The 57,671-nt window shown below is 33.9% G+C and carries 49 protein-coding genes and 2 tRNA genes (1 of these 51 running past the window's edge); 24 read left to right on the top strand and 27 right to left on the bottom strand.

From position 1 onward, the window contains the following. The 3 genes from HYN56_RS06700 to HYN56_RS06710 all read right to left on the bottom strand — a co-directional run. A protein-coding gene (locus HYN56_RS06700; protein ID WP_109191468.1) for a prolyl oligopeptidase family serine peptidase crosses the window boundary here: on the bottom strand, nt 1-242 show its 5' portion. It extends 1,867 nt beyond the left edge of the window; 242 of the gene's 2,109 nt are visible here — the first part of the coding sequence; the start codon lies at nt 240-242; its stop codon lies beyond the left edge, outside the window. A gap of 246 nt (nt 243-488) precedes the next feature. Further along, nucleotides 489-2,696 carry a TonB-dependent receptor gene (locus HYN56_RS06705; RefSeq protein ID WP_109191469.1) on the bottom strand — a complete coding sequence of 736 codons (2,208 nt, stop codon included), beginning with the start codon at nt 2,694-2,696 and terminating at the stop codon, nt 489-491. Nucleotides 2,697-2,856: 160 nt separating this feature from the next. Continuing rightward, on the bottom strand, nt 2,857-3,210 hold the full coding sequence (locus HYN56_RS06710) for a hypothetical protein (protein WP_167398282.1): 354 nt from the start codon (nt 3,208-3,210) through the stop codon (nt 2,857-2,859). A 226-nt stretch (nt 3,211-3,436) separates the two neighbouring features. Here HYN56_RS06710 and HYN56_RS06715 point away from each other — a divergent pair, with 226 nt between their 5' ends. Next, the gene (locus HYN56_RS06715) at nt 3,437-4,141 is read left to right on the top strand and encodes a porin family protein (protein ID WP_109191471.1); all 705 of its coding nucleotides are present in this window, start codon (nt 3,437-3,439) and stop codon (nt 4,139-4,141) included. Here the strand turns inward: HYN56_RS06715 and HYN56_RS06720 are convergent. Further along, nucleotides 4,136-4,741 (bottom strand): hypothetical protein, encoded by a 606-nt coding sequence (locus HYN56_RS06720; RefSeq protein ID WP_240622663.1) that lies wholly within the window; start codon nt 4,739-4,741, stop codon nt 4,136-4,138. The two genes, HYN56_RS06715 and HYN56_RS06720, sit on opposite strands and share 6 nt — an antisense overlap. Nucleotides 4,742-4,906: 165 nt before the next feature. On the opposite strand from HYN56_RS06720, the gene HYN56_RS06725 reads away from it, so the two are divergent. The 4 genes from HYN56_RS06725 to HYN56_RS06740 all read left to right on the top strand — a co-directional run bounded on the left by HYN56_RS06725 (nt 4,907) and on the right by HYN56_RS06740 (nt 9,557). Further along, the gene (locus HYN56_RS06725; RefSeq protein ID WP_109194740.1) at nt 4,907-7,378 is read left to right on the top strand and encodes a bifunctional UDP-N-acetylmuramoyl-tripeptide:D-alanyl-D-alanine ligase/alanine racemase; all 2,472 of its coding nucleotides are present in this window, start codon (nt 4,907-4,909) and stop codon (nt 7,376-7,378) included. A gap of 68 nt (nt 7,379-7,446) precedes the next feature. Next, complete coding sequence (gene mscL / locus HYN56_RS06730; protein WP_109191472.1) at nt 7,447-7,824, top strand: large conductance mechanosensitive channel protein MscL; 378 nt, start codon at nt 7,447-7,449, stop codon at nt 7,822-7,824. A 174-nt stretch (nt 7,825-7,998) separates the two neighbouring features. Next, entirely contained in the window at nt 7,999-8,988 is a 990-nt protein-coding gene (locus HYN56_RS06735) for an aspartate-semialdehyde dehydrogenase (RefSeq protein WP_109191473.1), read from the top strand. A gap of 167 nt (nt 8,989-9,155) precedes the next feature. Continuing rightward, entirely contained in the window at nt 9,156-9,557 is a 402-nt protein-coding gene (locus tag HYN56_RS06740) for an SMI1/KNR4 family protein (protein WP_109191474.1), read from the top strand. A 131-nt stretch (nt 9,558-9,688) separates the two neighbouring features. On the opposite strand, the gene HYN56_RS06745 is transcribed toward HYN56_RS06740, so the two are convergent. The 4 genes from HYN56_RS06745 to HYN56_RS06760 all read right to left on the bottom strand — a co-directional run bounded on the left by HYN56_RS06745 (nt 9,689) and on the right by HYN56_RS06760 (nt 12,211). Next, nucleotides 9,689-10,006 carry a 2Fe-2S iron-sulfur cluster-binding family protein gene (locus HYN56_RS06745; protein ID WP_095929730.1) on the bottom strand — a complete coding sequence of 106 codons (318 nt, stop codon included), beginning with the start codon at nt 10,004-10,006 and terminating at the stop codon, nt 9,689-9,691. Between the two features lie 59 nt (nt 10,007-10,065). Next, nucleotides 10,066-10,545, bottom strand: a complete 480-nt coding sequence (locus tag HYN56_RS06750) for a hypothetical protein (RefSeq protein ID WP_109191475.1) — start codon at nt 10,543-10,545, stop codon at nt 10,066-10,068. Nucleotides 10,546-10,758: 213 nt separating this feature from the next. After that, entirely contained in the window at nt 10,759-10,998 is a 240-nt protein-coding gene (locus tag HYN56_RS06755) for a NifU family protein (RefSeq protein ID WP_057116000.1), read from the bottom strand. An 82-nt stretch (nt 10,999-11,080) separates the two neighbouring features. Continuing rightward, nucleotides 11,081-12,211 carry an Mrp/NBP35 family ATP-binding protein gene (locus HYN56_RS06760; protein WP_109191476.1) on the bottom strand — a complete coding sequence of 377 codons (1,131 nt, stop codon included), beginning with the start codon at nt 12,209-12,211 and terminating at the stop codon, nt 11,081-11,083. Nucleotides 12,212-12,608: 397 nt separating this feature from the next. Here HYN56_RS06760 and HYN56_RS06765 point away from each other — a divergent pair, with 397 nt between their 5' ends. After that, nucleotides 12,609-14,207: a L,D-transpeptidase family protein gene (locus HYN56_RS06765; RefSeq protein ID WP_109191477.1), complete on the top strand. Its 1,599-nt coding sequence runs from the start codon at nt 12,609-12,611 to the stop codon at nt 14,205-14,207. A 64-nt stretch (nt 14,208-14,271) separates the two neighbouring features. Here the strand turns inward: HYN56_RS06765 and HYN56_RS06770 are convergent, their stop codons facing one another. From HYN56_RS06770 to HYN56_RS06780, 3 genes are all read right to left on the bottom strand, one after another. Then, complete coding sequence (locus HYN56_RS06770) at nt 14,272-16,698, bottom strand: ABC transporter permease (protein ID WP_109191478.1); 2,427 nt, start codon at nt 16,696-16,698, stop codon at nt 14,272-14,274. Between the two features lie 135 nt (nt 16,699-16,833). After that, a complete protein-coding gene (locus HYN56_RS06775) occupies nt 16,834-17,541 on the bottom strand; it encodes an ABC transporter ATP-binding protein (protein WP_109191479.1) in 708 nt (235 codons plus the stop codon). A gap of 104 nt (nt 17,542-17,645) precedes the next feature. After that, the gene (locus HYN56_RS06780; RefSeq protein WP_109191480.1) at nt 17,646-18,890 is read right to left on the bottom strand and encodes an efflux RND transporter periplasmic adaptor subunit; all 1,245 of its coding nucleotides are present in this window, start codon (nt 18,888-18,890) and stop codon (nt 17,646-17,648) included. 160 nt (nt 18,891-19,050) lie between these two features. Between HYN56_RS06780 and HYN56_RS06785 the strand changes: the two genes are divergently transcribed. Then, nucleotides 19,051-20,403 carry a sigma-54-dependent transcriptional regulator gene (locus HYN56_RS06785; protein WP_109191481.1) on the top strand — a complete coding sequence of 451 codons (1,353 nt, stop codon included), beginning with the start codon at nt 19,051-19,053 and terminating at the stop codon, nt 20,401-20,403. A 40-nt stretch (nt 20,404-20,443) separates the two neighbouring features. After that, on the top strand, nt 20,444-21,769 hold the full coding sequence (locus HYN56_RS06790; RefSeq protein WP_109191482.1) for a sensor histidine kinase: 1,326 nt from the start codon (nt 20,444-20,446) through the stop codon (nt 21,767-21,769). Between the two features lie 125 nt (nt 21,770-21,894). On the opposite strand, the gene HYN56_RS06795 is transcribed toward HYN56_RS06790, so the two are convergent. The 5 genes from HYN56_RS06795 to HYN56_RS06815 form a co-directional block, all read right to left on the bottom strand. Further along, nucleotides 21,895-22,221 (bottom strand): MGMT family protein, encoded by a 327-nt coding sequence (locus HYN56_RS06795; protein WP_109191483.1) that lies wholly within the window; start codon nt 22,219-22,221, stop codon nt 21,895-21,897. Between the two features lie 194 nt (nt 22,222-22,415). Continuing rightward, on the bottom strand, nt 22,416-23,054 hold the full coding sequence (locus HYN56_RS06800; protein WP_109191484.1) for a LysE family transporter: 639 nt from the start codon (nt 23,052-23,054) through the stop codon (nt 22,416-22,418). Between the two features lie 43 nt (nt 23,055-23,097). Further along, a complete protein-coding gene (gene trmB, locus HYN56_RS06805; protein ID WP_109191485.1) occupies nt 23,098-23,775 on the bottom strand; it encodes a tRNA (guanosine(46)-N7)-methyltransferase TrmB in 678 nt (225 codons plus the stop codon). Nucleotides 23,776-23,917: 142 nt separating this feature from the next. Further along, a complete protein-coding gene (locus HYN56_RS06810) occupies nt 23,918-25,300 on the bottom strand; it encodes an ammonium transporter (RefSeq protein ID WP_109191486.1) in 1,383 nt (460 codons plus the stop codon). 262 nt (nt 25,301-25,562) lie between these two features. Continuing rightward, nucleotides 25,563-26,051, bottom strand: coding sequence for a nuclear transport factor 2 family protein (locus HYN56_RS06815; protein WP_109191487.1), 489 nt, complete (start codon nt 26,049-26,051; stop codon nt 25,563-25,565). A 200-nt stretch (nt 26,052-26,251) separates the two neighbouring features. On the opposite strand from HYN56_RS06815, the gene HYN56_RS06820 reads away from it, so the two are divergent. Beyond that, nucleotides 26,252-26,914, top strand: a complete 663-nt coding sequence (locus HYN56_RS06820; protein ID WP_109191488.1) for a hypothetical protein — start codon at nt 26,252-26,254, stop codon at nt 26,912-26,914. A gap of 99 nt (nt 26,915-27,013) precedes the next feature. On the opposite strand, the gene HYN56_RS06825 is transcribed toward HYN56_RS06820, so the two are convergent. Further along, complete coding sequence (locus HYN56_RS06825) at nt 27,014-27,328, bottom strand: HPF/RaiA family ribosome-associated protein (protein WP_109191489.1); 315 nt, start codon at nt 27,326-27,328, stop codon at nt 27,014-27,016. A 227-nt stretch (nt 27,329-27,555) separates the two neighbouring features. Between HYN56_RS06825 and HYN56_RS06830 the strand changes: the two genes are divergently transcribed. Genes HYN56_RS06830 through HYN56_RS06840 form a run of 3 tightly spaced genes read left to right on the top strand, consistent with a single transcriptional unit; the run spans nt 27,556 to nt 30,592 of the window. Beyond that, nucleotides 27,556-27,762, top strand: a complete 207-nt coding sequence (locus HYN56_RS06830) for a helix-turn-helix domain-containing protein (RefSeq protein ID WP_109191490.1) — start codon at nt 27,556-27,558, stop codon at nt 27,760-27,762. Nucleotides 27,763-27,788: 26 nt separating this feature from the next. After that, the gene (locus tag HYN56_RS06835) at nt 27,789-29,237 is read left to right on the top strand and encodes an McrB family protein (protein WP_109191491.1); all 1,449 of its coding nucleotides are present in this window, start codon (nt 27,789-27,791) and stop codon (nt 29,235-29,237) included. Then, a complete protein-coding gene (locus HYN56_RS06840; RefSeq protein WP_109191492.1) occupies nt 29,234-30,592 on the top strand; it encodes a hypothetical protein in 1,359 nt (452 codons plus the stop codon). Before HYN56_RS06835 ends, HYN56_RS06840 begins: the two co-directional genes overlap by 4 nt. Nucleotides 30,593-30,642: 50 nt before the next feature. Here HYN56_RS06840 and HYN56_RS06845 read toward each other — a convergent pair whose 3' ends face one another. Together HYN56_RS06845 and HYN56_RS06850 are read right to left on the bottom strand one after the other, a co-directional pair. Then, the gene (locus HYN56_RS06845) at nt 30,643-31,110 is read right to left on the bottom strand and encodes a hypothetical protein (RefSeq protein ID WP_109191493.1); all 468 of its coding nucleotides are present in this window, start codon (nt 31,108-31,110) and stop codon (nt 30,643-30,645) included. 107 nt (nt 31,111-31,217) lie between these two features. Next, nucleotides 31,218-33,692, bottom strand: coding sequence for an AsmA family protein (locus tag HYN56_RS06850; protein WP_109191494.1), 2,475 nt, complete (start codon nt 33,690-33,692; stop codon nt 31,218-31,220). Between the two features lie 243 nt (nt 33,693-33,935). On the opposite strand from HYN56_RS06850, the gene trxA reads away from it, so the two are divergent. Further along, nucleotides 33,936-34,253, top strand: a complete 318-nt coding sequence (trxA, locus tag HYN56_RS06855) for a thioredoxin (RefSeq protein WP_008466289.1) — start codon at nt 33,936-33,938, stop codon at nt 34,251-34,253. 247 nt (nt 34,254-34,500) lie between these two features. Here the strand turns inward: trxA and HYN56_RS06860 are convergent, their stop codons facing one another. After that, a complete protein-coding gene (locus HYN56_RS06860) occupies nt 34,501-36,582 on the bottom strand; it encodes a tetratricopeptide repeat-containing sensor histidine kinase (RefSeq protein ID WP_109191495.1) in 2,082 nt (693 codons plus the stop codon). Further along, complete coding sequence (locus tag HYN56_RS06865) at nt 36,579-37,286, bottom strand: LytR/AlgR family response regulator transcription factor (RefSeq protein ID WP_109191496.1); 708 nt, start codon at nt 37,284-37,286, stop codon at nt 36,579-36,581. Before HYN56_RS06865 ends, HYN56_RS06860 begins: the two co-directional genes overlap by 4 nt. Before the next feature lie 193 nt (nt 37,287-37,479). On the opposite strand from HYN56_RS06865, the gene HYN56_RS06870 reads away from it, so the two are divergent. Together HYN56_RS06870 and HYN56_RS06875 are read left to right on the top strand one after the other, a co-directional pair. Next, nucleotides 37,480-38,019 (top strand): hypothetical protein, encoded by a 540-nt coding sequence (locus tag HYN56_RS06870; RefSeq protein ID WP_109191497.1) that lies wholly within the window; start codon nt 37,480-37,482, stop codon nt 38,017-38,019. 40 nt (nt 38,020-38,059) lie between these two features. Continuing rightward, complete coding sequence (locus HYN56_RS06875; RefSeq protein WP_109191498.1) at nt 38,060-38,641, top strand: DUF4082 domain-containing protein; 582 nt, start codon at nt 38,060-38,062, stop codon at nt 38,639-38,641. Between the two features lie 841 nt (nt 38,642-39,482). Here HYN56_RS06875 and HYN56_RS06880 read toward each other — a convergent pair. The 4 genes from HYN56_RS06880 to HYN56_RS06895 are packed head-to-tail and all read right to left on the bottom strand — an operon-like array spanning nt 39,483 to nt 43,871. Continuing rightward, entirely contained in the window at nt 39,483-40,703 is a 1,221-nt protein-coding gene (locus tag HYN56_RS06880) for a hypothetical protein (protein WP_109191499.1), read from the bottom strand. A gap of 51 nt (nt 40,704-40,754) precedes the next feature. Next, nucleotides 40,755-42,962, bottom strand: coding sequence for a TonB-dependent receptor (locus HYN56_RS06885; RefSeq protein ID WP_240622664.1), 2,208 nt, complete (start codon nt 42,960-42,962; stop codon nt 40,755-40,757). Between the two features lie 10 nt (nt 42,963-42,972). After that, a complete protein-coding gene (locus tag HYN56_RS06890; protein ID WP_109191501.1) occupies nt 42,973-43,443 on the bottom strand; it encodes a DUF4625 domain-containing protein in 471 nt (156 codons plus the stop codon). Then, nucleotides 43,440-43,871 carry a DUF4625 domain-containing protein gene (locus tag HYN56_RS06895; RefSeq protein WP_167398283.1) on the bottom strand — a complete coding sequence of 144 codons (432 nt, stop codon included), beginning with the start codon at nt 43,869-43,871 and terminating at the stop codon, nt 43,440-43,442. The genes HYN56_RS06890 and HYN56_RS06895 overlap by 4 nt, the downstream gene beginning before the upstream one ends. A 940-nt stretch (nt 43,872-44,811) precedes the next feature. Between HYN56_RS06895 and HYN56_RS06905 the strand changes: the two genes are divergently transcribed. The 8 genes from HYN56_RS06905 (at nt 44,812) to HYN56_RS06940 (ending at nt 54,789) form a co-directional block, all read left to right on the top strand. Continuing rightward, nucleotides 44,812-47,379 carry a M1 family aminopeptidase gene (locus tag HYN56_RS06905; RefSeq protein ID WP_109191504.1) on the top strand — a complete coding sequence of 856 codons (2,568 nt, stop codon included), beginning with the start codon at nt 44,812-44,814 and terminating at the stop codon, nt 47,377-47,379. Then, nucleotides 47,376-48,302, top strand: a complete 927-nt coding sequence (locus tag HYN56_RS06910; protein ID WP_109191505.1) for a DUF58 domain-containing protein — start codon at nt 47,376-47,378, stop codon at nt 48,300-48,302. The genes HYN56_RS06905 and HYN56_RS06910 overlap by 4 nt, the downstream gene beginning before the upstream one ends. Before the next feature lie 86 nt (nt 48,303-48,388). Next, nucleotides 48,389-48,462: transfer RNA gene (locus HYN56_RS06915), tRNA-Asp, on the top strand. A gap of 751 nt (nt 48,463-49,213) precedes the next feature. Next, nucleotides 49,214-49,287: transfer RNA gene (locus tag HYN56_RS06920), tRNA-Asp, on the top strand. 264 nt (nt 49,288-49,551) lie between these two features. Next, nucleotides 49,552-50,373 (top strand): helix-turn-helix transcriptional regulator, encoded by an 822-nt coding sequence (locus tag HYN56_RS06925; protein WP_109191506.1) that lies wholly within the window; start codon nt 49,552-49,554, stop codon nt 50,371-50,373. 431 nt (nt 50,374-50,804) lie between these two features. Further along, complete coding sequence (locus tag HYN56_RS06930) at nt 50,805-52,097, top strand: TolC family protein (RefSeq protein ID WP_240622665.1); 1,293 nt, start codon at nt 50,805-50,807, stop codon at nt 52,095-52,097. 57 nt (nt 52,098-52,154) lie between these two features. Continuing rightward, nucleotides 52,155-53,204, top strand: a complete 1,050-nt coding sequence (locus HYN56_RS06935; protein WP_109191508.1) for an HlyD family secretion protein — start codon at nt 52,155-52,157, stop codon at nt 53,202-53,204. Between the two features lies 1 nt (nt 53,205). Continuing rightward, nucleotides 53,206-54,789, top strand: a complete 1,584-nt coding sequence (locus HYN56_RS06940) for an efflux MFS transporter permease (protein WP_109191509.1) — start codon at nt 53,206-53,208, stop codon at nt 54,787-54,789. A gap of 279 nt (nt 54,790-55,068) precedes the next feature. Here HYN56_RS06940 and HYN56_RS06945 read toward each other — a convergent pair whose 3' ends face one another. Continuing rightward, nucleotides 55,069-55,683, bottom strand: a complete 615-nt coding sequence (locus HYN56_RS06945) for a hypothetical protein (protein ID WP_109191510.1) — start codon at nt 55,681-55,683, stop codon at nt 55,069-55,071. A gap of 132 nt (nt 55,684-55,815) precedes the next feature. Here HYN56_RS06945 and HYN56_RS06950 point away from each other — a divergent pair, with 132 nt between their 5' ends. Further along, on the top strand, nt 55,816-56,475 hold the full coding sequence (locus HYN56_RS06950) for an HAD family hydrolase (protein ID WP_109191511.1): 660 nt from the start codon (nt 55,816-55,818) through the stop codon (nt 56,473-56,475). A 222-nt stretch (nt 56,476-56,697) separates the two neighbouring features. Here the strand turns inward: HYN56_RS06950 and HYN56_RS06955 are convergent, their stop codons facing one another. Next, nucleotides 56,698-57,489, bottom strand: a complete 792-nt coding sequence (locus HYN56_RS06955; RefSeq protein ID WP_109191512.1) for a hypothetical protein — start codon at nt 57,487-57,489, stop codon at nt 56,698-56,700. Nucleotides 57,490-57,671 lie beyond the last annotated feature (182 nt).

The following is a 57,671-nucleotide window of genomic DNA, read 5'->3' on the forward strand; positions in this document are numbered from 1 at the left end:
TTAAGTTCCTCACGAAACGGAATTTTATCTAAATAAGCATAAGTTACTTCGTTTTCAGCTTTTACCCAGGCTCCGGTTTCGGCAGATTTATCATCTTCAAGCCAACGATAAGGGTCGCTTACTTTGGTGTCAAAATATACATCAACAGTTTCGCCTTTTTTGGTTTCGGGATATTTGATTTTGTTTTGTGCAAATGAAATTCCTGCAGTTGTAATTGCCATTAATAAAAATGTTTTTTTCATAGTTAGTTTTTATCTGTTGTAACAAAAATAGTACTTTTTGTGAGATTGTTATATCATTAACCGCAAAGTGCGCAAAGAGTTTACGCAAAGCACGCAAAATTAATCTCGCAAAGCCGCAGAAGCGAAAAGTTTTAAAATTTCTTTGCGACTTGGCGTCTTTGCGAGATCCTTTTAATCGTTATTTTATAAAATAAAACTTAGCGAACCTTGCGCAATACTTTACGCTCTTTGCGGTTAAATAAAATTTTATAAGTTGAAGTTAACTCCCAAAACGATATTTCTACCAATGTTTGGAATGCCGTCTGTTTTCAGTCTTGAAAGGTGTGCAATATATTTTTTGTCAAATAAATTGTTTCCGTTTAGGTTAATGTCAAAAGCCGTTTTTCCTAATTTAACAGTTCCTCCAAAACCTAAATTTACCAAAGTATAGCCTTTTGAAGCAGTTTCAAAACCACTTACATTATCCTGGCTAAAAGTTGAAGAAACATTTAGCGAAGCAAAACCTTCACTTAACCAATTTTTGATATTAAATTCAGTTCTAAGCGTATTATTCCAATTATTTGCAGGAATTAAAGGCAGATAATCGTCATTGTCCTTTTTTCCGGTAACCGTTTCAAAACTTGTTTCAAAATGCAACCAGTCTAAAGGATGCGGGTGAAAGTGCAGACCAACTTCACCACCGTACAATTGTGCATTATCCTGAACATAAGCAAAAACATCATTGTCTTCTAAAACTTCTCCAGTTGGCGAAGTGTAGATATAATTGTTTACATGATTGTAAAATCCGTTTACGAAGAATTCAAAGTGCGAATTTTTGTATTCTAAGTTTAAATCGGTCTGAACGTTTTGTTCTGTTTTCAGATTCGCATTTCCAATTTCGTATCTGTTAGTTCCTTCGTGAACACCGTTTGAAGTTAATTCAGCTAAGTTTGGCGCTCTAAATCCTGTAGCAACATTTAAACGAAGTGTCAACGGTTCAGCCAATTTTGTTTTATAGCCTAAAGAAGCATTAAAACTGTCAAAAGAACGATCCAAAGCCTGGAAATAACCTTCTTCACCTTCAGTTCCGTGAGCTATTGAATTGACGTTTCTATTGTCAAAACGCAATCCGGCTTGTAAAACACTGTTGTTCCATTCGTAGTTAGCTGTTCCAAATACACCAAAATCATTAGTTGTAGCATCCGGAATTAAATACTCTTCACCGGAATTTTTGTTGGTTTGATGCATTCCCTGAACACCAACAATTGTTTCAATTTTTCCGAGTTTAGGAAAATGATATTTTGCATTGTAATTGAAAGTATTCAGTTTCATGTGAAGAGAAGCTTCGTTGCTGTCTTCAAATTCGCTTCTGTCATTGGCAATATAACCCAAATCAACATCCAGTTTAGAGTTTTCAAAAAAGATAACATTGTTTAAACTCAATAAATGATTGAAAATTCCTTGTCTTGGAAATTGAGTGTCTTTGCTTGAAGATTGTTCTGCAATTCCGTCTTCCGGAATTCCAATATCCAGTTTGTTGTAATTGTATCTTAAAACACTAGAAAAAGTAGAGTTGCTGTATCCAATTCCGGTTTTAAAATCGGTTTCGTTATAACGTGAATTCGTTACGCGATCTCCGTCAGCAATTTTGTAATCAGAATGCGTATTGTAACTTCCGCGAGCTAAGAATTTCCAGTTGTCTGTCGATGTTTTTAATCCGATTGAAGAATTGCTTCCTTGTGTATTGGTAAAATATTTTTGACTGAAATTTGCTTTAAAATCGCCTGCATCAGCAAATTTTTCAGGATTAAAGTATAAAACTCCACCTAAAGCATCGGAACCGTATAATAAAGAAGCTGGCCCTTTAATCACTTCAACACTTTCGATTCCGGCATCGTTTAAACCTAAACCATGTTCGTCTCCAAATTGCTGATTTTCGATACGAACACCTTGAGAATATACTAAAACACGGTTACCGCTCAATCCACGAATTACAGGTTTTCCAATAGAAGTTCCAGTCGAAATCTGTGAAACTCCGGGAATTGTAGCCAGACCTTCAATTAAAGTTGAGGTTCCTTTTTGCTGTAATGTTTTGATACTTTCGTGCTCGATTTTCATTACATTTTGTGATTGCAATTTATTGAATGGAGTAGAAACCACTACTTCATCCATTTCTAAGATAGATTCTTCAAGTGTAATGTCTAAAGTATTCTGTTTTAGTAATTTTACGATAGTTTTATTCTGATTAGCGTAGCCAACATAAGTAAAAGCAAGTCTAAGACTTCCGTTTGGAAGATTGTTTAATTCATATTTCCCGTTTGCATCTGTAGTTGTTCCTTTGTGAATTTCAGGTGCATATACAGAAACGCCAGGTAATGGATTATTTTGATTATCGGTTACAGTACCAGAAACCGAATTTTGAGCAGATAGAATGCCCGAGAACCCTAAAATAAGGGCAATTATAAATTTTTTCATTTGAAAATGATGCTATAGTTAAATTGATTTTTTTCTTTCGAATGAAAAACCAAAGCAAACAGTAAAGCATTCTGATCCCGATTATAGAAACAGGATTAGAAAACTCATTGCTGCATGAATTTAAATTAAAAGAAATTTGATTTTTTCTAAAATAGAAAACTTAAGAAACTATAGTAGCAGGGGGTCCGCGCAATAAATAAGCGCTTTTTGGAATAGAAAAAATCTTTTCTGACAGCGGAAAGAAATAAGGAATATCGCTGTTGAAATAGTAAAACTGAAAAGAGAAATTTTGCGGAACAATAAACGATTCAAAAGCAAAATGGCAAACAAAACAAACGTCATAATCATGATGCTGATGCGTTATTTCGCCATTAGGATCATTGTAATTATGATGACACTGCTTTTCTGAAAGCTGTTTTACAATATGCTCATAACTGTGTATGGACTGAAACAATATCGAGAACAATATTGTGACAGCAAACGAAAGACTTAATATGAGCTGTTTTTTCTTCATTTCCTGCAAAGGTATAAAACATAAAAAGAAAATTCATTTATTTTTTACCGTTTTCAGCTGATTTATTGAAAAATATGCAACGATTATTTTTATTAGCAATTAAAATAAGAATATTTGTATTTCTTATCGTTGCTAAAAAAAGCATTATAGTATATTTGTATATAAAATAAATAAGCTCCCAAAAGCGTTTGTTTAAATAACTTCCTTATAAAACCAAATTTACGATATGCGAATTATTTTTAGCTGCCTGTTTTTACTCACTTTTTTCAGCTCTTTTGCACAAGAAGAGGTTAAACCTGAAGTAAAACCGGTAATAAAAATAGATTCTTTGTATCGGGAAGATCAGTTTTATTTTTCGGTTACTTATAATATGTTTACCGATATTCCAATTGACTTTAAACAGAATAAATTTTCTTTGGGTCTTTCCGGAGGTTTTCTTCGTGATATGCCGGTTAATAAATCCAGAACAGTTGCAATTGCAGCCGGATTGGGATTAAGTTATCAAAATTATAATCAGAATTTAACGATTTCAAGAGATGGGCAAGGAGCAATTATATACGGAGTAAATAACTCCAGTGAATTTGTTTCAAACCGTTACAGACAATATTCCATAGATCTTCCAATAGAATTCAGATGGCGAAATTCAACCTACGAAAGCACTAAATTCTGGCGTATTTATGGTGGTGTAAAATTGAGTTATATTTTTTCGAGCACCTCTCTTTTAGATGATGGTGAAAACAATTATAAAATTAATAATAACAAGGATATCAATAAGTTTCAGTATGGCCCTTATTTGGCTGCAGGATATAATACTTGGAACGTATATCTTTATTATGGTTTAAGTCCGTTGTTTAATTCTGCGACCACTTTGTCTGGAGAAAAAATCAACATGAAAACTTTAAATGCAGGATTGATTTTTTATATTTTATAGCCACAAATATAAAAACAAAAGCTGAGGCATTATCCCGACAAACAAACCAATCAATATTTCTCTGGAAGTATGCGCATTCATTTCTAAGCGTGATGAAGCCACAATTCCCGATAACAAAATCAGTAAAGCCGGCCAGTACGGATTATGCATTTGAAGATGAATGTTTAAACCAATCACAAAAATGGCAAAACCGCAGATGGCAACCATATGTAAACTCGCTTTTATTTTAAAAAGAGCAAAAACCAAAGCCAGAATTGCACTAAACAAAGCTCCCAGAAAAAAGAAATGAAGTTCCGGATAACGGGTAATTACAATACTTCTTTTTACCAGTAAAATATACAAAAAACACTGTAAAATTAACGGAATAGTACGCTCTGAAGTCTGACTCAGCATAATTGATTTTACATGTCCGGTTGATCGAAGCAACAGATAAAACAAAATAGGCACTATTACATTAATGACCAAAATCTGCAATAAAACAAAGTATTTTTCCTGCGTACTGAAAAGATCTTCTTTACAGAACAAATAAAATAAAGTGGCATAAAGCGATATAAAAATCGGATGTAATATATAGGAGAAAAGTGGAAGTATTTTTTTCAAAACGAGGAAATTTATGGTGTAAAAACAAATATACTCAATAAATGTTTTCTGCCACGAATTACACGAGTTTTCACCAATTCATTTAACTATTAAAAAAATAATTTGTGAAAATTTGGGAAATTCGTGGCAAACCTTTTTTTAAATTTGAAAAAAAGATATTACCAAATGAGCCTAAACTTAAAAAGCCTGATTTCAGTACTTAACGCTAAATGTGAAGGTCTGGAAAATGATGTTTTCATTGATCATATTTCAATAGACAGCCGTTCTCTTCAAAACGGATCTCAAACCTTGTTTTTTGCTTTGACAGGAGTTAACAACGATGCTCATTTATTTATTCCTGATTTAATAGAAAAAGGAGTTCAGAATTTTGTTGTGCACTACATTCCAAAAGAATTGCCGGGAAAAGCTAATTTTCTTGTTGTCGAGAATACGCTTGATGCCTTACAGGAATTTGCCGCATATTATAGAAATCTTTTTCATTTTCCCATAATCGGATTGACAGGAAGTAACGGAAAAACCATTGTAAAAGAATGGCTTAATTTCTTGTTAAGCCCCGATTATAATATTATTAGAAGTCCTAAAAGCTATAACTCTCAAGTTGGTGTGCCACTTTCAGTAATTGCAATTAATGAAAAACACAATTTAGGGATTTTTGAAGCTGGAATTTCTACAGTTAATGAAATGGCAAAACTGGAGAAAATCATTAAGCCTAATATTGGTGTTTTAACCAATATTGGTTCTGCTCATGATGAAGGATTTTTAAATTTAGTACAAAAGATTGATGAAAAATTACTTTTGTTTAAAGACTGTCCAGTAATAATCTATCAAAAAACAGAAGTTGTAGATTCGTGTCTCACGCAGTTTGCGGCAGAATATATGATGCATCCGCGAAAACTTTTTTCATGGAGTTTTACAGATAAAAGTGCCGATGTTTTTATTTTAAAGAAAGAAAGTAAAAACGATCACACCAATATTCAGTATCAATATCAAAATGAAACTTTTGCTTTAGAAATTCCGTTTAGCGATTCGGCTTCTATAGAAAATGCGATTTCTTGCCTATTGGTTTTACTGCATTTCAAATACGATCAAACAACGATTCAAAACCGAATTGAGATGTTGTATCCCGTTAGAATGCGTTTGGAAGTGAAGAACGGAATTAACAATTGCAGTATAATTGATGATAGTTATAGTTCTGATTTTCAATCACTAAAAATTGCTTTGGACTTCTTGGAGAGTCAAACGAAAAAAAACGCCTCAAAAACAGTTATTTTATCAGACATTTTCCAAAGCGGTTTTTCGAATGAAGAATTGTATTCTAAAGTAGCACAGTTAATTGTGGATAATAAAATTAATCGTGTAATTGGTATTGGAGCAACTATTTCTTCTTTTGCAGCTAAATTTCCAAACAGCCAAATGTTTCAAAATACAGCTGCTTTTATACAATCTATTGAAAGTTTGAATTTTCAAAACGAAACAATCTTAATAAAAGGAGCAAGGTCTTTTGAGTTCGAAGAAATTGTTTCGCTATTGGAAGAGAAAACGCATGAAACAGTTCTTGAAATTAATCTGGATGCCATTAGTCATAACTTCAATTATTTTAAATCAAAACTGGCTCCAAATGTCAAAATGATGGTAATGGTAAAAGCTTTTGGTTATGGAAATGGCGGACTGGAAATCGCAAAATTATTAGAACATCATAAAGTAGATTATTTAGGTGTGGCTTTCGCCGATGAAGGAATATCATTGAAAAATGGCGGTATAAAATTGCCGATTATGGTTCTAAATCCGGAATCGACTAGTTTTCCATCAATCATACAATATCAATTAGAACCTGAAATTTACAGCATAAAAGGTTTAAATGCGTTTTTGAAAATCGCCCGGGAAAAGAAACTCAAAGATTTCCCAATTCACATTAAGATCGATACCGGAATGCATCGTTTAGGTTTTGAAGAAAATACAATTGAAGAATTGATTGAAACATTAAAAGGAAATTCAACCGTTCGGGTTCAAAGTATTCTTTCGCATTTAGCTACAAGCGATGATCCAAAACATTATGATTTTGTCAATAAACAAATTGCATTATTCGAGAAATTGTCTTCCCGATTAATGAACGAATTAAATATAAACCCAATTCGACATATTTTAAATACTTCCGGAATCAGTAATTTTCCGGATTCTCAATACAATATGGTACGTTTAGGAATCGGTTTGTACGGTGTTTCCAACGATCCGGCAGAACAAAAATATCTGGAAAACGTTGGGACTTTAAAATCAATTATTTCTCAGGTCCGCAATATTCCTGCAGGAGACAGCGTAGGTTATGGACGCCGATTTATGGCAAATAAAGAAACTAAAATTGCCACAATCCCGATTGGTTATGCAGACGGAATTTCCAGATTATGGGGAAATGAAGTTGGATTTGTAAACATAAAAAATCAAAAAGCACCCATTGTAGGTAGTGTTTGCATGGACATGCTGATGGTAAACGTTTCAGAAATTGACTGCAAAGAAGGTGATCCGGTAATTATTTTTGGCGAAAGCCCAACCGTTATTGAGATGGCAGAAGCTTTAAAAACAATTCCGTACGAGATTATGACCAGTATTTCGCAACGAGTAAAACGGGTATTTTTTAGATAATTTTAAGAAATTTCAAGAAAATTGCGTATTTTCGGGTTTCACTTATTATAAATATAAACAGATACGATATGGGATTTTTTTCAGAATTTAAGGAATTTGCAATGAAAGGCAACGTGGTTGACCTGGCTGTCGGGGTGATCATTGGAGCTGCTTTTGGTAAAATTGTCAGCTCATTTATTGAAGATGTAATTACGCCATTGTTGTTGAAACCGGCTTTAGATGCTGCGAATTTGTCGACAATTGAACAATTAACCGCTTTTGGAGGTGTAAAGTACGGATTGTTTCTATCGGCAGTAATTAACTTTATTATCGTTGCTTTTGTTTTATTCCTGATCATTAAAGCGATGAACCATGCTAAAAAGAAAGATGTTGCACCACCGCCTCCGGTCGGACCAACTCAGGAAGAATTATTGATACAGATCAGAGATTTATTGAAAAATAAATAAATATAATACCGCTACACTAAGTCTAATTTAACCGCCTTCTAAAGAGGCGGTTTTTTTACAAAATGTTTATTTTGTAACATTTTGTTATTTTTTGTGAATCACCTTGCAGAGACTTTTATTATACTTACTTTTGCCAAGTAAAATTTGATTATTGAATTATTTAAAAATATAAAAATGAGAATTGCAGTCGTTGGTGCTACCGGAATGGTTGGCGAAGTAATGCTTAAAGTTTTAGCGGAAAGAAATTTTCCTGTTACAGAATTAATCCCTGTTGCATCTGAAAGATCAGTAGGAAAAGAAATTGAATACAAAGGAACAAAATATAAAGTAGTTGGTTTACAGACAGCAGTAGATATGAAAGCAGATATTGCCGTTTTCTCTGCCGGAGGAGATACTTCTTTGGAATGGGCTCCAAAATTTGCTGCTGCAGGAACTACTGTAATTGATAACTCATCTGCATGGAGAATGGACGCTACTAAAAAATTAGTAGTTCCGGAAATCAATGCTTCTGTTTTAACTAAAGAAGATAAAATTATTGCAAATCCAAACTGTTCTACTATTCAAATGGTATTGGCTTTGGCTCCTTTGCACAAAAAATACAATATTAAAAGAATCATTGTTTCTACTTACCAATCAATTACCGGAACGGGTGTAAAGGCGGTAAAACAATTAGAAAATGAGTATGCAGGAATCCAGGGTGATATGGCTTACAAATATCCAATTCACAGAAATGCAATTCCTCACTGTGATAGTTTTGAAGAAAACGGATACACTAAGGAAGAAATGAAATTAGTTCGTGAAACTCAAAAAATTCTTGGTGACAACACAATCAGAGTTACCGCTACTGCCGTTCGTGTTCCTGTTGTAGGTGGACATAGTGAAGCGGTAAACGTTGAGTTTACAAATGATTTTGATGTAAATGAGGTTCGTGAAATTTTACACCATACTGATGGAGTAACAGTACAGGATAATTTAGATACATTTACTTACCCAATGCCATTATATGCTGAAGGTAAAAATGATGTTTTTGTTGGAAGAATCCGTCGTGACGAAAGCCAGCCAAACACTTTAAACATGTGGATTGTTGCTGATAACTTAAGAAAAGGTGCTGCTACAAACACTATTCAAATCGCTGAGTATTTAATTCAGGCAGGTTTGGTATAATCTGAGAGATTAAATAAAATTGTTATAAAGAGAAAACCGTAATTGCAATACTGTGATTACGGTTTTTTTGATTGCATAATAGTACAGTTTAAAAGCTTTATAATTTATTTAATATATTCTTAATTCATATAAAGTTATTTTTGTCAGATCAATTAAAATAAAGTTTTATGCCATTTCCTTTAGATGTAAAATATATAATTGAAACCGAAGAACAGTTAGAGGTTCAATTTCCTTCTTTATTTAAAGAAAAAATGATGAAAGAGAATGGAGGAGAGGCTGCAACAGAATATGATGATTGGAATTTATATCCCTTTTTTGATCAAAGCGATAAAAAGAGAATTAGCAGAACCTGTCAGGATATTGTTTTAGGAACGAACCAAGCAAGAAAATGGAATAATTTTCCATCATCTGCAATTGCTATTGCGAGCAACGGCTGTGGTGATCAATTAGTTCTTATCCCGTTAGATAATGATAAGGGAAAATTAAGTGAAGTAATTTATTTTTGGTATCATGAAACAGGAGCACTAGAGAAAGTAGCTGAAAGTATTCAAGAATTAATAGAGGAATAAAGCGACTTTTCATAAAAAAACCGACAGTTTTTTAAACCTGTCGGGTTTGAAAGAATTAAAAAAAATCCAAATTCCAATAACGTCAAGTCGTTTTGGGATTTGGAATTTTAATATATTGGAATTTTTATATTTTAATATTCCGGAGCTAATTCAAGTTCCAGACCTTCTAATTCTTCAGTAATTGGAATCTGGCATCCTAAACGGCTATTAGACTTCACGTAAAATGCCTCAGAAAGCATCGCTTCTTCATCATCTCCCATTTCCGGTAATGCAACGTCATTCAGAACATAACACTGGCAGGAAGCGCACATGGCCATTCCTCCGCAAGTTCCTTCAACAGGAAGTTCGTATGCTTTGCATAACTCCATTATATTCATTGCCATATCAGTTGGAGCCTGTAATTCGTGTATAACTCCTTCTCGATCTTTAATCTTTATTAATACATCCATTTTTAATTATTGGAATTTTATTGCAGCATTTGAAAACGTGTTCAAATCCTTTATTAATTTTAACTTTTTTCTTTTAAGCTAAAAGCATATTCTTTTTGATTATTGTCTTTCAGGCGCATCTTAACACCAATTATATTGCCTCCTTTTTCTAATATGGTGACAACTGATATAACAGAATAATAATCTTTGTCCGACTGAAAAATTAAAGTTCCTTCGTAGGTCGAATTTAATACTCCTTGTTTATCTGTCTGTGCGCTGAGCTTTCTCGGATGAGAAAAGTCAGCAGAACTGTAAGTTGTTTTATTTGAGAACTTTGCTTTTCCGTTGCAAAGGTCATATAAAAAATCATAATTGCCAATTCGTAAAGCGCCTTCTTCAGTTTTTCCATTCGTAGAGAAAATAATTTGTCCCGAATATTGAAAATCTGACCATTCTTCAGATTCATTTACCCAAGCTTTGTCAGCAAAAAGTGTTTGGCCCTGTTGTGCATTTACAGCGCTTATAGAAAACAATAAAAAAAGAGCGTAAAAGTTTCTCATAAGTTTAAGATTTAGGGTTAGTTTACAAATTTAAGTTAAAAATGTAATAATAATGTAACCAAAACTCTTAAAACTTTAAGTTGTTTTTTGTTAATATCGTAAAAATGATTGTTTTTTGAAGCTTTTTTTGCTGTTTATTTAAGTAAAAGTTAATAAGGCTTATTATTCTTGTTAAATGCTAGAAATAGGCTTTCAAAAAAAATACTCAGTTTGTTACATAATATTTACCACTGTTTCAATTTGTGGTGCATATTTTTTGATTGTAGTTTCAACTCCTGCTTTTAGTGTCATTTGATTTACACTACAGCTAATACATGCTCCTTCAAGACGAACTTTTACATGTTTATCATCTTCGATAGAAATTAATGAAATGTCTCCTCCGTCGGATTTTAAAAATGGCCTAATCTCGTCTAAAGCCAATAAAACATTATTTGTTAATTCTTCTGTTGTCATAATATGAATGTGTCAATTAGAAAATGTGTCAATTAGAAAATTTTGAACATTATCTAATTGGCAAATTATCTCATTATCTAAATTAATTCTTTTTTACTGCTGAACAACCAGCCATTGTTGTAATTTTAATAGCTTCGGTTGCCGGTAAACTTTCGTTTCTGTTTACGGTTTCCTGTACAACATTTCTAGTAATTTCCTCAAATACTTTTTCTATAGGAGAAGCGGTTTGTAATGCTGCCGGACGACCGTAATCTCCTGCTTCACGAATAGATTGTACAATTGGAACTTCTCCTAAAAACGGAACTTCTAAATCCTGCGCAAGGTTTTTAGCACCTTCCTGTCCAAAGATATAATATTTATTTTCAGGTAATTCTTCAGGTGTAAAATAAGCCATGTTTTCAATAATTCCTAAAACCGGAACATTGATGTTATCCTGCATAAACATTGCTACTCCTTTTTTTGCATCTGCTAAAGCTACAGCCTGTGGAGTACTTACTACAACAGCTCCTGTAATAGGAAGAGACTGCATAATAGACAAGTGAATATCTCCGGTTCCAGGAGGTAAATCAAGAAGCATGAAATCCAGTTCTCCCCAGTCTGCATCAAAAATCATTTGGTTTAATGCTTTTGCAGCCATTGGTCCTCTCCAGATTACGGCCTGACTTGGAGCGGTAAAGAATCCAATAGAAAGCATTTTGATTTCATAACTTTCAATAGGTTTCATTTTTGATTTTCCGTCAACTGTGATAGAAACCGGTTTTTCATTTTCAACGTCGAACATAATCGGCATTGAAGGACCGTAAATATCAGCGTCTAAAACCCCAACTTTAAAGCCCATTTTGGCAAGTGTTACCGCTAAATTTGCTGTTACTGTAGATTTTCCTACTCCTCCTTTTCCGGAAGCAACTGCAATAATATTTTTGATTCCCGGAATAGCACGACCTTTAATTTCAGGTTTTTCCGGACTTTCAACTTTAATGTTTACTTTAACTTTTGCGTCAGGAGATATTAATTCATGAATTGTTTTCTTGATATCATCTTCTGCTCTTTTTTTGATGTGCATTGCAGGTGTATGCAATACAAGGTCAACAACAGCTTCATCACCAAAAGTAATTACGTTGGTTACAGCGCCGCTTTCAACCATATTTTTTCCTTCTCCGGCAATAGTAATGGTTTCTAATGCTTTAAGAATTTCTTTTCTATCTAGTTTCATTGTAATGGGCTATTTTTCTATTCTTGGAAACCGGTTTATAAAGATTATACTTATTTAAACCGAATTCAGGGTGCAAAGATAACAGATTAAGTTCGGAATTATGCGATTTTGAATTGTAATTATTGATATAGAGATTATTCAAAATTATGCTTAGAATTTTTTTCCGCGTTTTTTAACCTTAAAAACAACCTACTTTAATCTCATGTCGAATTGTTTTTTGTATAAATTTTCTTCTATTTAAAGAGGAAATCTCACAAAACTTCTTTATATTTGAGTACCCAAATCAATGATTTCCAGTTATAAAAAAAGTATGTGAAAACTTATTTTTTCAGGACGGCTTATTGGGTTTTCCGTATTTTTTTCAAAAGTTATTTTCTATCATTTAAACTTTAAAAATATGCGAAATTTTACTTTTTCTACAATTATTATTGCGGTCAGCTTTTTTGCATTTTCATTTCATCCCTTCACTCGTAAAACAGAAAGTAAAGAGGTCTTGATAAACAATAAATATGTTTCTGCAATTACAATAGATGCAGCATCAATAAATGCTTTCTTTAAAAAATATCCTAAACTGAAAAAATATCAGAAAGATGTAGAGGATCTTTACAAAAACAAGCAATACAAATCGATTTGGTATGATGATGATAAGATAACAGAATTTGCTGCATTATTGTATCAAAAAGTAAATGTTCTCAAAGATCAGGGAATAAACACCGAAATGCCTTATAAGGAAGTAATCGATCAGGCATTTAATGAAAGTGATAATATTGAGCCTCCTCAATTAGATACAGAATTGCTTTTAACCAACATGTATATTTTTTATGCCAGCAATGTTTATTCTGGTGTAGATCCCGCAACTTTAAAGAAAATAGGGTGGTTTTTGCCTGCTAAAAGCATTTCGTATTCCAAAATTTTAGATTCATTGCTTGTCGACACCAATCGATTAAATGAAGATGATAATCTTATGTTTAGCCAATATTATAAACTGAAAGATGCCTTAAAGAAATTCCGTAAAATTGAGACCGACAATCTTTGGCAGAAAATTACGATTGACAGCCTTAATTATAAAGACTTAAGACCGGATGATACTGCTGTTGCGATAAAACAAATTAGAAATCGTTTGTTTGTGGAGGGAGATCTTAAACGGGATTCGCAAAGTGATATTTATGATGAAGAATTAATGGCAGGAGTTTTAAATTATAAAAAAAGATACAATCTTAAAATAAACTATGCCATAACCAGAGATCATATCAAACAAATGAATGAACCAATCAGCAAAAGAATTAAAACCATTATGCTGAATATGGAAAGATGCAGATGGATTCCGACTAATTTATCTAAAGCAAGTGAATATGTGATGGTTAATATTCCATCGTTCAGAATGTTTTATGTGAAGGACGGAAAGTATGCGCTCGTTTCGGATATTTTTGTTGGAAACAGATTGAGTGAAACAGTTATTTTCAGCGGTACCATGGATCGAATTGTTTTCAGTCCGTATTGGTATGTTCCCAATAGTATTATTCAGAATGAATTGAAACTCCAGATGGCCAGGGATAAAAACTATCTGGCCGATCATAATATGGAATGGAACGGAGGGAAAGTAAGGCAAAAACCGGGGCCTAAAAACTCCTTAGGATTGGTAAAATTTATGTTTCCCAATCCAAATGATATTTACATGCATGATACGCCTGCGAAGAGTTTGTTTGAATTTGAAAATCGTACGTTTAGTCATGGCTGTATTAATGTAAAAGAAGCAAAAAATCTGGCATTGGCTATTTTAAAAGACGATCCGGACTGGCCTGTAGATAAAATTGACAAAGCGATGAGTGGTGAAAAAGAAACTACTTGTATGCTTAAACGTAAAATTCCGGTTTATATAGGATATTTTACAGCCTGGGTTCAGGATAATGGAGAAATAAACTTTTTTCCGGATGTGTATAGTCGTGATGAAAGTTTAGATAAACTTCTTTATTCAGATTCTGTAACCATGAAATAAAATAAAAAACCCGGCAGATTAAAAAATATAATCTGTCGGGTTCTAAAAAAAATGGTCTACAAGCTTATTCGTATTTTAAATATTTTAAAACGTCTATTTTGGTTACCTGAAATGCTTTTGTTAAGACAATTAATAATGTCAGGAACAAAAGTGAAATCAATGCAATTCCAAAAGGAACGGATGATATTCCAATTCTAAAAGCAAAATCTTCAAGCCATTTTTGTAATAAGATGTAAGCAGGAACAATTCCAATTCCAAAGCCTATTAAACAAAAAACAATATATTGTTTTGATAATTCTTTTAATAAAACATCAGTTTCTGCTCCTAATGTTTTTCTAATGGCGATTTCTTTTAATCTTCTCTCCATCGAAAATGATGCCAAAGCGAACAAACCAAAGATTGCAATTACAATTACGACCAAATTTAAGATAAAAAACAGGTTTTTTTGCTTTACTTGCTCCTCATAAGTCTTTGCAAATCCTTTGTTAACAAATTCGTAATCAAAAGGATAGTCCGGGTTTACGTTTTTCTCCCAATATAATTTCAATTTTTCTAACGTTTCTGTTAAATTATTTGGAGAAACCTTCACGTAGACATTTTGAAAATTATTCCACTTCAATGCCTTCATGTTTAAAAAGACCATTGGAGGTACTTTGTTCTGTAATCCGGTAATATTAAAATCTTTTACAATCCCGACAATTTTAAATTTCATATTTCCTTTTTCATTTCCCCAGCCAGAGGTTATAATGGTGTTTATAGGGTTTTTAAGTCCTAAAGTTTTGGCCAGTGTTTCATTTATAAGCCAGTTTTCAATCGTGTCTGAGGCAAATTTTGGAGACAAATCCCGACCTTCCACAACTTTAATTTTCATCATTTCCAAAAAACCAAAATCCATATCTACATTTCGGGGCTGTACGAAAACGCCATTATGCGTAAAACCGGAACTCGAATTAGTACCGTTTCCAAAAGTACCCGCAAAAGTAGAAACTTGCTGAACCCCTGATATTTTGAGGATTTCTTGTTTTGTGGTTTCGTATTTTTGCCCTTTTGTTTTGTAATCCTGATAATTAAATGGAATACGAATTACCTGATCCCCGTTAAAACCAAGATCTTTATTCATCATATAATCAACTTGAGAATTGACAATAAGTGCTCCAATGATAAAAAAGGCTGCAATTCCAAATTGAAAAATAAGCATGGAGTTACGAATCCAGATTCCGCTTTTACTTCGCGAAAAATTACCTTTTAAAACTTTTAAAGTTTCAAAATTTGAAATATAAACAGCTGGAAAAATACCTGCAAGAATGATTACTAATCCAAAAATCAAAATGAGTTGCAGGTAAAATTCGGCACCGTTGATGATTAAGTTCTTTTTCAAAAAAGCATTATAAAATGGCAGAGAAAGCTCTACAATTGCCAATGCAAACAAAATGGCAAGAGTCACAATTATTGCCGTTTCAAATATAAATTGGGTAATAATTTGTTTTTTGGAAGCGCCCACAATTTTACGAACGCCAACTTCTTTAGCGCGTTTAATGGCTGACGCAGTTGCCAGATTGATATAGTTAACCAATGACAGGATTAAAATTAAAAGCGATAAGCCTGCCATAATGTAAAGAAGTTTCAAATTTCCTGTTCCTTCCGGAGATGCCGATCCGGAAGATTTTGTACCATATAAGTAGCGTGTTTTTAGCTGATCCAGAATAATTTTTATCTCTCCGTTTTCTTTTATGTATTGCTCAACAGTTTGTCCGCTTGCTTTAGCATCTTTTAAGGTTCTGTTTACAAAATTGACATTATGCATTTTCTTTAAAACAGTGGCGATATCAGCATCTTTTTTTGTTTTAATCATCAATCCATAATTGAAATTTCCCCATTGATTAAGATCATTTTCGCGAATAATTCCGCCAAAAACGTAATTTGGTTCAACAGTAGAAGGTCTTATAATGCGATAAACAGCTTTTACGGTATAAGACTGATCTTGATAAGTAATAGATTTTCCTATTGGATCTTCGTCTCCAAAAAGTAATTTTGCCTGTGCTTCAGAAACAGCAACGCTGTTTTTTTCTTTAAGAATATCTTTTTTCGCACCTTTAACGATAGGAAAAGGATAAAAATCAAAAAAGTTATTATCAGTTACAGTTATTTTTTTATCAATCAGCTTTTTGTTCTGATATTTTATAACCGATTCATTATACCAGTCATTTAAGAAGCAAATTTGTTCAATTTCAGGTACTGTTGCCGCGCAGGTCTGACCAAAAGGGATCGAACTCGTGGTCCAGGTATCGCCGGTTCTTCCTATTTGATTCAGGACCTGATAGACATTTTCTTTTTCCGGATTCCATTGATCGTAAGCATGTTCATTATTCCAGTATAAGATGGCGAAAATGACACCGGAAATCCCGATACTTAATCCTAAAACATTTAAAAACGAAAACAATTTGTTTTGCTTTAAATGATAAATAAATATTTTAAACCAGTTAAAAATCATTTTGTTATATATTTTTATAGTTGATATGACTGTTTTATTTAAACCGTTTTTTGGTTTTAAATCATAGTAAATATTTTGCAGACAAGTTCTACCAGAACTACGAGTGCCGTAACGATAATTTTGATCATCATTTTATTATTTAGCGTCCATAAAAACATCAACATTACGTTGATTTAACTTTTCAGAAAATATAACTCCGTCTTTCATATGAATGGTTTTTTGAGAAAAAGAAGCATCATAATCAGAGTGGGTAACCATCAATATTGTAGCACCTTTAGCGTGTAAATCGGTTAGGAGTTCCATTACCTCGTTACCATTTTTACTATCTAAATTTCCGGTTGGCTCATCGGCCAGAATAATTTTTGGATCATTAACCAAAGCCCTTGCAACGGCAACTCTCTGTTGTTGTCCACCCGAAAGTTGTTGCGGAAAATGTCTTAAACGATGTGAGATATTCAATTTTTCTGCAATCGCTTCGATTTTTTGCTTTCTTTCAGAAGCTTTTACATTGTTGTAAAGAAGTGGTAATTCGATATTGTCGTAAACTGAAAGCTCATCGATCAGGTTGAAGTTTTGGAAAATAAAACCAATATTTTCCTTTCTCACTTTTGCTCTTCCTTTTTCTTTCAGACCAATCATTTCCTGATCCAGCAATTTATAACTTCCGTCATTTGCGCTGTCCAAAAGTCCGATGATATTTAATAAAGTCGATTTTCCACAGCCCGAAGGTCCCATAATAGTTAAGAAATCTCCTTTTTTTATTTCTAAATTAATACCGCTTAATGCAGCAGTTTCTATTTCTTCTGTTCTAAAAACTTTGGTTAAATTCTGAATTGTGATCATAATTTTTAAGGTTTTGAAATGTTGTTAAAAACGTTTTTTGATTGATGATTGATGTCTTTCCTGAAAGGTTTTTAAAACCTTGTAGGTATTTCTTTTTTTGGCGTTTATTGTTTTTGAAGCGAAAGCTCTTCAATGTCTTTATAGTCCGAGTAAGAAGAAGTAATAACAGATTGGCCTTCTTTTAGACCTTCCAGAACTTCATAATAAGAAGGATTTTCGCGTCCTAGTTTGATGTTTCTTCTTTCGGCTTTATCTCCTTTCACAACAAAAATCCATTTTCCTGCTGCTTCCTGATTAAAACTTCCTTTTGGGATTACTAATGTTTTGTTTTTCTCAGACAAAATCAGTTTTACGCCAAAACTAAGTCCGTCTTGTAGTGTAATTGCTTCTTTTGAGGTAAATACCAATTCGACTGTAAAGTGTCCGTTTTTTACTTCCGGAATTACTTTGGTAACCAAAACTTCCAGATTTTGACCTTTAAATTCAACCTGACCTTTTAAACCTTCTCTGATTTTTTCCAAATAAAATTCATCTACGTCGGCAGAAAGTTTGTAGCCTTTTTTAGAATCGATTTTCCCGATGCTTTGACCTGCCTGAAAGTTTTGACCTAAAACAGCTTCAAAAGAAGTTAATCTTCCGGTTTCAGGCGCTGTAATCAAGAAATTCTTTTTGTTGTTTCTAAGGATTTCAAGACTTTTCTCCATCGTCTGAATAGAACGGTTGATTTGAGAAATCTGAACCTGATTGCTTTGTTTCTCCTTCTGAATGCTTTGCTGAATGGTTTTTTTACGTTCTTCCTGAAAACGAAGACTTTCTTTAAAAGTATTCCAGTCATTTTTTGAAATTACATCTTTGGCAAACAATTTAGCATTGACATCGTATAGTCTTTTAGCGTCATTATAATCATGTTCTATTAAAACGAAATCCTTGGTTAAGTTTAATTCCTGGTTTCTAATATTTAATTTTCCTGTATTTAAATTGTTGATTTGCTCAATAATAGCGGTTTCCTGAGTTAGGTAATTCAACTCTGTATTCGGATTGTATAAACGGGCAAGAGATTGGCCTTTGGTAACCATGGCGCCGTTTTCTACAAAAATTTCTTTAACTGAACCGCCTTCGGTAACATTTACCAGCATTACATTCAAAGGCTCGACTTTTGCCTGAAAAACTACGAAATCTTCAAAAAAGGCTTTTTCTGCTTTTTGGATTACCAGTTCATCAGTTTTAACATTTAAAGTTCTTTTGGTATTAAATGCAAAAACGACGATAACCACTACAACTAAAAAAACAGCTATTGCTATTGTGAGATATCTAAATTTTTTATTTTTACGAGGAATTATCTTGTCCATTTTTTTTAATATTTTACTGATAATCAATAGGTAAATACTGTGCCATAAAATTTATTATTTGTAAAGTATTGATTTTAAAGAGTGTTTTAAAATCCCTTCAAAAAAGTAGTGTTCGATAATGAACAGTTGACCGTTCGGAAGCGGACAGAAAAAATATCTTATGCGAAAAAAACAAGCCCACATATTAATAGTTGACGATCAGGAAGAAATTCTTTTTTCGGCAAAAATGATTCTCAAAAAGCATTTTGAAACGATTTTTACAGAAAATAACCCTAAAAAAATCATTTCAATCTTGGCTGAAAATGAAATAAATGTGGTTTTGCTGGATATGAATTACCGAATTGGTTTTGAAGACGGACGTGAAGGAATTCATTGGCTGAAAGAAATTAAAACGCTTTCACCAAATACAATTGTAATTTTAATGACGGCTTTTGGTAAAATAGAAACCGCAGTGGAAAGCATTAAAATTGGCGCTTTTGATTATGTTTTAAAGCCATGGAATAATGAAAAATTATTGGAAACGATTGATAAAGCAGTTGTCGAAAGCAGAAAAAACAGTAAAAAGCCAGCTGTTGAAAATGGAGACAAATCCGAAAAGAAATATTTCGTGGGAACTTCTGCCAAAATAAGACAAGCTTATTCTATTGCCGAAAAAGTAGCCAGAACCGATGCAAACGTTCTGATTTTGGGTGAAAACGGAACAGGAAAATATGTTTTTGCCGAATTTATTCACCAGCATTCGGACAGAAAAAATCAGCCTTTTGTACATGTCGATTTGGGTTCATTAAGTGATAATTTGTTTGAAAGCGAACTTTTTGGTTATGCCAAAGGTGCTTTTACAGATGCCAAAACAGATACTCCCGGTCGTTTTGAAAATGCCTCAAACGGAACTATTTTTTTAGATGAAATCGGAAATATTCCGTTGCATCTTCAGGCTAAACTGCTTCATGTTTTGCAGACCAAAACCGTAACGCGTTTGGGAGAAAGCAAGCCAAGGCCGCTTAATGTGCGTGTTATTGCGGCCACAAACAGCGATATTAAATCGGAAGTAAAAAATAAAACGTTTCGTGAAGATTTGCTTTACAGAATTAATACAATGGAAATTAATCTGCCTTCTTTGAGAGAAAGAAAAGACGATATTGTGCCAATGGCAAACTTTATTCTGGAACAGATTGCAGAAAAATACAATCAGGAAAATTGGTCTTTTGAAGAGAATGCTGCCTCTTATTTGGAACGATATCCGTGGAAAGGAAATGTTCGTGAAATGGAAAATAAGATTGAGCGCGCATTAATTTTAGCCGAAAATAATACTATTTCTGTACTGGATTTGGATATTTTGGATTTTGAAGAAATTCAGGAAAACGATGAAAATCCGTTGTCTGAAATGGAAAAAAGCGCAATCGAAAAAGCTTTATTCAAACACAACGGAAACATTAGTAAAACAGCAGAAGAATTGGGTTTATCCCGAGCTGCGTTATATCGCAGAATTGAAAAATACGATCTGAAGAATTAAACGTAACTTAAGTTTTGCTACAGATTAAAAGAAAATAAACATGAAGAATTGGAAGTTTTATAACGCGTTATTTGTGAGGATTCTGTTTGTAATGACGCTCTTTCTTGGAAGCGTTTTGTTGTTGTACAAAGGATTTCGATTCAATGCACTTTTAGTCGGTTTTTTTGTTTTGGTTTTCCTTTTTGAAATGTATTTTTTTGTCAAAAGCCAATTGCTTTTTTATGATAAAACGATAGATTCCATATTACATGATGATTTTTCTACACATTTTCCGGAAGAACATAAAAAAGGCAATTTCAACAGTTTGTATCACTTATACGATACACTAAAAATCCAGAGACAGGAACAAACTTCAAAAGAATTAATTTATCGTTCGATATTAAACAGTATTGATACCGCGGCTTTGATTTTAGAAAAAGAAAATGATTCGTGGTCGATTTTTATAATGAATGACTGTTTTTTCAATTTGTTTAAAGTGCCTAAAGTGGGACATTGGAAGTACCTTAAAAACTATTTGCCCGGACTTTGCAGTGAAATAGAAAATGTTGATTTTGCCGAGCTAAAAACGGCTATTTCAATCAAAATAGAAGAGCAGGATTTGCAGACTTTCATGCTTCAGACTTCACGAACGCAGACTTATAACAAAGAATATTTTATCATTCTGTTAGACAGTATCCAACGTGTGATTGAGAAAAAAGAGAAAGAAGCGTGGATTAATTTAATGAAAATCATTTCGCATGAATTAATGAATTCCTTAACGCCAATTCGCGCACTTTCGCAGAATTTACTTCATATAGTAGATCAGGATAAATTGGAAGAAGATGATTTTGAAGACATTAAAAGCAGTATTTCGACCATTATAAACAGAAGCGATCATTTACAGGTTTTTGTTGAAAATTATAGAAAGCTGGCAATGCTTCCAACGCCAAATAAACAAATGACTCAGATTAATGCTTTATTTGAAGATTGTCTGCGTATTATGAATCCGATTTTGAAAGCCGAAGGAATCGAATTAATTAATGAAATCAATAGTTCACGTTCGATTTTAATTGATAAAAATCAGATGGAGCAGGTGATTATAAATTTGATTACCAATAGTATTCATGCTTTAAAAGAGAAAACAGAAAAGCAATTGATTCTTTCCAGTTATACCGAAAACAATCGCTTTTTTATTGTGATTTCTGATAATGGAAGAGGAGTCGATCCTGAAATTCGCGATAAAGTGTTTCTTCCATTTTTTACCACCAGAAAAGACGGTGCAGGAATTGGACTTACACTTTCTAAAAATATCATTGAAGCGCACGGAGGTTACTTAAGTTACCAAACCGATGCCGAAAAAACAGATTTTGTAATTTGCTTGATTTGATTTTTAGTTCTCCTGCAAGGTTTCCAAAACCTTGTAGGTATGATATTTTAAAGATTAGTTTGAGAAATAGAAGAGTATAGATCTACAAGGTTTTGGAAAACTTGCAGGAAGTCATACAGAATTTTTTACGATTCAATCTCGGGTTTCCAAAAGTGTTTTTCTAAATCTACTATTTGATTGTTAACGACTTTTATACCTTCGTTTTCTAATAATTGTTGCATTAAATTGGTTCCGTCAAAATGATGTTTTCCCGTGAGAAGTCCTTTTTGATTTACGACTCGGTGTGCCGGAACATCATCCATATTATGACAGGCATTCATGGCCCAGCCCACCATTCTGGCAGAACGGGCAGCACCTAAAGCTTTTGCAATTGCACCATAAGAAGTTACTTTCCCGTAAGGAATTTGTCTTGCAATAGCATAAACTCTTTCGAAAAAATTTTCCTCAGCCATAAGTTATTCTTTTGCCACTCCCGATAGTTATCGGGATTCACAGATTAAAATGATTATTTGAAATTGGTTTCATGCAGATTAAAATTAAATCAAAAAAAATTTTAGATCTGCTTAAATCTGCAAAATCTGCGTGAAAAACCTTTGTCACAAAGAAAAAAAAACATTTTTATTCTTTTAATCTGTGACATATAAAATTAACCGAAATAATAATTCAGGATATTAAAAAGTGTTGCAAGTGCAATCAGACCGGTAATGCTTCCGATGATTTTATTCATATTTCGCATTAAGTAATCGGTTTTCTTTTCTATTCTTCCAAAGAAAGCAATATAACTATACAAAGCAGCAAACGACCCTAAAACAGATCCTAATACAAACGTTAAGATAATATTGTTTTCGAATACAAAAAGATGGTATGAAGCCAGAGTAACACTCACCACAACATAATACGGAATAGGAAAGAAATTCAATCCTGAAAGCAGCATTCCAAGAAAAAAACGGCTTTTTTTACTACTCTTTTTAATTTTCGATTTTTTCTTAGTCTTCGGTTCTTTGGCAATAAATAAAAAGTAAATCGTCAAGATTGAAAAGATTCCAAAACCAGCCTCTCTCAGTAAAGTTACTACATCTGGTCTGTTATCTATAACTCTGGCAAAAAGAACCGAAACATAAACCTGAAAAAAAATAACGAGAACCGCGCCAATAACAAACCATAAGGCATTCTTTTTTCCTTCTTTCAGATTTATCTTGGCTGCTGTCATATTGATTAATCCAGGAGGAATAATCCCAATTGCGGCGGCAATAAATCCAGAAATAAAAGGAGTAAATAAGGCCATTAAGTTGATTTGTAAGTTGTAAATTCAGTTTTTAAATATCAGACTAATCTTTAATTTTGAAACGAATATACGTAATTGCCTTGTTAATTTCTAAATATTGTTTTTCATAAAACGTCTGAATCGAAGTTACAACTTCCGGACTTCCTTCGTTTTTGTAAACATTATGATTCGCATATAAAACCTCGTGTCCTTCTCCATGAAGTAAACCAAGTGTATAACCGTGCATAAATTCGCTGTCGGTTTTTAAGTTTACGACACCGTCTTTTTTAAGGATCTTTTTGTATAATTTCAGGAACTCAGAATTGGTCATTCTGTGTTTTGTTCTTTTGTATTTAATTTGCGGATCCGGGAAAGTAATCCAGATTTCGTCTACTTCGCCTTCAGCAAAAATATGATTGATCAACTCGATTTGTGTACGAACGAAAGCCACATTATGAAGACCGTTTTCAACAGCAGTTTTAGCACCACGCCAGAAACGGGCACCTTTAATATCAATTCCGATAAAATTTTTGTCCGGGTATTTTTCAGCTAATCCAACAGAATATTCTCCTTTTCCACATCCTAATTCTAAAACTAAAGGATTATCATTTTTAAAGAAATCAGAGTTCCATTTTCCTCTTAGAGGCATTAAATTGCCTACAACTTCTTCTCTTGTTGGTTGAAAAACGTTTTGAAATGTTTCGTTTTCTCTGAATCTTTTAAGTTTATTTTTACTTCCCACTTTTACTAAAAATTTTTGGCAAAATTAAGCAATATAAACGAATGAAAATAGCGTAACTAGCTTTAAAAGTTTTCAGCCACGAATTCACGAATTTTATTTTTTTAATAATCCGTGAATTCGTGGCTGAAAAAAGAAATATTTTTTAACCGTAATGAGGTTCAGTAATGGGTTGTGCCTTTGGATCAAGAGATTCATCGTGTTGTGATAAATCCAGCCCCATTTGTTCTGATTCTTCAGAAACCCTCAAAGGAATAATGAAATTGGTTACCTTAAATAAGAAATAAGCACCAAAGAAAGTAAAGATAGAAACTAGAACTAACGCCATCATATGATGTCCGAAAACGCTCCATCCTCCGTGTAGCAAGCTTGCATTTTCACCATGAGCAAAAATCGCAGTCAGAATCATTCCCATGATTCCGCCAACACCGTGGCAGGCAAAAACGTCAAGTGTATCGTCGAATCTTTTCGAATATTTACAATTTACAGCGGTGTTAGAAACCAAAGCAGTTATGAATCCGAAGAACATACTTTCTGGAACAGAAACAAATCCTGCAGCTGGTGTAATGGCAACTAAACCAACAACAGCTCCAATACAAGCTCCCAACGCCGAAACTTTTCTTCCGTTCATTCTGTCAAAGAAAATCCAGGTTAACATCGCTGCTGCAGATGAAGTTGTAGTCGTAGCAAAAGCCATGGCAGCTGTTCCGTTGGCAGCAAGAGCAGATCCGGCATTGAATCCGAACCAGCCAAACCAAAGCATTCCCGTTCCTAATAATACAAACGGAATATTAGTTGGAATATGCTGACTGTTTTTTCTTTTTCCTAAAACAATAACACCCGCCAAAGCTGCAAAACCGGAACTCATGTGAACCACAGTTCCTCCGGCAAAATCTTTAACACCAAAATAACTTCCTAAAACACCCGTTGGATACCAAACGGCGTGACATAAAGGAGCATATATGAAAATGGTAAATAAACTAATGAAAACTAAGTAAGAGATAAAACGAACGCGTTCTGCAAATGAACCTGTAATAATTGCAGGACAGATGATCGCAAATTTCATTTGAAACAAAGCAAAAAGCATAAACGGAATCGTATTTGCCAATTGTTTATGAGGCAGAACGCCTACATAATCCATAAAAGCAAAAGTGGTGGGATTTCCGAAAAAGCTGTAAAAATGATCTCCGGAACCAAAACCAACCGGCTCGCCAAAAGCCAAACTAAAAGCAACAACAACCCATAAAAGTGTTACCACTCCTAAACAGATAAAACTCTGCAACATAGTCGAAATAACGTTTTTCTTTCCTACCATTCCGCCGTAAAAGAAAGATAATCCCGGCGTCATGATTAAAACTAAACAGCTTGAAGTAAGCATCCAGGCAACATCGGCAGGAACAATATGATCGGTTGTTCCGAATTCTGATAAAACATAACTATTTTCTGTTACGGTTGGCCAAAATGCACCAATTGTGCAAACGACACTGATCATAATAAAGGAAATAATCCAGCGTTTTTCTATTTTCATTTTAAAATACTTTGTTTAACCCTATTTTTTTTGGGGTCAAAGTTAAAAAAAAATAAATATTTTCGTTTTGAAGGCTGTTAAAATAGAGGTGTGAGTTTTATTTTGATTGATTTTGTAAAATACAGATCGTTTTTTTGACAGTATCTTATTTTAAAGTTACAAAAAAGCACCGTTTTTGCCGAATTTATTAAAATTAATTTCTTAATTCGGCAGGTAAGGTGCTAGAAAAGTTATGTTTATAAAAAGAAATAGCTGAAATGTTTTATTTCTTTTGAAGCTTCGCGATCAAAGCGCCTTCAATTGGGGCTTTTATTTTAGTTATCGCATCCACCTCATCATTCGGAATGGTCATCGATAAAACATAATGCTGAATTTTCCATTCGTTCCCCACTTTAACTAAAACGCCCGAACCGCGGCAAATTTTCATCTGAGTATCTAACAATTCATCAAACCAGGCTATTTTTCCGCTTTTATCAAAAAAGATATGACGTTCCAGCGCTTTGAAATTCCAGGTTGTTCCTTTGTCAAAATAAGGTTTTGCCCAGATGGCAAATTCTTTTTTGGTCCAGTTTTCTGTTGCATCGGTTCCTATGTAGATAGCATCGTCTGCCAAAGTTTTGAAATACGCATCATATTTTACCTCGCCGGCTGCTTTATGCCACGCATCTAAAGTTTGATTGATTTTGATTTTGTCTGCCTGAGCATTCGCTAAAGAAACGACGAATAAAAGAAGTAAAAGTGTTTTTTTCATGAGATATACTATTTGAGTTTAAAGGTATAAATTTTTTTAAACCCTATAAGTGATACAAGAGAATGGAAGCTATTTTAATCTGTCTGGACTTCGAAATCAAAACAATTTAAATCCTGTCTTTAATTATCATTAACATTCCTCGTGTAATTTAATTTCTCAAAAACCACTATATTTGATTTTCAATAAAAACACCACCCCCAATGAATCCAAAACTACTTATAACGTCATTTGCCATAACGTCTCTACTATTTGTTTCGTGCAAAAAGGAATTAGAGCCGCAAGCAAGTACATCGACTTCTGAACTGGTACGATTAGGACTTGCAAAAGATACTACGAAGGTGGCTGCTGCGCCAGCAACACAAACTTCGATGACCAACCCAAATACTGTGTTAGGTGAGACAAAAGGAATTAATCCGGCGCATGGTCAACCGGGACATCGTTGCGATATTGCAGTTGGAGCGCCTTTAAACTCTGCACCAACACAACAAGTACAGGCAACTCAGGGACAAACTATTCAGGTAAATCCAACACAACAAAAAGTGGTTACTACAACGACTACTCCGGTTAAGGTGGCAAAAGGAATGAATCCGCCACACGGACAGCCGGGACACAGATGTGATATTCCTGTAGGAGCGCCGTTAAATTCACCAGCGCCAAAAACAACTGCAACTGCAAACGCAGCACAAAGCGGAACAGCAACTCAGAGCTTTACTGTAACGCCTCCGCCGGCGGCAAATCCGGTTCCTGCTTTGTTGAGTACGGAAGGTACAGAAGCTACAGTGGCAGACGGAATGAACCCTCCGCATGGAAAACCGGGACACAGATGCGATATTGCAGTAGGAGCGCCTCTACCAAAATCTTAAATGAAAGTGACAAAGTAATAAAAGCAACAAAGTGACAAAGGTTCCTGGAAAACTTAGAACCTTTGTCACTTTGTTACTTTGCAACTTAATATTTAGTAATTAATGTTCTTTTATTTTTTCGAAAGTTGTAGTCAACGATTTTTTTGCCTTAGCCAAAGCACCGCTAAATGCTTTTTCAAGACTTTCGGCATGTTCTGTCACAGTGATAGGCTGTAATTTTACAGGACGAACCTCGATTACGCATTTTTTGTCATGCAAGCTGAATTTTTCTCCATTTTCGTCTCCAAAATGAATTTCTACGCGAGTAATTTTATCCTGAAAACGATCTAAGCTTTTTTCTGTTTCTGCAGCAAAATAGCTTTCTAATCTTGCACTTCCTTCAATGTTTTTGTCGGTGTTGATTTGTACTTTCATAATGCATAATATTTTAATGATTCATTCTCAAACTTATTTATTTTCGAGCTAAAAGACAAGTGAGTTAAGGAAATATTATGAAATCTTTTACAAATTTATTTTTCCTTGAAAAAAAATAAAAAATAATAATTTCTTGCCTGAAATTTTAATTAAGATTTTATAAATATCTGTTAAAACCCGACTATACTCCGTTGTTTTAAAGTCTACATTTTCCAACTTTTGTTAGTATGGACATTAAACAAAGATTTGGGCTTAAAATTAAAGAACTGAGAAAACTTAATGGTTTATCTCAAGAAAAGCTCGCGAATTTAGCAGAGATTGATAGAACGTACTTACCAACAATTGAGAAAGGTGAAAGAAACGTTTCTATTGAGGTTGTAGAAAGGTTGGCAAAAGCTTTAAAGGTAAAGATAGCAGATCTCTTTAATGAATAATTATTGTAATTACTCAAATTTAAAATATGAGCACAGAAAAGATAGAAAAAATTAGGCAATTTATTAAACAGAAAGCCGAAGAATTTGGAGCAAAAAATGACAAAGAGTATAACAAATCTTATGTAGAAAGAAATAATACAAAACCAGATACTTTAAATGATAATAAAGCTTTTTTTGGATTTATTCATCCAAATGAAGAATTAACAGGAGCCTTTCATGATTTTTCTTTAACTATTTTTCCATGTGCTGAAGATAAATCTTGGCTAGTTTGTCTAGGTGTTGGTTCTGGTGGTTTCAAAAATGATTATGAGCTCGCTACATATCCTGGCTTAAGAAGGCTTTTTTCGAAACTTATTGATGAAAGAGGTTTTTGTAAAACAGATTTTACTGATATAGAAACAACTCTCCCGAATACTATTACAAATAGTGAAGAGCTTGCACATATTAAAAGAACTATAAACACTTACTCAAAAGTTTTGCCAGTCTGTCAGATTGTTGAAAAACCTGATAGTGAAGAAGGACGAAAAATAATATCTGCTTTTGTTGCAGGATATGCAAAACTTAGAAACTGGCCATCGAACAATGATCACCGTAAGGCAATATCAAAAGCTTTAAATTCATTTATCACAAATAAAAATACGAATGAAGTTGAAGAAATAGAGCGTTTATTGAATGATCGAAAGTATGTTGTTCTTCAAGGGGCTCCGGGAACTGGAAAAACTAGAACGACTAAAGAAATAGCTGAAAAAATCAATGCAAAAACTTTTTTTACTCAATTTCATGCTGAAACAAGTTTTTCAGACTTCATTTTTGGTATACAACCAAATTTAAATAACGAACAACTTAGTTATAAACAAAATTTAGGAATTTTCACTGAAGCTGTGAAATATGCTACTGAACATACAGATAAAGATGTACTTCTGATAATTGATGAAATAAATAGAGCTAATCTTTCTAATGTTTTAGGACCAATTTTTTATTTATTTGAACATAAAATGGACAAAATGAATGTAGAAATTGAGATTTCGCCTGATTTTAAACTAAATAATCTCCCAAGTAATTTTTATGTAATAGCTTCAATGAATACAGCTGATAGAAGTTTATCAGTAGTTGATTTTGCGTTAAGAAGAAGGTTTGCATGGTTTGATTTAAAACCAACACCGATCGAGGGTAAAGAAGAGGATTTAGGAAATTTAAAAGTGAATAAAATAAATGATTCAAATGAATATTTTTTCATTGAAGATTTTCTTAAAATAAATCAAATTTTTGACTGGTATGCTTCAAGTTCTGAACTTTCATTACAACCTGGTCAAGGTTATTTTATTGCAAAGAGTGAAGAAGAAATGAAAAGCAGAATTCAATATGAAATATTTCCATTAATAAAAGAATATTTACAAGAAGGATTAGTTAGAAGTGCCAAAGAAGAATTTAATAATTATTTTAATAAACGTATAAATAAATCACTTTTTGAATGAGTAAATCAATAGCTGTTTTTTTTGAAATGCCTTGCTTAACTGAACAATCGGCACAGTTAAATTGGGTTTATATGCAAAAAAAAGGTCTTAAATTAGATAAAAGATTTATTGGTCAAAGCCTTCAAAAGTTTGTAGAATATAATACACCACTATTCAAATTTATAGGTATTCAGCCTATTATAATTGGCACCGATCAAAATACATCATTAATTTTTCGCTCAAATGGTTACATTGGGACTATACCATTAAGAGAACCTGAAACAGGTAAACAAATTGGCGATTTTGTAGTTATGCCTAGATTTTCAGGTAATGATCGTTTTGAAGATTATATTGAAATTTTAGATTTACTTGGTTCGGAAATAAGCCCTGAAATAATTGATAGTTTGACTTTGGCTTCGGGTAAAATTTTTAGACCGCCATTATATTTGGAAGCTGTAAAATTTATTGCTTCACTTGAAATATTATTATCAAAACCTTGGAGTAAATTTGATAACATCGAAAAAAAATCTAATCAACCATCAGGACAAATAAATTGGAATAAATATTTTAGAAGTGAATATAAAGTGGAAAGTCGATTGAATTTTCCTGTTCGAAAAAATATTTTAAGTGAATTACATAGTGAATATTCTGAAGTACGTTATGTATTTGATATATGTAGGAGTGAGTTACTTTCTTCAAATACCCCAAACAGAATTAAAAGTATAATGAAGACAAGAATTAATTCTATTGAAGAAAAGTTATATTTCCATAAACCTAAAAAGACTAATAATATCTTAGTAAGATCATCTGACAGTATAGATGTGAAATCTTGTAAAGAACAGGCAAATAAAATATTAGATTTTAAACTAATTAGTTCTACAGCTTGGCGTGTTGATTTTTGTGATGTTTTTGAAAAATTTGTTCAATATATCTTTAAAGAAGTTGCAAAAGAATCAGGGGGGAAGTTATTTTCTAATTTTAAATTTCATTCAAAAACTTCAAAATATTATTCTTGGGAACTTAAACATGTAGAGCCAGATGCAATTTATCAAAAAGAGAATTTTCTAATATTCATTGATGCTAAATATAAATCGAATCTTTACAATAAGTTTGTTAATAGTACAATTTTAAAAGATGATTTTAGACATGATTTACATCAGATAATGAGTTATTCTTCTTTTAGTAAGACAGAATTAAAATATGGATTTTTATGTTATCCATCTGATCAATTAGAAATAAAAAAAATAGAGTATAAAAACAGGATTAACGAAGTTGTAAATATGGTTTTTGTGCTTGGTTTTCCATTAAAAAAAGATAATATTAATGAAGCAAAACAATTATTAAAAAGAGAACTTAGCAAAATCCAAATTATTTAAAGTCATTAGAACTGCAGAAATCTAAATTATAATTTTAGATTCAACTTTATTTATGAAAGATCTTCAGGAAAAACAATATTAAAGTAATTTTCAAAAGCCTTGCAAAGTAATTCTTTGTCAACCTCAAATAGTTCGTTCCTGATATTCCAATTTTTTATGTATTCTTCGTCTTGTTCGCAAATCTCTTCTCCAAAAAGTTTTCTAGTTAATATGTCACTCAGTAAAACATTATCACAGTGAGAGTAATTCGGGTAGTATTTTTCTATAAACAACCAATAATCAAATTTATCTTCGTCTTCTTTTTCTTCAGTAATTCTTTCTTCAGATTCCTTAATAATTTCAAATTCAAGCCAACCCATTACTTCTCCAATTCCTATATAAAATGCATTTCTTTCCTCACGAGATTTAAAATTGTATTTTTTCAAATTGATTATTTTCTCATAATCATTTAAAGGTTCGTTATTATGAAACTTTCTTACTTGCTCTTTTCCAAAAATTATCTCTGCTAAATATTTCATTTTTTTGATAGATGAGTTTTACTCTTTACGATTAAGCAAATGTAATTTAGTAAGTAAAAGTGACCCGCTTACAATTGGCCTCATTTAGAAAAAAAGATATTTTTAAACTACGATTTTCCCCTCTTCCCCCACTTAACCTTAATCTTCCCCTCATTATCATAAGCAATCAAATGCAGGACAATTCCACGTTCGCGAACGGCTTTACGTTCTGCTTTAGTTGCCAGTTGAGCATCATTTTTAGAATTTCGAAGCGGAATCGTAAGTGCGAGATTCGTGCCCCGGCCGAAAGAGTAAATTCCGTCTATGTCGAAGTTCAGGACGCTGGAACTTATGGTGAGTTTATTAATATCGATCTGTTCTCCGCGCAGATTCAGCGAACCCGATAAATCGCTGAACGTAATATTTTCGACATCACGAAGCGGAAAAGCAAACTTGCCAATTTTCATAATCGGATCAAAGTTAAGCAGGGCGCCCTGGTTGACGGTGAAATCTAATTTTCCTCTCATTGAATTCACAATTAAATCACCTTTGCTGCTCGTTAAACCGGTAACATTAGCGTTGCTGCTCAATCGTCCTTTAATGTTTTTTGGACTGAAAGATTTAATTCCGAAATTGTTGAAAGACCGTAAAAAACTTGCAATATCTACGCGGTTTACCTGCGCTGTTGAGCTAAAAATATACTGGTTACCACTGGGCTGAATCGCTCCGTTGAAAGCAATACTTCCGCCGGAAGTTTGTAATGTTCCGTTTTTAAGCAATAATTTAGAATTCAGCATTTGTAAAGTTGCTTTTGTATTCGTTGCTGTAAGCGAACCGTAAGTGATTTTATCAGCTTTAAGGTTGATTACAGCGGTGCATTTCTCGATTACCGATTTCAGCTGATTCGTAAAATTGACATTCTTCTTTTTAACTGTTTTTTTCTGAATCGTTTTCTGTGCCGGAGAATTCTTCAGAACTCCTAAAAATTGTTTTACATCGATATTCGGACAGTAAATATTCCAGTTTACGACCATTTTTTCGGGTGCATCGTAATATAAATTCAGGAAATTATCGATTTTTCCGTCAATGCGAATGATATTGTTTTTATGTTTATAGGCTATTTTTTTAATGTAAAGCGCTTGTTCTGTAAACGATAATTGGACAGCTGTTTTTTCGGCATGAATGTTTTTCGGAAGATAATCAAATGTGGCATTATCAATATCGACTTCACCTGTAAAACGGGGTTTGTTGATATATAAATCGACAATATCAAACTGAAAATTTAAATTGGCTTTGGCGTGTCCGCTTTCAAAATGAAGGATTTTTTCATTTGCCATTCCGTTCAGTTTTGAAATATCAAAATCAGCATTTACGATTCCGGTGGCGATTGGTTTTTCGAGATTACTAATAACAGCTTGTGCAATGGTAAGGGGAATGGTCGTGTATTCGGCTTTAAAATTTTTAAGAATAATTGCCGAGTTCGGATCATTAAAACCTTTTTCGGGCTTAAAATTATTCGTAAAAATACCTTTGAAACTACAATTGGTAAATAAACCGTCGGGAATCGTTAATTCGTTATTTCGAATATCGGCCTGAACCACAATTTTCGGATCGCCTTCAACATTCAAATCGCCTTTAATGTCACAGTTGACTTCAATTGGTTTTTTCAAATCAAACTGATTGAGTTTGGAACTGATATTCGCAGAAAGCAAATTAGAAGCGCTTCGCCATAAAATATGGGTTTCGATATTGATTCCGAAAAGCGAGTTTTGTTTTCCGATATTAAAGAAGGCCTTAATATCAAAAGCATCAGAACCAATTTTAAGCTTTTGGGTTTTAATATCAATTTTTTGACGGGCTTCAGAATACGAAATATCGAAATTTCCTTCCAGTACTTTTTCTTTGGCAAAACTTCCATGAACAGTATTAAAGGCAAGGTTGTTTATTTTGGTTTTTAAATATAAATTGGTCTGCCAGTTTTCGCCGTCATAATTCACTTTCGAGTCTAAATTGGCTACAGCAAAATCAAATAATTTGTGCCCGAGATGATTGTCTATCGTAACATGAACATTGTTGAGGTTTACTTCGTCAATAGTCGTTTCGGGTTTTTCTTTATTGGTTTCCGTTTTCTTCTTTTTTGGCTTAAAGATGTTTACATTCGAATATCCGTTTTCAGCTTTATAAATATAAATCTCGGCATCATTAATTAAGATTTTATGAATGTTGATTTCATTCTTTAATAAACTTAAAATGTTTAAACGCGCTTCTATTTCTTTGGCTTTTAATAAAGTATGTTTGTGACTTTGCCATTGATTGTCTTTCAGTTCTACTTCATTTAAGGCTAAAGTAAAATTCGGAAAACCAGTCAGAAACTTATAATGGAAATCGGTTATGTGAAATTTCCCGTTGATATTTTCATTGATTTTATGATTGACTTTTGCAATAATTTCCGCTTTGTTCTGATTGAAATAAATGGACAATGCACCACAGGCAAGAAGGAGCAATGTTATTAATCCCAGAATAAAAAATCCAAAACGTCTGGCATATTTTTTAAACGGATCAGATTGAAGAAAGGTTTTTATTTGAAGTAAAGTTTGCTGCATTTTAAATTAAATCTTTGGAGTATTAAAGATACTACAAAAAAGATTAACATTTTATTAGGTTGGTTTTCAGTTGAATATGTCGTAAATTGAAATCTGAAAAAGTTTCATATAGTTGATAATTAATGACAATACATTTATAATGAAAACTAATTTAGTAATCGTGTTTGATTTGTTTTAAATTTTTAAATTTGTACTGTAGTTTGAAAGTTAATCATTCAAACCTAATTTTAATCTAAATATATTATGGCATTAGCAATAACAGATGCTACTTTTGATGAAGTAGTTTTAAAATCAGATAAACCAGTAATGGTAGATTTTTGGGCAGCATGGTGTGGTCCTTGTAGAATGGTTGGTCCAATCATTGACCAATTAAGCGAAGAGTACGCTGGTAAAGTAGTTGTTGGTAAAGTAGATGTAGATGCTAACCAGGAATTTGCTGCAAAATATGGTGTGCGTAACATACCAACTGTTTTGGTGTTTCAAAATGGTGAAGTAGTAGGAAAACAAGTAGGAGTAGCTCCGAAACAAGCCTACGCAGATAGCTTAGACGCTTTATTGTAATCTTTTAAGGTTGCAATTTATATAAAAGAGGTTTGACGAAAGTCAAGCCTTTTTTATTGGGATATTTTTTTAAACACATAGAAACATAGCTTTTAGAGACTTGGTAAAGGCATTTCATTTGTTTAAAAAAAACATAGAATTAGTTCTGTTAGATTTTATGTATAAAGCTATGTGTATTCAAATTAAGTGAAACGCCTTTTACGCGCAAAGAAAAACTATGTTTCTATGTGTTTAAAAAACAATAAACTTATTTGTTAAAAATAATAGTAAAAGTAGCTCCTGCATCGGGTTTCGAGCAAACTTCGATTTTGCAATTGATAGCTGTTGCAAGATCCCGAATTAAATGAAGACCCAAACCGGATTTGATTCCGATAACTTCAGATTGATCGTATAAGGCTTTAAATTTTTCCTGTGTACCGCCTGGACCGTTATCAGTAATCGAAAGATAGTTTTTCTGGTTTTCCTGCCAGGCTTTCCAGATGATTTTGGCATTTGGAGTTTTGTCTAAAGCTTTAATGGCATTTCCGGTAAGGTTTCTTATAATGGTTTTTAGATAGTTCTCGTCTGTTTCTAAAATGATATTTTCAGGGTTTTCAAATACAATTTCGATATTTTCTATACTCGAAAAATGTTTTTCGGTTTCTTCAAATAACACAGCCATTTGGGTTTTTCTGAACTGAGGTTTAAAATTTTCCATTTGTCCTTTACTCCAAAGCAAAATATCTTCCATAGAGGATAATAAGTTTTCGGCTCCTGTTGTAATTTTATGCTGCATTCTGACTGCGGTTTCCTCATCAATTAATTCTGGATTTTCCTTTTGAAGATGAAGAAAATGAATCAGATTCGAAATAGGACTTCTTAAATCGTGATTTAAAATACTAAAGAAACGGGCTTTAATTTTATTGGCTTCATCCAGTTCCTGATTTAAAGCCTGAAGTTTCAGATTGGTTTTCTTTCTGTTTCGATTTTGTTTCAATAATAATAATCCAATTATGGTAATCAAAGCAATTCCGGAAATGAGAAAAATACGTTGTAAACGTGCATCTTCAATCTGAATATTTTTGATGGTATTTTCAGTAGAAAGGGTTTTAATTTCCTGAATTTTAGTTTTATTCTGATAACGGGCTTCGGCATTGGCAATACTTTGTTTAGCGGATTGCTCCATCATTTCATCATTGTTTTTGCTGTAAATTTCATTATAATAATAAGCTTCTTTCCATTGCCCGAGAGCGGCATAGCTTTGCGATAGTTTTTTATTAATTATAACAAAAGACTCTTTGTCGTAGGTTAGAGCATTTACAGAAGCTTTTTTTAGGGTTTCGATCGCTTTTTTGTATTCTCCTTTTTCATACAAAACCCTTCCCATTACAGCATTAGCTTCCATTAGAATTTCTTCATCGGTAGATTTTTGTGCCAGTATAACTGCTTTTTTAGCATAATTGAAAGCATTTTTTGGATTGCCTTCGTTTGCATAATATTCAGATAAACTTCGGTTTGCAAAACTTAAATTAAGAAATAAAGAATCTTTTTTTGAAGGATAAGTATAAATTAAGTTGTAGTATTTTTGAATACTGTCAATATTTTTTAAAGGAACAAAACATTGTAGGTAATAGTTACAGGAAAAAGCACTTACATAAGGAGACGTTTTTATGTAGGGCTGGGAATAATTTAAATATTCAATCGCTTTATTGTATAATTTCATTTTAGTGTAGGCGGCAGCAATCTGGCAATAAGAAACACCAATGGTTTCTGCATTGGCTACATTTTTATCCAAAAGTTTTTTATAATTGATGGCTTTCAGCTGGTAACTAATGAAAGTTTCATATTCTGCTTTGTCCAGGTAATATTCGCCAAGACTTCCATAGAGAACAGATTTGGTGTGAATGTTTTTGGTGGTATCTACAACTTTTTTAATGTACTCTATTAAATGTTTTCTTTTGGACGTTTCATTAAGAGCATAATACGCATAATTGAGACGCATTAAAGAAGAAGTTTCATTCTTTAAATGTCTGGCTTTTTGTGCATATTTTAGAGCCAGTTCATAATTGGCCGCAGCTTCTTTGTTTTGATTGTTATTAAATTCGTAAGCGTTTCCTTTTATAAAGTAAAATCTGGACTTATAAGCCAATTGATTTCCCGAAAGGGTAATTCCCTTATTAGCAGCCTTTATAAGGTTAGGATAATCTTCAGCATCTAAAAACTGATTGGTGTACTTCAGCCAGATTTTTAGTTTCTCGTCTGTAGTTTTATAACGTGCTAAATTAGGTTCCTGCTGCGCAAAAGCATTAAAATTTAAAAATACTAAAAGCAGAAACAATAATTTTTTCATGCAATTAGGTTTAAGTTTTCCTTATAGCTTCTTCCAATCGGAATCACAGCTTCATTATTCAAAATAATTTCAGTCGAATTGATTTTCTGAACATATTGTTTCTGCACTGCATAACTTCGGTGAATACGAACAAAAGACTGAAAATGATCTTCCTTTAAAAGATTTCCGATACTCGAAAGCACACAATGCCTTTTTCGTTCTGTAACTACCAGAGTGTAATCTTTTAAAGCTTCCAGATATAAAATTTCATGAAGTTTAACCTTAGTCTGTTCATGGCCTTCTTTAATATAAATCGTATCGCCACCAATACTGGCTTCAAACAAAGAGGCTTTCAGTTTGATTTCCATAAATTCTTCGATACGATTTATGGTTTGTGTAAAACGATCCAGTTTTAAGGGTTTTACAATAAAATCAAGCGTTTCGATCTGAAAACTTTCTACAGCATGTTCGGGATGTGCGGTTATAAAAACGCAGACCGGAACTTCAAGTGCTTGTTTTCTAAATTCAATTCCGTTTAATCCCGGCATATCAATATCTAAAAACAGGATATCTACTTTTTGTTTTTCTAAAAAAGGAACAGCCTCTTCAGCTGATTCAAAAATACCTAAGATATCCAGAACCGGAAATTTCTTGGCATAAGAAACTACCGTAAGTCTGTCAATTTCGTCATCGTCAACAATAATACAAGAGTATTTTTTCATCATTCAAACTGAATTTAGGTTGTCTGTCTATTTAAAATGTTGTTCGTCTATTGGCTGTTTTTAGCTTGAACTTATTGATGCAAATTTGTTTTGAAATTAAATCATAAGGAAAAAAATGCCCTGATTGATTTTTGCAAAAGTAAAGCTATTGAATTAAAAAAGAGTTATTTAATTAAATATTTAAAACCAAATTGTTATGAAATTTTCAAAAACCATTATTACTATTTTTTTATTAGCCATTTCTACAATTTCATGCAGTAGTGATGACGGAAAAGATGGAGTAGACGGAGTAGATGGTGCGCCAGGAGCAACGGGAACTGCAAACGTAATTTACAGTGCATGGATGACGGCTCCTGCAGCAGTTGCAGAAACTATAGACGGAACTTCAGGATTATCAACTACTATTAATGCTCCGGAACTATCAGCAGATATTTTAGCAAAAGGAACTGTACTTGTTTATATGTCTTTTGGAAGTGGAACTTATCAGCTTCCGTACACATCAACTGCAGGAGGAGCTGTAAATACGGTTACACCTATTTTAAGCCTTCAGAAAATTAAATTATTCCGATTTAAACATGTTGGAGACGGAACTACAGTAGGGCTTCCTACAACTTTAAACTGGCGTTATATCTTGATTCCGGGAGGTGTTCAGGCGGCGACTTCCAAAATGGCTAAAGTAGATTATTCTAAAATGAGTTACGAAGAAGTTTGTGCTTATTTGAAAATCCAGCCTTAATTATTTCAAACGAAACCAATAAAAATCAATACTAAATATCATGAGAGCTTTTAAAACTATTTTTACAATTATATTAACCGCTGCTCTGGCCATTTCCTGCAGCAGTGATGATAAAGATAATACACCAAAATTTGAAACCGAAAATCCGTTAGCAGCTTATTATACTGCAACAGGTTTTAGTACCGTAACCAATTTTGTAAACTCGGGAGATTACGAATTCGGATTGGCATTTACGCCAACCGTAAAAGGGAAAATAAAGGCAATTACGCTCAAACTTCCCGCGACAAATCCCAGCGTTCGAGTAACAATCTGGGATTATACATCAAAAGCAGTATTGCGTTCTGAGACTTTAAATGTCGCAACAGCAGATGTTGAGGTGAAAAAAGAAATAAGCGAACTGGCTTTAGATAAAGATAAAAAATACCTGATTACCATGAATTCTAATGATTGGTACAAAAAGAATAAAGCAGATCTTACCAATGCAACTTATCCTGTTACAGCAGGAAAAATTAAGATTGAGGAATACAGATGGATTTCCGGAACTGCACAAATTTTCCCAACGAACGTTTCGGCAAATTACAACGCAGGAGATTTAAGCTTTGATTTTCAACAAACAGAATAATTCTTTTTTTGGATAGCTTTGAATTAGTAAAGAAAAAGGTTTGACAATCGTCAGGCCTTTTTCGTTGGCTAAGAGTTTTTCAAATTAATTATAACGCAAAGTACGCTGAGATTTACGCAAAGTACGCAAAGTTTTGTTGAGTAAATCTTTAGATTAAAAGTTCGCAAAGCTTTGTCTGGATAAAGCTTCGCGAACTTAATATTTAGATATTGCTTGCGCTTCAGATTAAAATGTCTTAGCGTGCTTTGCGTTAAAAAAACTACTTGTTGTCTAACCGCAAAGCACGCTAAGATTTACGCAAAGCACGTAAAGTTTTGTAGTAAATCTAGATTAAAAGTTCGCAAAGTTTTGTCTGGATAAAGCTTCGCGAACTTAATATTTAGATATTGCTTGCGCTTCAGATTAAAATGCCTTAGCGCGCTTTGCGGTTAAAAAACTACTTGTTGACTAATTGCAAAGCACGCAAAGTTTTGTTGAGTAAATCTTTAGATTAAAAGTTCGCAAAGCTTTGTCTGGATAAAGCTTCGCGAACTTAATATTTAGATATTGCTTGCGCTTCAGATTAAAATGTCTTAGCGTGCTTTGCGTTAAAAAAAACTACTTGTTGTCTAACCGCAAAGCACGCTAAGATTTACGCAAAGCACGCAAAGTTTTGTGGAGCAAATCTTTAGATTAAAAGTTCGCAAAGTTTTGTCTGGATAAAGCTTTGCGAACTTAATATTTAGATATTGCTTGCGCTTCAGATTGAAATGTCTTAGCGCACTTTGCGGTTAAAAAACTACTTGTTGACTAATTGCAAAGAAGCTGCCTTTTGGGACAACCTCTTTTTTCCAAAAATTAATTAATGACTATGGCTTTCGCTGTTTTCATATCCGATAACGGTAATCATATAAGGCGTTGCAGAAACCTTTGTCTTTTTAATTTCTGATGAAGAAAGATTTACCTGCAATAATTCTCCGGTTGTTGGCGAAGTGATATAGGCAAATTTGTCTGTAACGGCCATTTGAGGTTTTAATGTTGCATCTGTCGCCGTTGCAGTAGTGGCTTTGATTTCTTTTTCTACTTGCTGACTGCTGATATTGAAAATTTTAAGATCTCCTGAATGTAAAAGTACAGCCAGTTTTTTAAGATCATAACTTACTTTGCACTGCATAATGGTAGTGTTGGCAATAATTGGTTTTACTGTGCCGGCAACAACATCAATTAAATAAGCACCTTTTGCTGCAGTATATCCAATAAACTTTCCAGCAGAAGCCGTTTCTAAAATACTTCCAAACCAAGCCGCTCCAAAATCTTCTGGATGATTGATTAACTTCTGGTTTCCGTTGCTTTCCACAACCAAAATGCCACTTGAAGAACCAAAAACAGCATAAACACCGTCTGAAGCATTTCCGTGAATTCCTTTGGTTTGAATTTTAGCATCAAAAAGTGTTTTTCCGGTGTTGTCAATGATTTTTACTTTTTCAGGAAGTGTTCCTGTAACCGAATTATCTTTTTCAGTAATAGCATAAGTTCCGTTTGTAAAAGTCGCCATGGCACCGTGATGTGCCAATAAACCAGCATTTACAGTTTTGAAAACCGCACCAGATTTATTGATCTCAGATTCTTTTCCAACAGAAAGCGTTCCGTCTCCGTCGTTGAATGTCAGAACTTCGCCAATTTTACTTTTAAAGTGTGTTGGTTTTTGAGCACTTCCAGTTAAGAAACCAAATTTCGGAACATCATCTACGTCAATATGGTCGCCGTGCATTTCAAGTCCGCTGTCGAAAGTTTCGATTAAATTATTATCTCTGTGAATGATTCCCGCAAAACGTCCCGATTCTGTAGTGTACAAAGAGGATTTTGGAAATTTAGCCGTAAAAGAACTGATTTTATCTTCTGAGGGATCAAAAAGCGTTAACTCTGTAGTTTTTTCGTCAGAAAGTAAAATTCTAACATAAGTATGTTCTGCCGAATCATGGTCGTGATCGTGATCATCATGATTATCATCATCGTTGCTGCACGAAACCGCAAAAAGCGACAGTGTGAATAAAAAAAGTGCTTTGTAAAAATTGTTTTTCATTGTAATAAAGGATTAAAAATTTGTAAATAATAGAGTTTTGAATTGCCGGATTTATCGCGAAACCAAAAACGGAATCTTCATAGAAACAATAATGTTTCTTCCCGCTTCAGGAAGTTCGATAAGTCGGTAAAAGCTGGTGTGATTTAAATATCTTGTATTAAATAAATTCTGGATCTGAATATTGATGCTGATATCCTGTTTTCCTGTTTTTACTTTTGAGCCAAAGGCCAGATTAAAAACATGACTTTCCTTGGTCTTTTTTTCTGGCGGAACGATATTATTTTGTTCTGCTGTAAAACGATAATCAAAAGAAAAATAAGGTTCTTTTAAAAAGCTAATTTGAGGTTCGTAATTCAATCCAAACAAAACCGAAGGCGGTGGCGAAAATGGAAGCGTATAACCTTTTTTGCTTCCTGATTTTTGTTCCGAATAAAGATATTCGGCACCGATTTCTGCGCTCAGAGATTTCAGGAAATAATATCTTGTCTGCAATTCTGCACCGTAGCGAAAGACTTTACTTTGTTCGTATTCAAAAACCTGATTTCCTGCACCATAATAAATGTCATGAGCCGAGGTTGGATTCAGATAAATAAAATTCGGAAAATAATTGGCAAACGGAGTAAACTGAAAAGAGAAGTTTTGGTCTTTCCATTCCATTCCCAAATCCAGTTGATAGGAACGTTCTGCATCCAAATTCGGATTTCCTTTTTCGAATCGGAAATAATGATAATTCACGCCGTTTGAAGCCAGTTCTTTGGCAATAGGCATTCTAAAACTCGAACCCAAATTGGCTTTCAGCGAAAGTTTTCCCGGATTGTAATTTGCTCCAACCGACCATGTAAAACTGTCAAATGTTTTAGTCAAATCTTGAGAACGCTGTAAATATTCCATTTCCGTCTGATTGTTTTCAGAAACGGGACTTTCAAACCAATCGTGATAGGATTTCATGTTGATTTTTCCATAATCGTAACGAACAGCGCCGTTTAAAAACCATTTTTCATTCAGTTCCATTTTGTCATAAGCAAATAAACCCGCGTTGAATTGTGTGAAAGACGGAATTAAAAAACTCCATCCCCCAATTTCATTTTGCTGGAAAACCACATTCGAACCAACCGTAATTTGATGATTATTCATTCTGAATTCATCTTTAGCAGAAAACGACCAGACATCCTTATCATATTGACGTTCCAAATCTTGCGGGGCGTACATATCTTCAGGATAAATTGGAGACATATAACCATGATTAACATAATGGCTATATTCTCTTCTAAAATTATTTTGAAAACCTATCTGGGTTTCAAAAGCATGATTTCCCAACTGAAAGGAAGTAGTATTACTCACCTTTAAATGATTGACTTGCTGATACGGCATCAAAATATCACGGCTCGATTTATCGTGTAATTCCAGATCTACATTTCGCGGTTCGAGTCCATGCGCATTCGCGAAAAATCCGCTTTTGGTATGAACGTTACTGAAATAGAAAACCGATTTAAAATGCTCTCCGGAATAGCCTGAACTTAAATGAAAATCAAATTCACGTCCAGCCGTATTTCGCAGATGATTTTTGTATAACGGAACAGCATAACTATACACATGAACCACATCTGTTGGAACGCGATAATCGCCGTAATCCATTGTGGTTATTCGAGAATCAAAGAACCATTTTTTGTTTCTTCCAAATAAATTAATAGAACTTCCAAATTGCGCATTGTTGCTTTTTCCGGTAAGATCTACGCTTCCGCCAAAAGTGTTTTGAGACGGAAAAGGAAGCGGTTTAATATTGATTGCACCGCCCACAGCATCAGATCCATAGATAAATGAAGAAGGGCCTTTTATAATTTCTACCCGATTAACCGCATATTGATCGATTTCCAGTCCGTGATCCGCGCCCCATTGCTGGCCTTCGTGTTTCAAACCGTTCTCCACCACAATAACCTGATTGAAACTCAAACCACGAATAAGCGGTTTAGAACCTCCGGAACCAATCGAAATGGTTTTAACGCCCGGCAATTTCTGCAAAGACTGCATCAGACTTCCGCCAAGATTACGCTGAATGAAACTATTGTTTACCGTTTCGACATTCAGCGATTCCTCTTTTTTGCTTTTTTGTGCAGAATTATTGCTGATTAAAACTTCTTCAAGCTCCTTGATTTTCGGTTTCTTTTCTGAAGGCTGATTTTGAGAAATAGCTTCCGTCTTAATTAATAAACTGATAAGTAAAAAACAATATTTCCAATACATGGATAGGGCATTCTTCATTAATCTGATCTTATAAAATTTTAATACTTAAACCTTTCAGCGTTTGCCAGCCTTCTTTGTCCGTCAGGCGAATCATAAAATGGTAATCTCCGGGATCAACATCTGCAGGAATGGTAATTTGTGCCGTTGCTTCGTAGCTTTTTACACCATTTGGAATTGTGTAATTGTTGATGAAAAGCATTGGTTTTACAGGCTTTTTTACCGCTTCCATCTCACAAGTTGTCACTTCTGTACTATGCGTGTGATGATCGAAATTGTGATGAATGTCAAGGCTGTAAGAACCCAAAGCAACATTGTCATTAAAAGTGGCTTTAAATGTGATCGTTTGACCGCGCGAAATTGTACTGCATTGAATCGGAAAAGCATTTGCTCCGGTAATATCAATTACGGGATATTCCGTATCGATTTCTCCATTATCGCTGGAACAGGATGAAATAAGGACAAGAGTCAAAACGCCAAAGAGAAACTTTATTTTTTTCATATTTTTTGTTTTATAATTGTTAGGTTTTTCTTCACTTCCAGCTTACTTCCGTTTTGATCGTTTATGATAATGATGAAATCGTATTTCCCCTCTACAGCATCTTCAGGAATATCAAAATGTTTGTGAACTGTGGCATTTTTTGCTCCTGCATATTGTGTCCAGGTAATTTCATGTGACCAGGGTTTTGAATACGTTTCGGTACTTTTTTGCACAATTTTAACCTGAACATTTTCGATTTTATCTGAAGCCGTTACTTCAGCATTAAAATGGAAATCTTGTCCAATAGTTGCTGTTTCACTGTTGCCAAGACCTAGTTCGATTTTGTCAATAGCAGGAACTGCCTGTTCTTTTTCGGAATCGTCGTTGCTACAGCTTGTAAAAGCAATGGAAGCAAAAAGCGAAGCCAGAATGAGTTTTGTTGTTTTCATTTTTTCTGATTTGATTTTGATCATTTTATAAGTAGTATTTGGGTTACGAAAGAGTTTTTTAATGCCTTTAAGCTTTTATGGCTAAAGACATTAGGTTGAGTTTTTCTTTAAGGTTTTCTTTGATTTAGCTCTCGAAAAGTCGCGAAGGCGCAAAGACAATGGTTCTAAACTTTGCGTCTTCGCGACTTTGCGAGAACAAACAAATTGCTTAAAACAGCAAAGCCGTAACTAGACCTGAATTAGGATTTAGTTTGAATGTGTTAATCGATAAAAAGGGGAGTTCTTTTGTGCAGAAAAAGCAGAGATCAATAATAATATCAATAATTGTTTAATTGCTTAAAATGAATGGAATAACTTTTTAATGTTTTAAGATTTTAAAATCATTAAAACAATGAAATAGCCGAATTGCCAAAGCAAAACTGAGCACAAAAAAGACTAAAATGTAAAAGGCGGGGCTCGAAGGGAAAATAAAGCGCCCTTAAAAAATGCAAAATGCGGTTTGTTGTAAAAAGTAAGGTGTTTTACAACAGGATTATTCTTGAAAAACTGAAAAACACTAAATTCAAACGTACCAACCGCACTAAATTTAAAATCACAAATCGAACATTTATGAAACGAATGCAGTTTGGCCTTAAATTGCGGTTTTTCGGAAACAGAAAATTCTAATTTTTCTTTTGACGAATGAGTATCTAAAATATGCTCATACGAATGGACAGCCGGAAAAAGTATTGCAAACAATACAATTAAAGGCATTAAGAGATTAATAATTTTAAGTTTCTTTTTCATTCGTTGAGATTATTTCCGACTCATTTAAAACCAGAATTAATGCAATAGTGTTGCAAATATAGAAATCTTATTTTTAAATGCAACGTTGTTGCGGTAATTGTTTGCGAAAAATCAATGCTTTTGCTACTTTTAGCAAATCTTATATTCCTTAAAAATGAAAATTTTCTACAGCCTTGTTTGTTTTGTCGTCTTGATTTCCAATGCTTTTTCGCAGTCAAAAGAAAATGAATTATTTGAAAATGGTGTTTCAGAGCAGTTGGCGCACTTTCGAAAAAAACAGATTTCAGATCTTCAGTACACTTTGTTTTTCGAAATTCCGAATCAAAAAGTGGAGAATATAAATTCTCAGTTATTCGTAAATTTGAATTTATCTGATTTGAGCCAGCCCTTACTTTTTGATTTTAAAGAAAAAACTACTAACATAAAAACGGTTGAAGCCAACGGGAAAAAGCTTTCGATTGTTCATGAAAACGGTCATATCATAATTCCGGTTTCAGCATTGGTTTCAGGAAAAAATACGGTTTCCATTTCATTTATCGCCGGGAATTTGTCCTTAAACAGAAATGACGATTTCTTGTATACTTTGTTAGTTCCGGATCGCGCAAGTACATTGTTTCCGTGTTTCGATCAGCCCGATTTAAAAGCAACTTATAAATTAAGACTTTCTGTGCCAAAAGACTGGTCGGTTTTGGCTGGAGCCGATGTGGTAGAGAAACTCGAAAAAGGAGATTTTACAGCTTATACTTTTGGAGAATCAGACAAAATGAGTACTTATTTATTTTCTTTCGTAGCAGGAAAATTCAAAAGTGCGACCCAAAAACCAGGTTTAGAAATGACGATGTTATATCGTGAAAACAGCCCGGAGAAATTTCGCGTAAGTGCTGATACTATTTTTAATTTACATCAGCAATCGTTACACTTTTTAGAAAAATATACCGATCGTAAATTTCCGTTTCAGAAATTAGATTTCGCTTCAATTCCTGTTTTCCAATATGGCGGAATGGAACATGTTGGTGCAATTCAATACAGAGAATCGACTTTGTTTTTGGATAACAGCGCAACCGACAGCGAGAAATTAAATCGTGCAAAATTGATTGCTCATGAAACCTCACACATGTGGTTTGGTGATTTGGTTACGATGAAATGGTTTGACGACGTTTGGATGAAAGAGGTTTTTGCGAACTTTATGGCCGATAAAATCATGAACCCAATTTTTCCGAAAGTCAATCATAATCTGCAGTTTTTCACGGCGCATTATCCAAGCGCTTACGCAGAAGACCGATCTTTGGGAACACATCCTATCAAACAGCATTTAGCGAATTTAAAAAATGCAGGTTCGCTTTATGGTGCGATTATTTACAACAAAGCGCCCATTATGATGCGTCAGTTAGAAGCTTCGATGGGAAAGGAAGCTTTTCAGAAAGGAATTCAAAAATACATTCAGAAATACGCCAACGACAACGCCGATTGGAATAATCTAGTAGAACTTCTCGATGCCGAAACACCGCTTGATATGAAAAAATGGAGCGAGGTTTGGGTAAACAAATCCGGAAGAGCCATTTTTACAGATAAAGTCGAATACGATTCTAAAAACCGAATTAAGAGTTTTGAAATTCAACAACAAGCCGAGGATAAATCAGAGAATATCTGGCCACAGGTTTTTCAGATTGGTTTAGTTTATGCGAAAGAGGTAAAGATTTTATCGGTCAATATTAATGACAAAAATACCCTCGTAAAAGAGGCTGTCGGACTTGAAAAACCGCTTGCCGTTGTGTACAATTATAACGGTTTTGGATACGGAGTTTTTCCGCTTGACGGGAATAATTTAAATTATATTGCTACGCTGAAAGATGAGGTTGCAAGAGCTTCGAGTTACAGCAATCTTTATGAAAATACATTAATTAGAAATGTTTCTCCAAATCAGGCTTTTGATTGTTTTTTAAAGGCAATTGAAACAGAACAAAACGAATTGGTTTTGAGAATTGCCTCAAATAGTCTGAATACAATTTACTGGAGATTTTTTAACGAAAAACAACAGAACAAAGTTCAGAAACAGCTTGAAGGTATTTTGAATGAACGTTTGCAGGCTAATTTATCTGCGAATATCAAAAAGACATTATTCGGATTATTTAGTTCGATAGCGTATTCAAATTCGGCGAAAGCCAGTTTATATAAGGTTTGGAACAGAGAAATCTCGATTCCGAATTTGAAACTAAATGAGGACGATTATACTAACATGGCAATGAATCTGGCGATTTTTAAACATCCAAAAGCCGATGAGATTTTGGAGAAAACCAGAACATCGTTCACCAATCCGGATAAACAAAAGCGTTTTGAGTTTTTATTACCTTCATTATCAAAAGATGAATCAGTTCGAAATGCTTTTATGGAATCTTTAAAAGACGATGCAAACCGTGAAAAAGAATCCTGGGTTTCTGTTGGATTGGCGAATATTCATCATCCGCTTCGTCAGGAAAGTGCACAAAAATATATCAGATTTTCATTAGATTTGGTTGATGAAATTCAGCGAACGGGAGATATTTTCTTTCCGAAAGACTGGCTGGATAATACGGTTGGGAAATATTCGTCGAAATTTGCTTTTGATGAAGTACAGCGATTCTTAAAAGAAAATCCTAATTTTAGTCCAATCTTGAAACGCAAATTGTTTCAGGCGACAGATTTGCTTTATAAAGCACAAAATATTAAAAAGGAAACCGAATGAAAATTGAATCGGAAATAGAGAAAGTCTCCAGTTTTCAGCATCTCGAAATGCTGGCGAACCAGGTTGTGGAAGGTTTTATATCGGGAATGCACAAGAGTCCATTTCATGGATTTTCGGCCGAATTTGCCGAACATAAAGTTTATAACGCAGGCGAAAGTACCAAACATATCGATTGGAAATTGTTTGCCAAAACCGATCGTTTATACACGAAACGTTTTGAGGAAGAAACCAATTTACGCTGTCATTTGATTGTCGATAATTCGTCGTCAATGCATTATCCTGAATTGAAATCGAATCAGCCTTTTTATGAAAAGAAGATTGGTTTTGCGGTTTTGGCTTCGGCGGTTTTAATGAATATTTTAAAGAAACAGCGCGATGCCGTTGGTCTGAGCGTTTTCTCAGATAAATATGAATATTACGCACCCGAAAAAGGAAGCGATCGTCATCACAGAATGCTTTTGAATAAACTGGAAGAATTGTTGGTTCAGCCAAAAGTCAAAAAAACGACTGATACGATTACGTATTTGCATCAGATTGCAGAGAAAATGCACCGTCGTTCGATGATTATTTTGTTTACCGATATGTTTCAGACGGAAGACGATGAAAAGCTTTTCAACGCTTTACAGCATCTTAAACACAACAAACATAAAGTAGTTTTATTTCACGTAGTGGATAATGAAACCGAACTGAAGTTTGATTTTGACAACGCACCAAGAAAGTTTATCGACTTAGAATCAGGTGAAGAGGTTTCTATTTTTGCGGATAATGTAAAACAGGAATACGAAAAAAGGGTAGAAGCTTATTTTAAAAACCTGGCTTTAACCTGTGCAAAGAACCAAATTAAGTACGTTCCGGTAAATGTTGGCGATAATTTTGAAAAAATATTGACTACATATTTGGTTGAAAAACAAAACTTTGGATAATGTTTTAAAAAATAATTTCATTTTTTTTATAAAAACGCTTGCAGAAACGAAATTCTGTTATATCTTTGCAACCGCAATAACGCAGAGGTTTGGTAGTTCAGTTGGTTAGAATACATGCCTGTCACGCATGGGGTCGCGGGTTCGAGTCCCGTCCAGACCGCAATATTGGGAGAAGCCTTTCTTAACAGAAAGGCTTTTTTGCCCAAATACGGTATCTAAGATTAGTTGTGTTGTTTTGCTACGACTTTGTAACTCGTAGCTGGTTTAGTAGTTAGACCAATGAAAAGCTTTCCACTTTTGTGGATGGCTTTTTTGATTTAAGACACTTTTGGTTTTGTTTATATACGATGAAATTTTACCGCAAAGAGCGCTAAGATTTACGCAAAGTTCGCAAAGATATTTTTTAAAGAATGCAAAGTTCGCAAAGCTTACGATTGAGAAAGCTTTGCGTTTTTTTTTTGCTTAATTCTGATTTTAACTTACGATTTATCATTTCGACGAAGGAGACTCGAGCGATAGCGAATAGGAGAAGCAATCTCCACAAATAACTCTACAAAGATTTTCCATTCATTATATTAAAACATAGCCCGTGGTTTCAACCACGGGGACACAATGTATAGCAATACGTTTCCTGTGGTTGAAACCATAGGCTATGTTTAAAAACGAGATAAATAATGCTACATGAAAAACCTTTGTCAAAGTTTCAAGCTTTGACAAAGGTCGAAAGATTAAAAAACTTTGCGTTCTTCGCATGCCTTGTGGTTAAAAAGAAAGAAACTTCTTCTTTTTTGCTTTTAAAGCAAATTTTTAAAATATTGGAATTTAGTCGATTAAAAATTTCTCAAATTTTATTTCAAAAAACGCTTGCAGAAACGAAAATCTGTTGTATTTTTGCACTCGCAATAACGCAGGGTTTGGTAGTTCAGTTGGTTAGAATACATGCCTGTCACGCATGGGGTCGCGGGTTCGAGTCCCGTCCAGACCGCCTAAGTTGTTAAAAGCCTTTCCTTAACGGAAAGGCTTTTTTTTGGGCTTTAACCGCAAAGGTCGCAAGGTTTCTTTCTTAAGATCATGTTTATAAACGCAAAGTTCGCAAAGCTTTTTGGAAACAGCTTTGCGAACTTTTATAAATCTTGCTTTAAAGAAAATTTGCGATCTTTGCGTAGACCTTAGCGTACTTTGCGGTTAAATTTACAATCCAATTTTCTTCTTATCTTTAATATCACAAAAAGTGCTATATTAAACACCAATGGAACATTCCGGTCAGAAACTCGATAAATACTACATCCGGAAAGTAGATGCCGATAAAAAAAGCATTTATTGCCACCACGATTTGATGGGAGAATTATTTATTCCGCCACACAGACATGTCAAAGCACAATTGCTTTATGCTGAAGGCGATGTTGTTTTTGTAACGACGGAAACCAAAACTTACTTTTTACCAGCGCGACATTTTATCTGGATTCCGGGTGGAGTGGAGCACAGCATCGAACCGAAATCAGAAAGTGTTACGATGCGAAATCTGTATTTTCCGGTTGAAAAAGACGAGGATGACTTTTATAAAGTAGAAGGAATTTATCCTGTCAATAATTTGTTATTGCAAATGATGCTTTTTACGAATCGCTGGAATGGTGATCTTAAAAAAGGAACTCCAAACTTTACAATTGCCAAGGCTATAAAAGCGATTCTTCCGCAAATTTGTACTAATAATTTACCTTTAGAATTACCACAACCAAAAGACAAACGCCTTGGGAAAATTCTTCGTTATATTGAAAATAATCTAGGCGAAACCATTCTGTTTGCTGATGTGGCACATGAATTTGGTTACAGCGAACGCTCTTTGTATCGCTTGTTTCAAAAAGATCTCAATATGTCTTTTATTCAATATTATACCATTCGCCGAATCTTAAAAGCGATTGAACTTTTATTAGAAAGAAAACTTTCAGTAAAAGAGGTAGCCGAAGAAGTTGGTTACAACAGTGTTCCAACTTTTAGTAATACATTTTTCAAAATTTTAGGACAAAGACCTTCCGATTATTTAAACGGGGAAGAGATTTTAGAACGAAAGTAAAAATTTTGTTTCACACAGATTTATCTAGATTTAAGCTGATTTGACAGATTTCGTTATTTCACGCTAAAAATTTTTCTCTCGCAGATTTAGGAGATTTTTTTTAATTCTTTAATAATCTGCTCAATCTGCGGAATCTGCGAGAGGGAAAAAATAAAAATCAGCTTCATCTGTCAAAATCATTTAAAATCTGCTTTAAATTTCACAACCCAAATCTATTTTGTAATAAATTGTTTTCCAGTGTTTTAATATAACGTTTTCGGAAAATGGAATTTTAACATTTGTCCGAAATGAATATGTTCTTGGCTTTTTAGAATTATCAGTCAAGAGAAAAATGAAGGAACTTTGCACCATCAAATATTAAAGTATTCATGTTCCTTAAAACAACAAATTCTACAGACGATTGTTTTCCCAGAATCCTGCTGTTACTCGTAATGATATTAACATTCAATGGCTTACAAGCGCAGGAAGTTCATTCGGTTTCATTACAAGAAGCTTTGAAACTGGCGAAAGAAAACAACAAAAAAATCCTTAGATCTCAACTGGAGGTCACGCTCTCGGAGCAAAACATCAAAGAAAGAAAAGAACTTCGACTGCCAGACGTACAACTAAATGGCATGTATTCCAGAATTACGAATATTACCGAATTCAAAGGAAGCGGATTCTTAAATGGTAAAGAAGTTACAAAGGCGATTCCTGAAATTTATGAGGTCAATTCTACCTTTAAAATGCCAATTTATGCTGGGAATAAGATTAACAATGCCATCAAAATTGCGAATCAGGAAAACGAAATCGCTAAAATAAAAACGGAAAAAACCGAAAATGATATCGAACTGGAAGTGGTAGCCAACTATCTGGCGATTTATAAAATGATGGAACTTCAGAAGATTTTTGAAGAAAACATCAAAGAAGAAAAAAGCCGACTGAAAGAAGTGCAATCGCTTCAAAAACATGGAACGGTTACGAAAAACGAGGTTATTCGTGCCGAATTACAGCTTTCGGATCGTGAATTGAATGCGTTAACTAACTCCAAAAACATTAAAATCGCACTTCACGATCTGAAAACGCTGATCCAGATTCCGGAAAACGAGGAAATCGCGATTGATACAACATCAAATCTGGACGAAATGAACGGCCTAGATCCGTATGATTATTATATGACTAAAGCTTTGCAAAACGAAGAAATGCGAATTGCAAGCCAGGAATTGGATATCAGCAAAACGGAATTGAAAATGGTTAAAGGAAATTATCTGCCAAGCGTTCACTTCTTTGGGAATTACGGTTTTTATTATCCGAATTATAAATTTTTTCCGCCCAATCCGTACTTATACACTTTAGGACAAGTGGGTATTGAAGCGACTTTTGATCTTTCTTCTTTGTATAAAAACAAAACCAAAATGGATCAGGCGAATACCAAAATCGAATGGCAGAAAATGCAGAATGAAATTGTAAAAGAAGAAATTCAGGATAAGCTTTTTAAAGAACATACGCAGTATCAGGAAATCCTTGAAAAGTTTGTTGTGGTCGACAAAGCGTTGGATTTAGCTAATGAAAATTACAGAATCGTAAAGCTGAAATACTTGAATCAACTCGTTTTAATTACTGAAATGGTCGATGCTGATAATGCTTTGCTTCAGGCGAAATACAACAAAATTTCTACGCGACTGGATGCGGTTTTAAAACATTACGAGCTGTTGCATACGGCGGGGATGATGCCTCAGAGTTAGAAATTTTTAGAAGAAAGAAGCAAGAAACAAGATTTAAAAGAACTAAGTTAAAGAGATATGGTTAAGATAAAAAATGAAACTAGAAGAAATAAAACGTTTCATATACTAATAACAATTATTGCGTGTGTGCTTGTTATAAGCGGTGTTATTTTAGGAATTTGGTTTTATGTGTTCAACAGAAACCACGAAGAAACCAACGACGCGCAGGTCGAACAATATGTAACGCCAATTATGTCGAGAATTACAGGTTATGTACAGCAAGTTCGTTTCAACGAAAACCAGTTTGTGCATAAAGGCGATACCTTGGTTGTGATTGACAATCGTGAATACAAATCAAAACTGAATGTGGCTCTTGCCGATGTTCAAAATGCAGAGCAAAACAGCGTTGTGGCTCAAAAAAATGCCATAAACACAGCCAGTGCAACAGCAATTAACGAAGCGCAGTTAGAAGCGGCAAAATCGAATCTTTGGAAAACCAAACTGGAATACGAAAGATACAAAGCTTTGGTAAGTGAAGAAGCAGCAACTTCTCAGCAATTAGAAAAAGTCCGCGCCGATTACGAAGCTGCTCAGGCACATTTTCAGGAAATGAAAAACAGAATTCATTCGGCGACTTTAAGTACTTCTGTTGCTGAAGCGAATGTACCAACAACACAGACGAATATTGCATCCAAACAAGCCGTGGCTGATAATGCGGCATTATTTCTTTCGTATACGATCATTACAGCGCCTTATGACGGTTGGGTCGGAAAACGAACTTTACAGCCAGGTCAATTGGTAAAAGAAGGGCAATCTCTCTTGTCAATTGTAAGCAAAGAAAAATGGATTACTGCCAATTTTAAAGAAACGCAATTACAATATTTGACTGTTGGACAGGATGTTGAAATAAAAGCTGATGCTGTAAGTGATAAAACTTTCATTGGTACAATTGCTTCTTTATCGCCTGCGAGTGGGGCAAGATTTTCATTGCTTCCTCCAGATAACGCAACAGGGAACTTCGTAAAAATTGAGCAAAGAATTCCAGTTCGAATTCAGTTAAAAGACAACGACAAACAAACCGATTTTTTAAGAGCGGGTATGAATATCACTGTGATCGCAGCACACTAAAATGGAAGATAAAAGTATTTTTAAATCCTGGGTTCCAAGATGGGCAATCATCATTATTTTGTTTGTCTGCCTTTTGCATTCCATGATTTTATTGGGAGTTTATACGTCAAACGTAACGTATGCAGCGAGTTTTCTGGACATTGAGCCGGAAGATTTGCAGTTTGCAATGTGCGTGACGTATGGAACTTTGCTGGCAACGATTTTAATAGAAAGCCGATTTTCAAGTTTTTTTCCTGCAAAAAATTACCTGATGGCCGTTTATTCCTTAATCGGAATTACGATTGTTTCATCCGCATATATTACCAATTTTTCTCTTTTTTTAATCTTGAGAATTGCCGAAGGTATTTTAATGGCGCTTCCGGTAATTACGATCAGACAATTATTGATCGAACAGTTTAATTCTAAAAATGCCATTATCATTGGTTTTTCGTTTTATTACGGTTCACTGTTATTGTCAACGCCTTTTATCATGAATATTGCGGTTTGGTTTCTGGATCATTATGATTGGAAATACATGCTTTATGTTTCGGGCGGATTGCAGGTTTTGAATGTCTTTTTAATCTTAGTTACTTTTCGTGGGCACCGAATTACAAAGAAAATTCCGTTGTATCAAATCGACTGGATGAGCTACTTTTTGGTTTTAACAGCCATTCTTTGCGGTGCTTACTTTTTTGTTTATGCCGAGAAAAAATATTGGTTTGACTCTTCTCAAATGGTTTTAGCCTTAATGATTGCTTTAATTACAGGAGGTCTGTTCATCTTTAAAGAGCTTTTGGTAAAAAGACCCACTTTTGATTTTGAAGTTTTTAAATACGCCAATCTGCGAATAGGATTTTTATTGTTTTTCCTTTTTTACATCAGCAGAGCAACGCTGAGTCTTTGTCATTCGGCGATGTTTTCGATTTGGAATTGGGATCCATCGCGCGTTGCGGGCGTGCAATACATTAACGGACTAGGAAATGTAATTGGTTTAGTTTTAGCTGCTTTTTTCCTGATGAAATCGGTTTCAACTAAAATCATTTTTATGATTGGTTTTACGCTTATTGCCATTTTTCATTTTTGGTTTACATTTCTGTTTGTGCCCGATGTAGCTTTATCAGATATTATTGTTCCATACATTTTGCAAGGAATCGGAGTAGGGTTTTTATTTGTTCCGTTGATTCTGTTTACCACCTCTTCGGTTCCTGCAAATATGGCGGTTTCTTCGGGGATTGTGGGTGTTTCGGGACGTTTCTGGGGAAGTACAATTGGTTTTTGCGTCATGCAGAATGCAACCGTATTTTTAAATAAAAAACACTTTTTTAAACTAAGTCAGTTTGTAACTGGGGAAAATCCCGAAGCACAACAAACCATTGCTTCAACAGCACAGAGTTTTATGGCAAAAGGATATTCTGCAGATAATGCGAATACTTTGGCGTTAAAAAAAGTCTTCGGGACAGTTGCCAAACAAGCTACTTTATTGGCTGATATGGAAATTTATACCATTGTCGGATATGGTTTGGTGGTTTTGATTATTCTGATTGCGTGTAATCAGCATTTGAGACAAACGATGACTTTGGTTAAAAGTAAGATTTGGATTGGGTAAAGATTTTGTTTCAAGTTTAAATTTCAAGTTCTTTGCGCAAAGTTTTTGTTGCCAATCTTTGTCTGGTTTAATTTCGCGAAGTCGCAAAGATTTTTTTACTCTCGCAGATTTGGCAGATTGAGCAGATTAGTTTTTTAAATAAAGAAAATAAATAATCCGCGTAATCTGCCAAATCTGCGAGAGACAAATCCTTTCAATCTTTTTAATCTGTGGCTAAATAAAATGCTGCGATTCGTTTTAGTTATTCGAATTTTATGTTTTTGGATTTATTAGAAAGTACTATTGTGCTTTTATTATTTCTTCTATTGTGCGATTCTTTTTATCATATAATAGAGTTAGATTTTTTTCGAACGCAGGATTCGTAATATTTATGTACCAGTCGATTTGGATTGCTTTGATGTTTTCGCTCAATCTACTGATAAATTGAAACCAGCCCCAAGTCGATTCAGAAATGGTAAATTTATTTGAATCTAAAGTGTAAACGTCAATACAAATTTCGTCTTCTGTTATTAAATCTATTTTGTAAGCAAAAACAGTTTTAATTTCGTCCCATTTGTATGTTTTAGAATTGTTTTCATTAGTAATGGTAAAACGATTTTCGGTGTATGTAAATATTCCTAGATCATTTTGATTTTCTGCTGTTTGCAAAGAAATTATCTCTTTTCCTATTGTAGAATTTGGAGTAACAAACAGGTTTTTCGGATTTAAAAATCGAAGAAGCACAAAGAAGCCTCCGCCTCCAAATAAGACTAAGGTAAGCCAGAGGCGAATTTCATTTACTTTTCCTGTCCATAAAACCATGAAAGTGAATAAGAAACAGATAACAATCAAAATGATTTGTTTGGTTTTGCTTTCCCAAATAACATTTTTGTCTTTGTATTTTATTTTTTCCATGATAATGCACAATTTGTAAAAACGAAGTTATAAAAAAGGTTCTCAAAAATATCTTAATTTCTTAAACGCCTAAATTTCACAAACAGTATAAATGGTCGTATCTTGCAACCGTTAAAACAACAAAACAAATATATGAGCCAGCAATGTGTAATTTTTGATATGGATGGCGTGATTTGTCACACCAATCCGCATCATGTAGTCGCTTTTGAGGAGTTTTTCAAAAAATATATTATTCCGTATACTCAGGAAGAATTCGAAGAGCATATGTACGGAAAACACAATAGTTATATCATGACGCATTTCTTCAAACGTCCGATTGCGGGAGAAGAACTTCTAAAATTGGAAGACGAAAAAGAAGGAATGTTCCGTGAGATTTACAAAGACAAAGTCGAAACGATTCCATATTACATGGATTTTTTAAACGAATTAAAATCCCGCGGATTCAAAACAGCTGTTGGAACTTCTGCGCCACGTGCGAATTTAGATTTAATTGCCAATTTTCTGAAACTAGGCGAAAAAATGGATTCGATGATGTCTAGTGAAGATGTTACGTTTCATAAACCAAATCCTGAAGTATATTTAAAATCGGCAGAACGTGTTGGAGTTTCTCCATCTGATTGTGTGGTTTTTGAAGATTCATTTTCGGGTGTTACAGCAGGATTAAATGCCGGAATGAAAGTCGTAGGTGTTTTGAGCACACATACTAAAGAAGAACTTCCGCCTTGTGATTTTTATATTAATGATTATAGTGAGGTTAATGTGGATAAGATATTTGAGATATTGGGGAAATAAATACCAATTTTTTAAATACCAAAAATGCTATACGAGAGACCTTTATCAAAGTTTAAAACTTTGATAAAGGTTTTTTTTGCGTAATTAACTACAATCTTGTCATTTCGACCGAAGGGAGAAATCACACTAGAAACTCCGCAACGAAAAGCCAATCTTTGTAGAGTTTCTCACGGAGATTTCTCCTTCGTCGAAATGACAAACTAGACGGATTTTAAAGTAGAATCAATACTTCTCCTCTAAAAAAGCCATCCAGCCTTTTTCAAATTCTTCACGACTTACATTCAATGTTTTTTCGATGTTTCCGAATGACGCGATTAGTTTAGGCAGAATGTCCTTTCCCCATTTTTGAGTCATATATTCGATAATCGTGTAGCCGATATTATAAATCTGATTGCCGTGATTTAAATCTTCTAAAGTCAGATTTTTGCTTTTGGCGTATTTCACGCTTATGGAATTGACTTCTTTGGCTTCAAAAATACTAATCGATTCCCAGAGCCAGCGCGGATATTCGGCTTTAAATTTTTTCTCAAATTCCCTTTCAAAAGTCAGTCGGTCTTGGGTGATAATCGTGTCTTTGGCTTTGTATATTAATATGTTGAGCTGAACGCAATGCGTAAATTCATGTAGAGCCGTTTTTAGCGGATCGTCCGGGAAAATAGAATTAAACCAATTCGTCCAAACAAAATGAAACTCATTTGGGCCCCGGCTTGTGCCTTTGGTATTTTCTTTTAAGCCAGTAGCTTCGTTAAACTTGAATTGCGAGCCGTAAACAAAAACCTTTATCAGGTCGTGTTCTACATCTTTTAAATTTTCTCGTATTACAGAATAATTGTCTTCGAGATGTTTGCTTACTTTTTCAGCTTCGCTTTTATAAATTCCGCTGTAGGAAACGATAAAATGCTCCGATTTAATAGTTCGGGTTTCTTGTTTAACGGTAAAGCTTCGGACTGTTCTTGCAAAATAAAAAACAGCAATAATTGCTAAAAAAATGACTAGTAATCTGTATTTCTTCATGTTCTAAATGATTTTTGAAATTTAAAAACAAAATAAAATATGCAGATTTAGGTTTTTGGTATTTTAAAAATAAGAATATTTAAACACTAAAGCGTAAAATAATTAAAGAAATTTCTGGGTTGTGTTTTGTTTTTGCCACAGATTATCAGGATTAAAAGGATTTTTTCTCATTGTAACCGCAG

This window comes from Flavobacterium crocinum (genome assembly GCF_003122385.1).
GTDB classification, from domain to species: domain Bacteria; phylum Bacteroidota; class Bacteroidia; order Flavobacteriales; family Flavobacteriaceae; genus Flavobacterium; species Flavobacterium crocinum.

What these genes read in the sequence shown, in the direction of transcription:
- HYN56_RS06725 (WP_109194740.1), top strand. Translation starts at nt 4,907, where the DNA reads ATGAGCCTAAACTTAAAAAGCCTGATTTCAGTACTTAACGCTAAATGT.
- HYN56_RS06875 (WP_109191498.1), top strand. Translation starts at nt 38,060, where the DNA reads ATGAGAGCTTTTAAAACTATTTTTACAATTATATTAACCGCTGCTCTG.
- HYN56_RS06760 (WP_109191476.1), bottom strand. Translation starts at nt 12,211, where the DNA reads ATGAAACTAGATAGAAAAGAAATTCTTAAAGCATTAGAAACCATTACT.
- HYN56_RS06945 (WP_109191510.1), bottom strand. Translation starts at nt 55,683, where the DNA reads ATGGAAAAAATAAAATACAAAGACAAAAATGTTATTTGGGAAAGCAAA.
- mscL (WP_109191472.1), top strand. Translation starts at nt 7,447, where the DNA reads ATGGGATTTTTTTCAGAATTTAAGGAATTTGCAATGAAAGGCAACGTG.
- HYN56_RS06740 (WP_109191474.1), top strand. Translation starts at nt 9,156, where the DNA reads ATGCCATTTCCTTTAGATGTAAAATATATAATTGAAACCGAAGAACAG.
- HYN56_RS06735 (WP_109191473.1), top strand. Translation starts at nt 7,999, where the DNA reads ATGAGAATTGCAGTCGTTGGTGCTACCGGAATGGTTGGCGAAGTAATG.
- HYN56_RS06795 (WP_109191483.1), bottom strand. Translation starts at nt 22,221, where the DNA reads ATGGCTGAGGAAAATTTTTTCGAAAGAGTTTATGCTATTGCAAGACAA.
- HYN56_RS06810 (WP_109191486.1), bottom strand. Translation starts at nt 25,300, where the DNA reads ATGAAAATAGAAAAACGCTGGATTATTTCCTTTATTATGATCAGTGTC.
- HYN56_RS06880 (WP_109191499.1), bottom strand. Translation starts at nt 40,703, where the DNA reads ATGAAAAACAATTTTTACAAAGCACTTTTTTTATTCACACTGTCGCTT.
- HYN56_RS06710 (WP_167398282.1), bottom strand. Translation starts at nt 3,210, where the DNA reads ATGAAGAAAAAACAGCTCATATTAAGTCTTTCGTTTGCTGTCACAATA.
- HYN56_RS06890 (WP_109191501.1), bottom strand. Translation starts at nt 43,443, where the DNA reads ATGAAAAAAATAAAGTTTCTCTTTGGCGTTTTGACTCTTGTCCTTATT.
- HYN56_RS06845 (WP_109191493.1), bottom strand. Translation starts at nt 31,110, where the DNA reads ATGAAATATTTAGCAGAGATAATTTTTGGAAAAGAGCAAGTAAGAAAG.
- HYN56_RS06790 (WP_109191482.1), top strand. Translation starts at nt 20,444, where the DNA reads ATGAAGAATTGGAAGTTTTATAACGCGTTATTTGTGAGGATTCTGTTT.
- HYN56_RS06780 (WP_109191480.1), bottom strand. Translation starts at nt 18,890, where the DNA reads ATGGACAAGATAATTCCTCGTAAAAATAAAAAATTTAGATATCTCACA.
- HYN56_RS06860 (WP_109191495.1), bottom strand. Translation starts at nt 36,582, where the DNA reads ATGAAAAAATTATTGTTTCTGCTTTTAGTATTTTTAAATTTTAATGCT.
- HYN56_RS06825 (WP_109191489.1), bottom strand. Translation starts at nt 27,328, where the DNA reads ATGAAAGTACAAATCAACACCGACAAAAACATTGAAGGAAGTGCAAGA.
- HYN56_RS06800 (WP_109191484.1), bottom strand. Translation starts at nt 23,054, where the DNA reads ATGGCCTTATTTACTCCTTTTATTTCTGGATTTATTGCCGCCGCAATT.
- HYN56_RS06895 (WP_167398283.1), bottom strand. Translation starts at nt 43,871, where the DNA reads ATGAAAACAACAAAACTCATTCTGGCTTCGCTTTTTGCTTCCATTGCT.
- HYN56_RS06955 (WP_109191512.1), bottom strand. Translation starts at nt 57,489, where the DNA reads ATGAAGAAATACAGATTACTAGTCATTTTTTTAGCAATTATTGCTGTT.
- HYN56_RS06785 (WP_109191481.1), top strand. Translation starts at nt 19,051, where the DNA reads ATGCGAAAAAAACAAGCCCACATATTAATAGTTGACGATCAGGAAGAA.
- HYN56_RS06910 (WP_109191505.1), top strand. Translation starts at nt 47,376, where the DNA reads ATGAAAATTGAATCGGAAATAGAGAAAGTCTCCAGTTTTCAGCATCTC.
- HYN56_RS06750 (WP_109191475.1), bottom strand. Translation starts at nt 10,545, where the DNA reads ATGAGAAACTTTTACGCTCTTTTTTTATTGTTTTCTATAAGCGCTGTA.
- HYN56_RS06815 (WP_109191487.1), bottom strand. Translation starts at nt 26,051, where the DNA reads ATGAAAAAAACACTTTTACTTCTTTTATTCGTCGTTTCTTTAGCGAAT.
- HYN56_RS06755 (WP_057116000.1), bottom strand. Translation starts at nt 10,998, where the DNA reads ATGACAACAGAAGAATTAACAAATAATGTTTTATTGGCTTTAGACGAG.
- HYN56_RS06835 (WP_109191491.1), top strand. Translation starts at nt 27,789, where the DNA reads ATGAGCACAGAAAAGATAGAAAAAATTAGGCAATTTATTAAACAGAAA.
- HYN56_RS06930 (WP_240622665.1), top strand. Translation starts at nt 50,805, where the DNA reads ATGATATTAACATTCAATGGCTTACAAGCGCAGGAAGTTCATTCGGTT.
- HYN56_RS06940 (WP_109191509.1), top strand. Translation starts at nt 53,206, where the DNA reads ATGGAAGATAAAAGTATTTTTAAATCCTGGGTTCCAAGATGGGCAATC.
- HYN56_RS06885 (WP_240622664.1), bottom strand. Translation starts at nt 42,962, where the DNA reads ATGAAGAATGCCCTATCCATGTATTGGAAATATTGTTTTTTACTTATC.
- HYN56_RS06840 (WP_109191492.1), top strand. Translation starts at nt 29,234, where the DNA reads ATGAGTAAATCAATAGCTGTTTTTTTTGAAATGCCTTGCTTAACTGAA.
- HYN56_RS06705 (WP_109191469.1), bottom strand. Translation starts at nt 2,696, where the DNA reads ATGAAAAAATTTATAATTGCCCTTATTTTAGGGTTCTCGGGCATTCTA.
- HYN56_RS06775 (WP_109191479.1), bottom strand. Translation starts at nt 17,541, where the DNA reads ATGATCACAATTCAGAATTTAACCAAAGTTTTTAGAACAGAAGAAATA.
- HYN56_RS06865 (WP_109191496.1), bottom strand. Translation starts at nt 37,286, where the DNA reads ATGATGAAAAAATACTCTTGTATTATTGTTGACGATGACGAAATTGAC.
- HYN56_RS06820 (WP_109191488.1), top strand. Translation starts at nt 26,252, where the DNA reads ATGAATCCAAAACTACTTATAACGTCATTTGCCATAACGTCTCTACTA.
- HYN56_RS06870 (WP_109191497.1), top strand. Translation starts at nt 37,480, where the DNA reads ATGAAATTTTCAAAAACCATTATTACTATTTTTTTATTAGCCATTTCT.
- HYN56_RS06715 (WP_109191471.1), top strand. Translation starts at nt 3,437, where the DNA reads ATGCGAATTATTTTTAGCTGCCTGTTTTTACTCACTTTTTTCAGCTCT.
- HYN56_RS06770 (WP_109191478.1), bottom strand. Translation starts at nt 16,698, where the DNA reads ATGATTTTTAACTGGTTTAAAATATTTATTTATCATTTAAAGCAAAAC.
- HYN56_RS06935 (WP_109191508.1), top strand. Translation starts at nt 52,155, where the DNA reads ATGGTTAAGATAAAAAATGAAACTAGAAGAAATAAAACGTTTCATATA.
- HYN56_RS06850 (WP_109191494.1), bottom strand. Translation starts at nt 33,692, where the DNA reads ATGCAGCAAACTTTACTTCAAATAAAAACCTTTCTTCAATCTGATCCG.
- HYN56_RS06765 (WP_109191477.1), top strand. Translation starts at nt 12,609, where the DNA reads ATGCGAAATTTTACTTTTTCTACAATTATTATTGCGGTCAGCTTTTTT.
- HYN56_RS06925 (WP_109191506.1), top strand. Translation starts at nt 49,552, where the DNA reads ATGGAACATTCCGGTCAGAAACTCGATAAATACTACATCCGGAAAGTA.
- HYN56_RS06830 (WP_109191490.1), top strand. Translation starts at nt 27,556, where the DNA reads ATGGACATTAAACAAAGATTTGGGCTTAAAATTAAAGAACTGAGAAAA.
- HYN56_RS06905 (WP_109191504.1), top strand. Translation starts at nt 44,812, where the DNA reads ATGAAAATTTTCTACAGCCTTGTTTGTTTTGTCGTCTTGATTTCCAAT.
- trxA (WP_008466289.1), top strand. Translation starts at nt 33,936, where the DNA reads ATGGCATTAGCAATAACAGATGCTACTTTTGATGAAGTAGTTTTAAAA.
- HYN56_RS06950 (WP_109191511.1), top strand. Translation starts at nt 55,816, where the DNA reads ATGAGCCAGCAATGTGTAATTTTTGATATGGATGGCGTGATTTGTCAC.
- HYN56_RS06745 (WP_095929730.1), bottom strand. Translation starts at nt 10,006, where the DNA reads ATGGATGTATTAATAAAGATTAAAGATCGAGAAGGAGTTATACACGAA.